Source organism: Micromonospora sp. WMMD737, from assembly GCF_049179055.1.
GTDB lineage: Bacteria > Actinomycetota > Actinomycetes > Mycobacteriales > Micromonosporaceae > Micromonospora > Micromonospora reichwaldensis.
The window spans coordinates 3,154,596-3,212,266 of sequence record NZ_JBMHMH010000001.1 but is presented as its reverse complement, the minus strand read 5'-3'; the positions used below and the strand labels follow the sequence as shown (position 1 = coordinate 3,212,266).

Annotated in this window: 43 protein-coding genes, 2 tRNA genes and 1 pseudogene (1 of these 46 only partly in view); 36 read left to right on the top strand and 10 right to left on the bottom strand. The window is 73.5% G+C overall.

All coding sequences use genetic code 11. From position 1 onward, the window contains the following. Together ACN27A_RS13665 and dusB are read left to right on the top strand one after the other, a co-directional pair. A protein-coding gene (locus ACN27A_RS13665; protein ID WP_421453232.1) for a glycine--tRNA ligase crosses the window boundary here: on the top strand, nt 1-815 show its 3' portion. The gene continues 565 nt to the left of window position 1, outside the view; only the last 815 of its 1,380 coding nucleotides appear in the window; its start codon lies beyond the left edge, outside the window; the stop codon is at nt 813-815. Nucleotides 816-877: 62 nt separating this feature from the next. Beyond that, nucleotides 878-2,050, top strand: coding sequence for a tRNA dihydrouridine synthase DusB (dusB, locus tag ACN27A_RS13660; RefSeq protein ID WP_421453229.1), 1,173 nt, complete (start codon nt 878-880; stop codon nt 2,048-2,050). A gap of 430 nt (nt 2,051-2,480) precedes the next feature. Here dusB and ACN27A_RS13655 read toward each other — a convergent pair whose 3' ends face one another. Together ACN27A_RS13655 and ACN27A_RS13650 are read right to left on the bottom strand one after the other, a co-directional pair. Beyond that, the gene (locus ACN27A_RS13655) at nt 2,481-3,131 is read right to left on the bottom strand and encodes a C39 family peptidase (protein ID WP_421453226.1); all 651 of its coding nucleotides are present in this window, start codon (nt 3,129-3,131) and stop codon (nt 2,481-2,483) included. Between the two features lie 885 nt (nt 3,132-4,016). Further along, nucleotides 4,017-5,846: pseudogene (locus ACN27A_RS13650) on the bottom strand (beta-N-acetylhexosaminidase); the annotation flags it as partial. Between the two features lie 279 nt (nt 5,847-6,125). Here ACN27A_RS13650 and ppdK point away from each other — a divergent pair. Continuing rightward, complete coding sequence (gene ppdK, locus ACN27A_RS13645; protein ID WP_421453223.1) at nt 6,126-8,858, top strand: pyruvate, phosphate dikinase; 2,733 nt, start codon at nt 6,126-6,128, stop codon at nt 8,856-8,858. Between the two features lie 165 nt (nt 8,859-9,023). On the opposite strand, the gene ACN27A_RS13640 is transcribed toward ppdK, so the two are convergent. After that, nucleotides 9,024-9,509 carry a roadblock/LC7 domain-containing protein gene (locus tag ACN27A_RS13640; RefSeq protein ID WP_421453220.1) on the bottom strand — a complete coding sequence of 162 codons (486 nt, stop codon included), beginning with the start codon at nt 9,507-9,509 and terminating at the stop codon, nt 9,024-9,026. Between the two features lie 193 nt (nt 9,510-9,702). Here ACN27A_RS13640 and ACN27A_RS13635 point away from each other — a divergent pair, with 193 nt between their 5' ends. The 6 genes from ACN27A_RS13635 (at nt 9,703) to ACN27A_RS13610 (ending at nt 16,523) form a co-directional block, all read left to right on the top strand. Next, the gene (locus tag ACN27A_RS13635) at nt 9,703-10,056 is read left to right on the top strand and encodes a VOC family protein (protein ID WP_421453218.1); all 354 of its coding nucleotides are present in this window, start codon (nt 9,703-9,705) and stop codon (nt 10,054-10,056) included. After that, complete coding sequence (locus tag ACN27A_RS13630) at nt 10,046-11,347, top strand: deoxyguanosinetriphosphate triphosphohydrolase (RefSeq protein WP_421453216.1); 1,302 nt, start codon at nt 10,046-10,048, stop codon at nt 11,345-11,347. Before ACN27A_RS13635 ends, ACN27A_RS13630 begins: the two co-directional genes overlap by 11 nt. 15 nt (nt 11,348-11,362) lie before the next feature. Beyond that, nucleotides 11,363-12,199: a siderophore-interacting protein gene (locus tag ACN27A_RS13625; protein WP_421453213.1), complete on the top strand. Its 837-nt coding sequence runs from the start codon at nt 11,363-11,365 to the stop codon at nt 12,197-12,199. Nucleotides 12,200-12,358: 159 nt separating this feature from the next. Beyond that, complete coding sequence (locus tag ACN27A_RS13620) at nt 12,359-13,987, top strand: BCCT family transporter (RefSeq protein WP_421453210.1); 1,629 nt, start codon at nt 12,359-12,361, stop codon at nt 13,985-13,987. A gap of 106 nt (nt 13,988-14,093) precedes the next feature. After that, entirely contained in the window at nt 14,094-15,986 is a 1,893-nt protein-coding gene (dnaG, locus tag ACN27A_RS13615) for a DNA primase (RefSeq protein ID WP_421458456.1), read from the top strand. After that, nucleotides 15,987-16,523, top strand: a complete 537-nt coding sequence (locus ACN27A_RS13610) for a hypothetical protein (protein ID WP_421453207.1) — start codon at nt 15,987-15,989, stop codon at nt 16,521-16,523. A gap of 10 nt (nt 16,524-16,533) precedes the next feature. Here ACN27A_RS13610 and ACN27A_RS13605 read toward each other — a convergent pair whose 3' ends face one another. The 5 genes from ACN27A_RS13605 to ACN27A_RS13585 all read right to left on the bottom strand — a co-directional run bounded on the left by ACN27A_RS13605 (nt 16,534) and on the right by ACN27A_RS13585 (nt 23,542). After that, nucleotides 16,534-17,502, bottom strand: coding sequence for a TAXI family TRAP transporter solute-binding subunit (locus tag ACN27A_RS13605; RefSeq protein ID WP_421453204.1), 969 nt, complete (start codon nt 17,500-17,502; stop codon nt 16,534-16,536). Beyond that, a complete protein-coding gene (locus ACN27A_RS13600; RefSeq protein WP_357580303.1) occupies nt 17,499-17,891 on the bottom strand; it encodes a roadblock/LC7 domain-containing protein in 393 nt (130 codons plus the stop codon). The genes ACN27A_RS13605 and ACN27A_RS13600 overlap by 4 nt, the downstream gene beginning before the upstream one ends. Further along, entirely contained in the window at nt 17,888-20,329 is a 2,442-nt protein-coding gene (locus ACN27A_RS13595) for a nitrate- and nitrite sensing domain-containing protein (RefSeq protein ID WP_421453201.1), read from the bottom strand. Before ACN27A_RS13595 ends, ACN27A_RS13600 begins: the two co-directional genes overlap by 4 nt. 67 nt (nt 20,330-20,396) lie before the next feature. Continuing rightward, on the bottom strand, nt 20,397-21,416 hold the full coding sequence (locus ACN27A_RS13590) for a TAXI family TRAP transporter solute-binding subunit (protein WP_421453198.1): 1,020 nt from the start codon (nt 21,414-21,416) through the stop codon (nt 20,397-20,399). Next, a complete protein-coding gene (locus tag ACN27A_RS13585; RefSeq protein WP_421453196.1) occupies nt 21,413-23,542 on the bottom strand; it encodes a TRAP transporter permease in 2,130 nt (709 codons plus the stop codon). Before ACN27A_RS13585 ends, ACN27A_RS13590 begins: the two co-directional genes overlap by 4 nt. Nucleotides 23,543-24,059: 517 nt before the next feature. On the opposite strand from ACN27A_RS13585, the gene ACN27A_RS13580 reads away from it, so the two are divergent. The 21 genes from ACN27A_RS13580 to ACN27A_RS13480 all read left to right on the top strand — a co-directional run bounded on the left by ACN27A_RS13580 (nt 24,060) and on the right by ACN27A_RS13480 (nt 50,747). Next, complete coding sequence (locus ACN27A_RS13580; protein ID WP_421453193.1) at nt 24,060-24,992, top strand: ABC transporter ATP-binding protein; 933 nt, start codon at nt 24,060-24,062, stop codon at nt 24,990-24,992. Between the two features lie 146 nt (nt 24,993-25,138). Beyond that, nucleotides 25,139-25,681: a hypothetical protein gene (locus ACN27A_RS13575; protein ID WP_421453191.1), complete on the top strand. Its 543-nt coding sequence runs from the start codon at nt 25,139-25,141 to the stop codon at nt 25,679-25,681. 87 nt (nt 25,682-25,768) lie between these two features. Continuing rightward, complete coding sequence (locus ACN27A_RS13570; protein WP_311411960.1) at nt 25,769-26,569, top strand: ABC transporter permease; 801 nt, start codon at nt 25,769-25,771, stop codon at nt 26,567-26,569. A gap of 11 nt (nt 26,570-26,580) precedes the next feature. After that, nucleotides 26,581-27,381 (top strand): ABC transporter permease, encoded by an 801-nt coding sequence (locus ACN27A_RS13565; RefSeq protein ID WP_421453189.1) that lies wholly within the window; start codon nt 26,581-26,583, stop codon nt 27,379-27,381. A gap of 228 nt (nt 27,382-27,609) precedes the next feature. Continuing rightward, entirely contained in the window at nt 27,610-28,725 is a 1,116-nt protein-coding gene (locus ACN27A_RS13560; protein WP_421453186.1) for a YihY/virulence factor BrkB family protein, read from the top strand. Nucleotides 28,726-28,963: 238 nt separating this feature from the next. Beyond that, nucleotides 28,964-30,142: an ROK family protein gene (locus tag ACN27A_RS13555; protein ID WP_421453183.1), complete on the top strand. Its 1,179-nt coding sequence runs from the start codon at nt 28,964-28,966 to the stop codon at nt 30,140-30,142. Next, nucleotides 30,139-31,698 (top strand): sugar ABC transporter ATP-binding protein, encoded by a 1,560-nt coding sequence (locus ACN27A_RS13550; RefSeq protein WP_421453181.1) that lies wholly within the window; start codon nt 30,139-30,141, stop codon nt 31,696-31,698. The genes ACN27A_RS13555 and ACN27A_RS13550 overlap by 4 nt, the downstream gene beginning before the upstream one ends. Further along, nucleotides 31,695-32,819, top strand: coding sequence for an ABC transporter permease (locus tag ACN27A_RS13545; RefSeq protein WP_421453178.1), 1,125 nt, complete (start codon nt 31,695-31,697; stop codon nt 32,817-32,819). The genes ACN27A_RS13550 and ACN27A_RS13545 overlap by 4 nt, the downstream gene beginning before the upstream one ends. 122 nt (nt 32,820-32,941) lie before the next feature. After that, entirely contained in the window at nt 32,942-33,997 is a 1,056-nt protein-coding gene (locus ACN27A_RS13540; RefSeq protein WP_421453175.1) for a substrate-binding domain-containing protein, read from the top strand. 53 nt (nt 33,998-34,050) lie between these two features. Beyond that, nucleotides 34,051-35,256, top strand: a complete 1,206-nt coding sequence (locus ACN27A_RS13535; protein WP_421458455.1) for a Gfo/Idh/MocA family protein — start codon at nt 34,051-34,053, stop codon at nt 35,254-35,256. A gap of 486 nt (nt 35,257-35,742) precedes the next feature. Then, nucleotides 35,743-36,903 carry an inositol-3-phosphate synthase gene (locus ACN27A_RS13530; protein WP_421453172.1) on the top strand — a complete coding sequence of 387 codons (1,161 nt, stop codon included), beginning with the start codon at nt 35,743-35,745 and terminating at the stop codon, nt 36,901-36,903. Beyond that, nucleotides 36,887-37,816: an SCO3242 family prenyltransferase gene (locus ACN27A_RS13525; protein ID WP_421453171.1), complete on the top strand. Its 930-nt coding sequence runs from the start codon at nt 36,887-36,889 to the stop codon at nt 37,814-37,816. The genes ACN27A_RS13530 and ACN27A_RS13525 overlap by 17 nt, the downstream gene beginning before the upstream one ends. Next, complete coding sequence (locus ACN27A_RS13520) at nt 37,813-38,769, top strand: sugar phosphate isomerase/epimerase family protein (protein WP_421453168.1); 957 nt, start codon at nt 37,813-37,815, stop codon at nt 38,767-38,769. Before ACN27A_RS13525 ends, ACN27A_RS13520 begins: the two co-directional genes overlap by 4 nt. 35 nt (nt 38,770-38,804) lie before the next feature. Continuing rightward, entirely contained in the window at nt 38,805-39,407 is a 603-nt protein-coding gene (locus tag ACN27A_RS13515; protein ID WP_421453165.1) for an EboA domain-containing protein, read from the top strand. Then, entirely contained in the window at nt 39,407-40,273 is an 867-nt protein-coding gene (locus ACN27A_RS13510) for a TatD family hydrolase (RefSeq protein WP_421453162.1), read from the top strand. The genes ACN27A_RS13515 and ACN27A_RS13510 overlap by 1 nt, the downstream gene beginning before the upstream one ends. Further along, the gene (gene eboE, locus ACN27A_RS13505; RefSeq protein WP_421453160.1) at nt 40,273-41,460 is read left to right on the top strand and encodes a metabolite traffic protein EboE; all 1,188 of its coding nucleotides are present in this window, start codon (nt 40,273-40,275) and stop codon (nt 41,458-41,460) included. Before ACN27A_RS13510 ends, eboE begins: the two co-directional genes overlap by 1 nt. Nucleotides 41,461-41,536: 76 nt before the next feature. Then, nucleotides 41,537-43,003 (top strand): alkaline phosphatase family protein, encoded by a 1,467-nt coding sequence (locus ACN27A_RS13500; protein ID WP_421453158.1) that lies wholly within the window; start codon nt 41,537-41,539, stop codon nt 43,001-43,003. Continuing rightward, a complete protein-coding gene (locus ACN27A_RS13495) occupies nt 43,000-44,067 on the top strand; it encodes a polyprenyl synthetase family protein (protein ID WP_421453155.1) in 1,068 nt (355 codons plus the stop codon). The genes ACN27A_RS13500 and ACN27A_RS13495 overlap by 4 nt, the downstream gene beginning before the upstream one ends. A gap of 313 nt (nt 44,068-44,380) precedes the next feature. Further along, nucleotides 44,381-47,248 carry a PQQ-dependent sugar dehydrogenase gene (locus tag ACN27A_RS13490; RefSeq protein WP_421453153.1) on the top strand — a complete coding sequence of 956 codons (2,868 nt, stop codon included), beginning with the start codon at nt 44,381-44,383 and terminating at the stop codon, nt 47,246-47,248. A gap of 75 nt (nt 47,249-47,323) precedes the next feature. Next, nucleotides 47,324-49,429 carry a ThuA domain-containing protein gene (locus ACN27A_RS13485; protein ID WP_421453150.1) on the top strand — a complete coding sequence of 702 codons (2,106 nt, stop codon included), beginning with the start codon at nt 47,324-47,326 and terminating at the stop codon, nt 49,427-49,429. Nucleotides 49,430-49,739: 310 nt separating this feature from the next. Then, nucleotides 49,740-50,747: a sugar phosphate isomerase/epimerase family protein gene (locus tag ACN27A_RS13480; protein ID WP_151455397.1), complete on the top strand. Its 1,008-nt coding sequence runs from the start codon at nt 49,740-49,742 to the stop codon at nt 50,745-50,747. A gap of 93 nt (nt 50,748-50,840) precedes the next feature. On the opposite strand, the gene ACN27A_RS13475 is transcribed toward ACN27A_RS13480, so the two are convergent. Further along, entirely contained in the window at nt 50,841-51,239 is a 399-nt protein-coding gene (locus tag ACN27A_RS13475; RefSeq protein WP_421453147.1) for a hypothetical protein, read from the bottom strand. 269 nt (nt 51,240-51,508) lie between these two features. Between ACN27A_RS13475 and ACN27A_RS13470 the strand changes: the two genes are divergently transcribed. The 6 genes from ACN27A_RS13470 to ACN27A_RS13445 all read left to right on the top strand — a co-directional run bounded on the left by ACN27A_RS13470 (nt 51,509) and on the right by ACN27A_RS13445 (nt 56,604). Further along, nucleotides 51,509-51,581, top strand: a tRNA-Asn gene (locus ACN27A_RS13470). Nucleotides 51,582-51,837: 256 nt separating this feature from the next. Continuing rightward, nucleotides 51,838-53,076, top strand: coding sequence for an NAD(P)/FAD-dependent oxidoreductase (locus tag ACN27A_RS13465; RefSeq protein WP_421453144.1), 1,239 nt, complete (start codon nt 51,838-51,840; stop codon nt 53,074-53,076). Between the two features lie 43 nt (nt 53,077-53,119). Then, nucleotides 53,120-54,073 (top strand): hypothetical protein, encoded by a 954-nt coding sequence (locus ACN27A_RS13460; protein ID WP_421453141.1) that lies wholly within the window; start codon nt 53,120-53,122, stop codon nt 54,071-54,073. Then, nucleotides 54,070-55,761 (top strand): M16 family metallopeptidase, encoded by a 1,692-nt coding sequence (locus ACN27A_RS13455; RefSeq protein ID WP_421453139.1) that lies wholly within the window; start codon nt 54,070-54,072, stop codon nt 55,759-55,761. The genes ACN27A_RS13460 and ACN27A_RS13455 overlap by 4 nt, the downstream gene beginning before the upstream one ends. Before the next feature lie 63 nt (nt 55,762-55,824). Then, nucleotides 55,825-55,901, top strand: a tRNA-Ile gene (locus tag ACN27A_RS13450). Between the two features lie 328 nt (nt 55,902-56,229). Next, complete coding sequence (locus tag ACN27A_RS13445) at nt 56,230-56,604, top strand: phosphoribosyl-ATP pyrophosphohydrolase (protein WP_421458454.1); 375 nt, start codon at nt 56,230-56,232, stop codon at nt 56,602-56,604. Nucleotides 56,605-56,881: 277 nt separating this feature from the next. Here the strand turns inward: ACN27A_RS13445 and ACN27A_RS13440 are convergent, their stop codons facing one another. Continuing rightward, nucleotides 56,882-57,406 carry a hypothetical protein gene (locus tag ACN27A_RS13440; RefSeq protein WP_421453137.1) on the bottom strand — a complete coding sequence of 175 codons (525 nt, stop codon included), beginning with the start codon at nt 57,404-57,406 and terminating at the stop codon, nt 56,882-56,884. Nucleotides 57,407-57,671 lie beyond the last annotated feature (265 nt).

The following is a 57,671-nucleotide window of genomic DNA, read 5'->3' as shown; positions in this document are numbered from 1 at the left end:
GCAAGTCGTTCCGCAACGAGATCACCCCGGGCAACTTCATCTTCCGTACCCGCGAGTTCGAGCAGATGGAGATGGAGTTCTTCGTCGAGCCGGGCTCGGACGAGCAGTGGCACGAGTACTGGCTCTCCGAGCGCTGGAACTGGTACCTCGACCTGGGCCTGTCGGAGAGCAACCTGCGCTTCTACGAGCACCCGAAGGAGAAGCTCTCCCACTACTCGAAGCGCACCGTCGACATCGAGTACCGCTTCCGGTTCGGCGGGACCGAGTTCGCGGAGCTGGAGGGCATCGCCAACCGCACCGACTTCGACCTCTCCACGCACAGCAAGCACTCCGGCGTCGACCTGTCCTACTTCGACCAGGCCAAGGGCGAGCGCTGGATGCCGTACGTCATCGAGCCGGCCGCCGGCCTCACCCGCGCGGTGCTCGCGTTCCTGCTGGAGGCGTACGACGAGGACGAGGCGCCGAACACCAAGGGCGGCGTGGACAAGCGCACGGTGATGCGCTTCGACCCGCGGCTGGCCCCCGTCAAGGTGGCCGTGCTGCCGCTGTCGCGCAACGAGGCGCTCTCGCCGAAGGCGAAGGGCCTCGCCGCCGACCTGCGCAAGCGCTGGGTGGTGGAGTTCGACGACTCGCAGGCGATCGGCCGCCGCTACCGCCGCCAGGACGAGATCGGCACCCCGTTCTGCGTGACCGTCGACTTCGACACCCTGGACGACAACGCGGTGACCGTCCGGAACCGGGACACCATGGCCCAGGAGCGCATCGCGCTGGACCAGGTCGAGCGCTACCTGATCGAGCGCCTGCCCGGCTGCTGAGCTGCGGTGGGGCCCCGGCCGGCGCGGAAGTGGCGCCGGCCGGGGCCCCGTACACTTGTCCGGTGACCGCGCCGACCGTTCCCGCCCTGCGCCCGCTGACCCTCGGGCGGCACGAGGTGTGGCCGCCGGTGGTGCTCGCGCCGATGGCCGGCATCACCAATGTCGGCTTCCGGCAGCTCTGCCGGGAACAGGGCGGCGGCATCTACGTCTGCGAGATGATCACCACCGTCGCGCTGGTCGAGCGGAACCCGAAGACGCTGCGCATGATCGCGTTCGGCGACGACGAGCGGCCCCGCAGCCTCCAGCTCTACGGCACCGATCCCGAGATCACCGCCGCCGCCGTGCGGATCGTGGTGGAGAAGGACCTCGCCGACCACATCGACCTCAACTTCGGCTGCCCGGTCCCCAAGGTCACCCGCAAGGGCGGCGGCTCGGCGCTGCCGTGGCGCCGCCGGCTCTTCGCGCGGCTGGTCAGGGCCGCGGTGGACGCCGCGTCACCCGCCGGGGTGCCGGTCACGGTCAAGATGCGCAAGGGCATCGACGACGACCACCTGACGTACGTCGAAGCGGGCCTCGCCGCCCAGGACGCGGGCGTGGCGTCGGTCGCCCTGCACGGGCGTACGGCCGCGCAGCGCTACTCCGGCACGGCGGACTGGGACGCCATCGCGACGCTCAAGCAGGCCCTCGACGTGCCGGTGCTCGGCAACGGCGACATCTGGGAGGCCGACGACGCGCTGCGGATGGTGGCGCACACGGGCGTCGACGGGGTGGTGATCGGCCGGGGCTGCCTGGGTCGACCGTGGCTCTTCGCCGACCTGGAAGCCGCGTTCGACGGCCGCCCGGAACGCCGCCTGCCCACCCTCGGCGAGGTGGCGCTGACGATGCGCCGGCACGCCGAACTGCTGGTCGACCAGTTCACCGTCGGCTCCCGTACCCCCGCCCGGGGTGAGCGGGACGGCTGCACCGACTTCCGCAAGCACGTCGCCTGGTACCTCAAGGGCTTCCCGGTCGGCAGCGAGCTGCGCCGCGAGCTGGCCATGATCGAGAGCCTGGCGCAGCTCGACGACCTGCTCGCCAAGCTGGACCCGACCGAGCCCTTCCCCGTGGCCACCTTGGGCCAGCCTCGCGGCCGCACCAACTCGCCCGGCAAGGTCTTCCTGCCCGACGGCTGGCTGGCCAGCCGCGACGACGACACCGTCCCGGAGGGCGCCGAACTGGCCGACTCGGGCGGCTGAGCCCTCCGCCCCGCCAACCCGGCTCCCGGCCCCGGCCCCGGCTCCCGGTCCCGGCTCCCGGCTCCCGGCCGCCAACCCCGGGCCTCGGCTGCCCCCGGCTCCCGCCCCGGGCCCCGGCTGCGGGCTCGGCCCGGGGTGCTCGGCTGCGGACGCCGGGTGAAGGTGAAGATTCGGGCTGCCCCCGGGCCCCGGCTGCGGCTCGGCCCGGCCTGCTCGGCTTCGGACGTCGAGCAAAGGTGAGGACTCGGCTGCCCCCGGGCTCTGGCTGCGGCTCGGTCCCGGCTGCTGCCTTGGGCCTCGGCTTCGGCTCGGCACCGGCTCACCCGGTTACGCACGCTGGGTGAAGGTGAGAGACGACGAAAGGGCCGGCCCCTTGTGGGGCCGGCCCTTGTCGTTGGGTTTTCGCCGGGTGCGTGTTGCCGTTGTTGGGTCAGGCGGTGTAGCCGCGGGTGGCGATCCAGTCGGCGAGGTTGTCGACGCTCATCCGGTAGGAGGCCTGGTTGGGGTTGGCGGAATCAGCAATCGTCACGGTGTTGCCGTTGTCGCGGTAGCCGACGACGCTGATGTAGTGCCCGCCTTCGAAGGAGTGGGTGGTGCCGTCGGTGTCGGTGGCGGTGCCGGCGATGTTGGCGACGATGGCGTGGCCTTCGTCGATGGCGGTGACGATGTCGGCGCGTAGCTTGTCGGTCTGCTTGTCGTCGGCCTTCGGCTCACGGATCTCCACCGACTGGTAGGCGTCCTTGCCGGTCTCCTTGTTCAGGACCGGGGTGATGTCGTTGATGGAGTTGGTGCCGGCTTCGGTGGTGCCCATGCGCTGGGCCATGCCGTCGACGTCGATGTTCTTGCCCTGCACGCTCAGGGCGTTGCGGGCGGCGGCGGGGCCGCAGTAGTAGAAGTTGGGCTGTGCCTCGTAGCGCACGCCGAGTTCGCGCTCGCTGCCCTTGCGGTCCTGGGCGGCGCTGGTGGGCTTGGCCTCGGCGGGGGCGGCGAGGGCGGTGGTGACGGGGCCGGCGATGGCGCCGCCGGTGAAGGCGAGCCCGGCAGCGGTCAGGGCGGTCTTACGCAGGATGTCGGTACGCATGGTGGCAGCACCTTTCGATCGGGGGTACGCGGACGCGCGGGGGAGCGGCGTGCCGCGAGGGGGGGAAAGTCAGAACGGATCGCTCCGGCGGTGGGGGGACCTGCTCGGGCGTCCGGGATGTCTCAACGACCCGGGGCGGCCAGTCATTCCGCCGGCCGGTCGGGCCACCGTGGCGCGGGGAAGCGCCGTGGGTATGCCATGTTCAACGACCCGCACCGGCCCACGATTCCGCCGTCGAGGTGGCGCCGGCCACGGGACGCACCGGACGGCGGCGACATACAGGCACGGACCCGGACGCCGCGAAGCGGACAAAAATTCCACAACTCTGCAGTCCGCCGCAGCCGTTGCAGTCCGCCGCCGTCGGCCGTCGGGGTGAGCATGGGGCGGCGAGCGCGCTGTCGAGCTGATGTCGTAAACGACTCACGCTGCCCCTACGGCACGAACCGCGTCTCCGCTCCGCGCCGTCGGCCCGCTTTCCCGGCCGATCTGGGACGGACGGCACCGCTGAATCGTCTACGACATCAGCTCGACAGCGCGCTCGCCGCCCCGTCCCTGCGCCGGCACGCGGCCACACCCCGTCGGTGCCCACTCTCGCGTCCGTCCGCTGGGCTCCTACCGGAGATCTTGGTGAGAAACCGCCCCTCCAGGGGCCATTTCGTACCAAGATCTCCACCGGTGATCCGGTGATCCGGTGATCCGGATTCGGTGGCCCGGTGACCCGGTGACGACCGCGATGGCGGCGGCCGCCACCGCGGCGGGGATGGGGGCGTCGGCGCGGGCGTCAAGCAGAGGGGCCTGGCGCGGGGGCCTCCTCGGGGCCGGTCTGGGTGGGGATCGCGGTTTGCGGCGCGTTGGGAGTCGGGTGTCGGTCTGGGTGGGGATCGCGGTTTGCGGCGCGTTGGGAGTCGGGTGGTCGGCCTGGGTGGGGATCGCCGCCTGTCGCGTGGCGGGAGTTGGTCGCTCGGCGGGCCAGGGGATCTCCGGCGAGCGGTGGAAGGCCATGCCGGCCGCAGTCCAGCGCGGGCCGTGACCGGCCAGCCGGTCGCGGAACCCGGCCCAGTCGTGCGTCGCGCGGGGCGACCAGCCCAGCTCGGCGATCGCGGGCAGGCGCGGGAGGAGCATGAACTCGACCTCGGCCCGCGAGGTGACCGACTCGGTCCACAGCGGCGCCTCCACGCCCAGCACCGCGTCGGCCGGCACGCCGGCCACGTGGGTGCCGGGATCCCAGTCGTACGCCCGCCGCACGTCGATCAGGCCGGCCCAGTCGTGCCCGATGGGGGTGTCCGGGGCGTACTTCATGTCGAGGTAGGCGTGGTTGCCAGGGGAGAGGACGAGCCGCGCGCCCCGGTGGACGGCGTCCGCCGTGACCGGGTCCTCGCCCTTGGTGCCCCACCACTGGAGCACCCGTCCCTCGGCGTGCGCGACGGGCGCGATCTGGTGCCAGCCCACCACCGTCTTGCCGGTTGCGGCGACGATGCGCTGGGTCCGCTCGACGAAGGCCGCGTACGCGTCGGGACGTACCTTGAACGCCTCGTCGCCCCCGATGTGCAGCCACGGCCCGGGGGTGAGCGCCGCGATCTCGCCCAGCACGTCGGCGACGAAGTCGTACGTCCGCTCGTTCGTGGGGTCGACGTAGCTGAAGCCGACCTCGGTGCCGGTGTACGGCGGCGGCGCGGTGCCGTCCGGGGCCAGCTCGCCGTACGCGGTCAGCGCGGCGTTGGTGTGCCCCGGCAGGTCGATCTCCGGCACCACGGTGACGTGCCGCTCGGCGGCGTAGGCGACGATCCGCCGGTAGTCGTCGCGCGTGTAGTGCCCGCCCGCGCCGCCGCCCACCTCGACCGCCCCGCCGACCTCCGCGAGCCGGGGCCAGGAGTCGATCGCGATCCGCCAGCCCTGGTCGTCGGTGAGGTGCAGGTGCAGGTGGTTGAGCTTGTAGCGGGCCAGGTGGTCGATCACCCGCAGCACGTCCGGTACGCCGAAGAAGTGCCGGGCCACGTCGAGCATCGCCCCCCGGTAGGGGAACCGGGGCCGGTCGGTGATCGAGCCGCCGGGCAGCGCCCAGTGCTCGGCGACCGGCACCGGGCTCTCGATGGCGGCGGGCAGGAGCTGCCGCAGCGTCTGCACGCCGTGGAAGAGCCCGGCCGGGGTGGCGGCCCCGATCCGTACGCCGTCGGGTGTCACGTCGAGCCGGTAGCCCTCCGGGCCGAGTTCGGCGGAGGCGGCCAGCGTCAGGGTGATACCGCCGGCCGGCTCCGGTCGGGTGGCGTCGGTCACCGGCAGCGGGTAGCCGGTGGCCGGCCGGAGCAGGGCGGCCAGCTGTCCGGCGACGGCGCGGGCGTCGTCGCCGGTCACCCGGATTGCCGCGTCGGGAGTGAGGACGAAGTCGGCGCCCGGGACCGGCGTGACCCGCTCCGGCGCGGGCACGACGTCGCCCAGCCGGACCCGGCCCGGCGTGACGGGCAGGTCGTGGGCGACCCCGGGTGGCGTGACGGGCCGGTCGTCGGCGGCCCCGGGCGGCGGGGCGAGCAGGTCGTCGGCGGCCCGGGTCGCCGCCCGGGCCAGCTCGGCGGCGGCCGGTTCGTGGACCGGCAGGGCGCGGTGACCGGGCTCCCGCTCGTCCACCCCGGCGGCGCGGGACGGGTCGAGCGGCTCCGGGGCGGCGGTGGGAACGGCTGGCACGGCGTCGGCTCCGAGGGGTGTATTTGCGGCGGTTATGGCAAAGGTGAGGTTCACCGAAAAGCGTGCGGCCAAGGATACGAGGCGAAGCCGGAAATGCGTGATCGTGCGCGTGGAAGCGTTCCCAAAAACCGGTACGAACGCGGATAGTCGGGATGGCTGTGCCTATTGTCACCGAACGGTCCCGGGCCCCTCGATGTTCGCTTAGCCTTCGCCCACCGGCCGGCTCGGCACCGGGATTGCCGGTGGTCCGTCCCGGGGTATGAGAGCGACTGAACCTTCGTTAAGTGTCGGACCGGCGCGCGTGGGAGGGCTCTGGTGGCAAAGCAGGAGACGGTGGAACACAAGTACGTGTACGCCTTCGCCGAGGGCAACAAGGATCTCAAGGAACTGCTCGGTGGCAAGGGGGCCAACCTGGCCGAGATGACCAATCTCGGCCTGCCGGTCCCACCGGGCTTCACGATCACCACGGAGGCCTGCAAGGCGTACCTCGTCACGGGGGAGGAGCCGGACGGCCTCGCCGACCAGATCGCCGCGCACCTCGCGTCGCTGGAGCAGGCGATGGGCAAGCGCCTCGGTGACCCGGAGGACCCGCTGCTGGTCTCCGTCCGCTCCGGCGCCAAGTTCTCCATGCCCGGCATGATGGAGACCGTCCTCAACGTCGGCCTCAACGACCGCAGCGTCCAGGGGCTCGCGCGACAGGCCAGCGGCGCGGACGCGCAGACCTCCGGCGGCGCGGACCGGTTCGCCTGGGACTCCTACCGCCGCCTGATCCAGATGTTCGGCAAGACGGTGTGCGAGGTGCCGGGCGAGGAGTTCGAGCACGCGCTCGACGACGCCAAGCGGGCCAAGGGCACGCACGACGACCTCGACCTCGACGCCGACGACCTGCGGGGGCTGGTCGACGCGTACAAGAAGATCTTCTTCAAGCACACCGGCCGGGAGTTCCCGCAGGAGCCGCGCGAGCAGCTCGACCTGGCCATCCGCGCGGTCTTCGAGTCGTGGAACGCCGAGCGCGCGGTGCTCTACCGCCGCCAGGAGCGGATCCCGGCCGACCTGGGCACGGCGGTCAACGTGGTGGCGATGGTCTTCGGCAACCTCGGCCCGGACTCCGGCACCGGCGTCGCGTTCACCCGCGACCCCGCCAGCGGCGCCCAGGGCATCTACGGCGACTACCTGGCCAACGCCCAGGGCGAGGACGTGGTCGCGGGCATCCGCAACACCGTGCCGCTGCAGGAGCTGGAGCGGCTGGACAAGAAGTCCTACGACGAACTGCTCGGCATCATGGCCCGGCTGGAGGGCCACTACAGGGACCTCTGCGACATCGAGTTCACCATCGAGCGCGGCAAGCTCTGGATGCTCCAGACCCGCGTCGGCAAGCGCACCGCCGCCGCGGCGTTCGTCATCGCCGGGCAGCTCGTCGACGAGGGCCTGATCGACCTCGACGAGGCGCTGCACCGCGTCAACGGCGCGCAGCTCGCCCAGCTGATGTTCCCCCGGTTCCGGCTCGACCACGAGTTCCAGCCGGTGGCGAAGGGCATCGGGGCGTCGCCGGGCGCGGCGTCCGGCAAGGTGGTCTTCACCTCCGCCCGCGCGGTCGAACTGGCCGCCGAGGGGGAGTCGGTGATCCTGGTCCGGCGCGAGACCAACCCCGACGACCTCAACGGCATGATCGCGGCCCAGGGCATCCTCACCTCGCGCGGCGGCAAGACCAGCCACGCCGCCGTGGTGGCGCGGGGGATGGGCAAGACCTGCGTCTCCGGCGCCGACGAGATCGAGGTCAACGTCCCGCAGCGCCGGTTCGTCGTCGGCGGGCAGACCGTCGTCGAGGGCGACGTCGTCTCCATCGACGGCACCACCGGCAAGGTCTACCTCGGCGAGGTGCCGGTCATGCCGTCGGAGGTGGTGCAGTACTTCGAGGGCAGCCTCGACCCCGAGCACGTCGACAATCCGCTGGTGCGGGCCGTACACCGGATCATGTCGCACGCCGACGCCCGGCGGCGGCTGGCCGTGCGCACGAACGCCGACACCGGCGCGGACGCCGCCCGGGCCCGGCGCTTCGGCGCGGAGGGCATCGGCCTCTGCCGCACCGAGCACATGTTCCTCGGCGACCGGCGCGAGCTGGTCGAGCGGCTGATCCTGGCCCGCGACAACACCGAGCGGGAGGCCGCGCTGGCCGCGCTGCTCCCGTTGCAGCGCGCCGACTTCGAGGAGATCTTCCGGGAGATGGACGGGATGCCCGTCACCGTCCGGCTGATCGACCCGCCGCTGCACGAGTTCCTGCCCCCGCTGGAGCAGCTCGCGGTCAACGTGGCGGTCGCGCAGGAGCGCGGCGAGGACGTGGCGCAGGAGGAGGCGCTGCTCGCCGCCGTGCGGCGGATGCACGAGGAGAACCCGATGCTGGGCCTGCGTGGCGTCCGCCTCGGCCTGGTCATCCCGGGTCTGTTCGCCATGCAGGTCCGGGCGATCGCGGAGGCCGCGGTCACCGTCACCCGCAGCGGCGCGGTGGCCCGGCCGGAGATCATGGTCCCGCTGGTCGGCGCGGTGCAGGAGCTGGAGACCGTACGCGCCGAGGCCGAGAAGATCATCGCCGAGGTGGTCGGGGACAGTGGCGTCGAGGTGCTGATCGGCACGATGATCGAGGTGCCCCGGGCGGCGCTGACCGCCGGCCAGATCGCCGAGGCGGCGCAGTTCTTCTCCTTCGGCACCAACGACCTGACCCAGATGGGCTGGGGGTTCTCCCGCGACGACGTCGAGGGCGCGTTCTTCTGGCGCTACCTGGAGCTGGGCATCTTCGGCATCTCGCCGTTCGAGTCGATCGACCGCGACGGCGTGGGCCGGCTGGTGCGCATCGCCGCGGAGGAGGGCCGGGCGGCCCGCCCGGAGCTGAAGCTCGGCGTCTGCGGCGAGCACGGCGGCGACCCGGAGTCGGTGCACTTCTTCCACGAGGTCGGCCTGGACTACGTGTCCTGCTCGCCCTTCCGGGTGCCCGTCGCCCGGTTGGAGGCCGGCCGCGCGGCGGTGGAGACGGACGGCTCCGACAGCCGCTGACGCACGAGGACGACTGACGCACGAGGACGACTGACGCACGAGGACGACAGGCCGGCGGCGGACCCGGGGGAGCGGAATCCGCCGCCGCTGCCGTGCGGGCGGCCCGTGCCGGCGCGACCGCACCGTGGGTCGGGAGCCGGTCGCGGACCGACTCCCGGGGGTTGCTCAGACCGGCGGGCGGCGCCAGGTGTGGGGGGTGACGCGCCGGGGCAGCCTGCCGCCCGAGGTGCGGGCAGCGAGCCGGGCGTGCGCCTCGGGCACCGTCGCCGCCCCGATCAGGCGGCTGGTGTCCAGCACCGAGCCGGTGCGCCGGGCCACCGCCCGCGCGTCGGCGTGCAGCTCGTCCAGGTCGGCGCTGGCGTCGGCGACCAGCGTCAACAGGGCGTTGCGCCCGGCGGGGTAGGTGACGACGGCGCCGGTCGAGGTGCGGACCACCGACTCCCGGAACTCGCCGTGCCGCACGGTGTCGGCCACCCGGTGGCCGAGGCCGAAGCTGGCCGCCGCGAGCGCCGCCAGGTGGGTGGCGTCCGTCGTCGGCAGGTCGCTGGAGATCAGCAGGCCGTCGGTGCCCGCGAGCACCGTGCCCGCCACCTCCGGGCGGCGCCGGCGCAGCTCCGACAGTTCCGTTCCCATCATCGTGTCCGCGTTCACGGGCGTCTCCCCACCGTCGGGCCCTCAGTCTGGTCACGTTCCGCGCTGGGAACGCTACCGGCGGCCATGCCGGATCGCGATCCCGTAACCGTCGGCGATCGGTCGACAACTCTCGACTGTTCGGAGGTTGCGTAGCCGTCGGGCGCGCGCCGGCGGCGCGCCGTTCGCGGCGCGCGGGCGTAACCTGATCGGCATGAGCAGCGCCTGGGAGAGCCTGACCGTCGACGCCCGGGACCCCGCCCGGCTCGCCCGCTGGTGGGCCGAGGCGCTGGGCTACCAGGTGGTCACCGAGCAGCCGGACGAGGTGGAGATCCGCCGGTCCGCCGACCGGCTGCCGGGCATCGTCTTCGTGCCGGTGACCGACGACAAGACGACCAAGAACCGGCTGCACATCGACCTGCGTCCCGACGACCAGGAGGCCGAGGTCGAGCGGCTGGTCGACATGGGCGCCCGGCACGTCGACGTGGGGCAGGGCGACAGCGGGTGGACCGTGCTGGCCGATCCGGAGGGCAACGAGTTCTGCGTGCTGCGGCAGCGTGAGGACTGAGCCTCCCCGGCCGGACGACCCGGACGTCGCCCGCTGGGTCGACGAGCCGCCGAAGGACACCGGTCACGGGCGGTCGGCGTACGAGCGGGATCGCGCCCGGGTGCTGCACTCGGCGGCGTTCCGGCGGCTGGCCGCGAAGACCCAGGTGCACACGGCCGGCACCGACGACTTCCTGCGTACCCGGCTGACCCACTCGCTGGAGGTCGCGCAGATCGCCCGCGAGATGGGGGCCCGGCTGGGCTGCGACCCGGACGTGGTCGACACCGCGGGGCTCGCCCACGACCTCGGTCACCCGCCGTTCGGGCACAACGGCGAGGACGCGCTGGACGACCTCGCGGCCGGCTGCGGCGGCTTCGAGGGCAACGCGCAGACGCTGCGGGTGCTGACCCGCCTGGAGGCCAAGGTGGTGGCCCCGGACGGGAGGTCCGCCGGCCTCAACCTCACCCGGGCCTCGCTCGACGCGGTCAGCAAGTACCCGTGGCCCCGCCGCCGGGAGCAGCGCAAGTTCGGGGTGTACGACGACGACCTCCCGCTCTTCGCCTGGCTGCGCACGGGCGGCCCGGGTGACGACCGGCGCTGCCTGGAGGCGCAGGTGATGGACTGGGCCGACGACGTCGCGTACTCGGTGCACGACGTCGAGGACGGCATCCACGGCGGGTACGTGGCGCTGCGTACGCTGCTGCGCGACCCCGACGAGCGGGCCGCGCTCTGCGCCGACGTCGCCGCCACCTACTCCGGCGAGTCCCCGGCCGACCTCGGCGACGTGCTGCTGGAACTGCTCGACGACCCGGTGCTCGCCCCGCTGGCCGGTTACGACGGCAGCCACCGCGCGCAGGCGGCGCTGAAGGCCACCACCAGCGTGCTGACCGGCCGCTTCGTCTCGACCGTGGTGGCGGCCACGCAGGAGCGGCACGGCCCGGGCCCGCACCGCCGCTACGCCGCCGACCTGGTGGTGCCCCGGCGGATCGGGGCGCAGTGCGCGCTGCTCAAGGGCATCGCCCTGCGGTACGTGATGCGTCGCCCCGGCGCGGGGGACCGCTACCGGCGGCAGCGGGAGGTGCTGGCGGAGTTGGTGCACGCCCTGGTCGACCGGGCGCCGGACGGGTTGGATCCCGTCTTCGCCCCGCTCTGGTCGGCCGCGCCGGACGACGCGGCCCGGCTCCGGGTGGTGGTCGACCAGGTGGCCTCGCTGACCGACCCGGCGGCTGTCGCCTGGCACGCGCGGGTGGTGCGCGGTGGGGACGGGCATCCGCCGACGGGGGATCAGGGATGGGCAGGCGCGCGAACTTAGGTTAGCCTAACCGGCATGACGGAGCGCCCCATCAAGGTCACCACCGCCCGGGTACTGCGCACCGAGCGGCCCACCCCCCACGTCGTCCGGCTGGTGCTCGGGGGTGAGGAGCTGACCGGCCTGCCGGTGGGCGAGTTCACCGACCACTACATCAAGATCGTCTTCCCGGCGCCGGGGACGCGGTACCCGATCCCGGCGGACCTCAACGCGCTCCGCCGTGACCTGCCCCGGGAGCAGTGGCCCCGGCTGCGCGCGTACACGGTGCGGGCCTGGGACGCGTCGGCCGGTGAGCTGACCGTCGACATCGTGCACCACGGCGACGTGGGGCTGGGCGGGCCGTGGGCGGCCGCGCTGCGCCCCGGCGACCCGGTGCCCTTCGTCGGCCCCGGCGGGGAGTACGCCCCCAGCCCCGACGCCGACTGGCACCTGCTGGTGGGCGACGAGAGCGCGCTGCCGGCCATCGCCGCCGCCCTGGAGCGGCTGCCCGCCGGCGCCCCGGCCACCGTCTTCGTCGAGGTCGCCGACCCGACCGAGGAGCAGCCGCTGGCCAGCCCGGGCGCGGTGCGCCTGACCTGGCTGCACCGGGGCGACCGCCCGGTCGGGGAGGCCCTGGTCACGGCCGTCCGCGCCCTGGAGTTCCCGCCCGGTGACGTGCAGGCGTTCGTGCACGGCGAGGCCACCTTCGTCAAGGATCTGCGCCGCCTGCTCCGCGTCGAGCGCGCCGTTCCCCGCGAGCGGCTCTCCATCTCCGGCTACTGGCGCCGGGGCATGGACGACGAGGGCTGGCGGGCCAGCAAGCCCGACTGGAAGCGGCAGGTGGAGGCCGAGGAGGCCGCCGCCGTCCCGGCCTGACCGACCACTGCCTGACGGGCCTCGCCGCGCCTGACCGGCCCGGCACGCCCACGGCTGCCGGGCCGTGGCCGTGCCGACCGAGGCGGTCGGGCCGGGCAGGTTCGCCCGATATCGCCGTGTGCCGCCCTCCTGCCCAGCAGGATGGGCAGGGGGTGGCGCATGAGCGGGCAGGTACGGGACCAGGCCGTGGGCCGGATCGACCGCACGGTGCTGGCGCTCAGCGTCGGCGGCGTACTGGCCGTGGTGGCGTGGGGCGTGCTGGCCCGGGGCTCCCTGGCCGGCTTCGGCGAGTCCGGCCTGGCCTGGGTCATCGACACCTTCGGCTGGTTCTTCGTGGTGGCCGCCGACGCCTTCCTGGTGCTCTCGGTGATCATCGCGGCGACGAGGTTCGGCCGGATCCGGCTCGGCGCCGACGACGACGAACCGGAGTTCAGCACGCTGGCCTGGGTCGCCATGATGTTCAGCGCCGGCATGGGGATCGGCCTGGTCTTCTTCGCCGTGGCCGAGCCCATCCAGCACTACGCCGCACCTCCGCCGGCCACCGGCGTCGCACCGCAGACCGGCGCGGCCGGCGCGACGGCGATGCAGTACACCCTCTTCCACTGGACGCTGCACCCCTGGGGGATCTACGCGGTCGTGGCGCTCGCGCTGGCGTACTCGACCTTCCGCAAGGGCCGGGAGAACCGGATCTCGGCGGCCTTCCAGCCCGTGCTCGGGGATCGTGCCGACGGCGCGGCCGGGCGCGCGATCGACCTGCTGGCCGTCTTCGCCACCGTGTTCGGCTCGGCGACCAGCCTCGGCCTCGGCGCGCTCCAGGTCACCGCCGGCCTCGACCTGGTGGCGGGGATTCCGGACACGACCACGGTGGAGCTGGTGGTGATCGGCGCGCTCACCCTGGCCTTCGTCATCTCCGCCTTCTCCGGGCTGCACCGGGGCATCAAGTGGCTCTCCACCACCAACGTGCTGTTGGCGGTGCTGCTGATGCTCTTCGTCTTCGCGGTCGGGCCGACCATCTACACGCTGGAGGTCCTGCCGGCCTCGGTCGGCGACTACCTGAGCAACCTGGTCTTCATGTCCACCCGCACCGGGGCCTTCTCCGATCCGTCCTGGCTCGGCTCCTGGACGATCTTCTACTGGGCGTGGTGGATCTCCTGGGCGCCCTTCGTGGGCACCTTCATCGCCCGCATCTCCCGGGGCCGCACGGTCCGGCAGTTCGTCGTCGGGGTGCTGCTGGTGCCGAGCGGGGCCAGCGCGGTCTGGTTCGCCGTGCTGGGCGGGAGCGGGCTGCGGGCGCAGGCCACCGGAGCCCGGGACCTGGTCGCCGACGTCGGGGCGGGCACCGAGCAGGCTCTCTTCGGCCTGCTGGACGCGCTGCCGCTGGCGACGCTGACCAGCGTGCTGGCCATGGTGCTGATCGCGCTGTACTTCGTCACCAGCGCCGACTCGGCGTCCCTGGTGCTCGGCTCGCTGACCTCCCGGGGCGCGCTGCGCCCACACCGCGTGCTGGTGGTGGTCTGGGGCGTGCTGATCGGCGCGGTCGCCGCCGTACTGCTGCTGGTGGGCGGGCTGGACGCGCTGCAACAGGCGACCATCCTCGTCGCCCTGCCCTTCGTGGTGGTGATGCTCGGCCTGGCCGTCGCGCTGGTCCGGGACATGGCCCGGGAGCCGGCGGTCAACCCACCGCCGCGGGTTCGCCGCTCCGGCCTGGCCGCGGCCGTCCGGGCCGCCCGGTCGTACGACGAGGAGGACCCGCCGCCGGTGCGGCGCTACCTGCGGCGCCCGCGCTGACCCGGGTGGCCGGTGGCGGCCGTCGCGGGCGCGGGCGCCGAGGTGACGGCGGTGGTCGCCACACGCGGCGTCCCCCGGCGGCGCGGCGTCGGTGCGGCAGGGCAGGATGTACGCCGAGGGGGTGGCGGACATGGCTGGGCGGATCCGGGACGAGGACATCGCGCTGGTCCGGGAACGCAGCTCGATCGCCGACGTCATCTCCGAGACGGTGACCCTGCGGTCGGCCGGCGGTGGCAACCTCAAGGGGCTGTGCCCGTTCCACGACGAGAAGAGCCCGTCGTTCAACGTCTCGCCCGCCCGCAACGTCTGGTACTGCTTCGGCTGCGGCGCCGGCGGCGACGCGATCAAGTTCCTGATGGACGCCGAGCACCTCAGCTTCGTCGAGTCGGTCGAGCGGCTCGCCCACCGCGCCGGCCTCCAGCTGCGCTACGTCGAGAACGACTCCGCCACGCCGCGCCCGCGCCCGCAGCAGGGGCAGCGGCAGCGCCTCGTCGCCGCGCACGCCGCCGCCGTGGAGTTCTACCGCGGCCAGCTCACCACCGCCGGCGCGCGTGCGGCCCGGGAGTTCCTGGCCCGGCGCGGCTTCGACCGGGCCGCCGCCGAGCGCTACGGCTGCGGCTTCGCGCCCGACGCCTGGGACCTGCTCACCAAGCACCTGCGTCAGCAGGGCTTCAGCCACGACGAGCTGGTCACCGCCGGGCTGTCCCGCCCGTCGCGCTCCGGCACGCTGATCGACCGGTTCCGCCGCCGGCTGATGTGGCCGATCCGCGACCTGACCGGCGACGTGATCGGCTTCGGCGCCCGCAAGCTCTTCGACGACGACGACGGCCCGAAATACCTGAACACCCCCGAGACGCCGATCTACAAGAAGTCGCACGTCCTCTACGGGATCGACCAGGCCAAGCGGGAGATCGCCAAGCAGGGCAAGGTGGTGGTGGTCGAGGGCTACACCGACGTGATGGCCTGCCACCTGGCCGGGGTCCCGACGGCCGTGGCGACCTGCGGCACGTCGTTCGGCGGGGACCACATCGGGGTGCTGCGCCGGCTGCTGATGGACACCGACGACGTGGCCGGCGAGATCATCTTCACCTTCGACGGGGACGCCGCCGGCCAGAAGGCCGCCCTGCGCGCCTTCGAGGACGACCAGCGCTTCGTCGGGCGTACGTTCATCGCGGTCAGCCCCGACAACATGGATCCCTGCGACCTGCGTCTGGCCAAGGGCGACCTGGCCGTCCGTGACCTGGTGGCGCGCCGCGAGCCGCTTGTCGACTTCGCGCTGCGGCACGTGATCAACCGCTTCGACCTCGACACCGTCGACGGCCGGGTCGAGGCGATGCGTCGGGCCGCGCCGCTGGTCGCCAAGCTCAAGGACCGGGAGAAGCGCCCGGAGTACGTGCGCAAGCTCGCCGGCGACCTCGGCATGGAGATCGAGCCGGTGCAGCGGGCCGTGCTCGCCGCCGCCTCGGCCGCACCCGGCCGGGACGCCCCGCCCGCGCCCCGGCCCGCCCCGGCGGAGCCGATCGTCGACAACCCGCAGTCGATGGTCGAGCGGGAGGCGCTGAAGCTCGCCCTCCAGGAGCCGGTGCTGGCCGGGCCGATGTTCGACGCGGTCGAGGCGTCGGAATACCGGCACCCCGTGCACGTGGCGGTGCGGGCGGCCGTCGCGGCGGTCGGCGGGGTCGCCACGGCAGCCGGCGGCGCGGTCTGGATCGAGTCGGTCCGCGACGCCTGCGAGGACCTGGCCGCCCGGGCGCTCGTCGGCGAACTGGCGGTGGAGCCGCTGCGCATCGACGGCGAGCCCGACCCGCGCTACGTCTCGGTCACCATGGCCCGGTTGCAGTGGGGCTCGGTGACCAGCCGGATCAGGGACCTCAAGTCCCGGATCCAGCGGATCAACCCGGTCAACAACAAGGACGAGTACTTCGCCGCCTTCGGGGAGCTGCTGTCGCTGGAACAGCACGCCCGGGCGTTGCGCGAGCAGGCCGCGGGAGGACTGTAGATGGGACTGTTCCGCCGCAAGCCGAAGCTGCCCGCGGCCCAGCGGCCGCCGCTCGCCGCCGAGGAGCGGGTGCTCGCCTGGGCCGCCGTCGGCGACGGCCAGGACGACGGGGTCGTCGTGGCCAGCAACCTCGGCCTCTGGCTGCCCGGCCGGGCGCAGAGGCTGGGCTGGCACGACATCCTCAAGGCGGTCTGGTCCGGCCGGCAGCTCACGGTGACCCCGGCCGAGCTGTCCGCCGAGCGCGACGGCTACCTGGTGGTGGCCGACGGCCCGGCCGAGAGCCACCTGCTGCTCGACCCGGGTGAGCTGCCGCACCAGGTGCGGGAGCGGGTCACCCGGTCGGTGGCGTACACGCAGCACCGCCCGGTGCCCGGCGGCGCCGGCCGGGTCGCGGCGCGCCGGGTGCCGGGGGTGGACGGCCTCACGTGGACGGTCCGTCTCGACCCCGGCACCCCGGCCGACGACCCCGAGGTGCTCGCCGAGACCGACCGCCTCGTGGCGGAGGCCCGCGCCGCCACCGCCCCGGCGGACGTCTGACCGGCGCGGGTCACCCGCGCTGATAGAACCGCGCGGCCCCGGGATGCAGCGGGATCGGGTCGGTGCCCGAGGCGCTCTGCTGGGTGAAGTTGCCGGCCTCGGGGTGCACCTTGACCAGGTCGGCCTGGTAGGCGAAGAGCAGCCGGGTCAGGTCGTACGCCAGCTGGTCGGGCATGTCGGCGCTGACCAGGATGACGTTCGCCACCGTGACCGTCGGCGTGCCGTTCCTCGTCTTGTAGACCTCCTTCGGCAGCTCCGCCGTGGTGTAGACCGAGCCGTGGCGCGCGGTGAGCGGCTCCATCAGGTCGACGATCGGCAGCAGCGCGTACTTGCCGGGCGCGCTGGCCAGCAGGTCGGCGATGCCCGGCGTGGGCAGGCCGCCGGAGAAGAACATCGCGTCGAGCGTGCCGGCCCGCATCCGCTTCACGGTCTCCGGCAGGGAGAGCGTGGCCCGGACGACGTCCCGGTCCGGGTCGAGGCCGGCGGCGGTCAGCAGACGCCCGGCGATGATGTCCGTGCCGGACTTCGGCGAGCCGGTGGAGACCCGCTTCCCGCGCAGGCCCGACAGCCTGGTGACCTTCGCGTCGGCGCGGACGATCACGTGGGTGTAGTTGCTGTAGACCCGGGCCAACGCCCGCACCGGCTGCGGCTGGCCCTCGAACGCCCCGCGCCCCGCGACGGCGTCGGCCGCCGTGTCGGCGAGGCTGAAGGCGATCTCCATGTCGCCGCTGGCCAGCCGGTTGACGTTCTCCACCGACGCGCCGGTCGGCTCGGCCCGCGCCTCGTAGCCGGGCAGGTGCCGGCTGATCACGTCCGCGTAGCCGCCGCCGAGCTGGTAGTAGACGCCTGTGGTGTTGCCGGTGGCGAGGAAGATCCGGCCACCGTGCCAGGGTTGCGGCCCGGCCTCGGCCGCGCCGCAACCGGTGGCGAGCACGGTCGCCAGCAGGGCCGCCAGCAACCGGGAGGACCGTCCGATCACGCCCGGACCGCCGGCTCCAGGGCCTCCGCCACCCGCTGGACCAGCATGGCGGTCTCGTAGCCGATCTGGCCGAGGTCGCAGCCGGGCGCGGCGAGCACCCCGACGAGGGCGCGCTCGCCGACCGCCATCACCAGCATCACCCCGCCGTCCATGTCGACGATCTGCTGGCGTACGCGGCCCGCCGACATCAGCCGGGCGGCACCGACGGTCAGGCTGGCCAGGCCGCTGATCACGGCGGAGAGCTGGTCCACCTGGTCGGGCGCGAGGTGGGGCGAGGCCGCCAGCCGCAGCCCGTCGCCGGAGACCGCGAGGGCGTGCGACACGTCCGGCACCTGTTCGGCGAAGTTGGTCAGGAGCCAGTCCAGGCCGGCGCTCTCGGGATATGTCATGGGATTCTCCTGGGGGGTGTCGTCTGGGTACGTCGGGTCGCCGCGGCCACTCCCTCGGCGAGCGAGGACAGCCGGGACCGCACGACCTCGGGGTCGAGCAGGTCGCCCGCGGGCCGCGCCGTCGGGGCCTCGTGCAGCGCGGCCGGCAGTTGGCCGCCCCGGGTGCGGCGCGGCAGCCCGGCCCCGGTGAGCGGGGGCGGCGCGGGCGGGGCCGACGCGGGACCCGACGGCGGCACCGCGGCGCCACCGGGCCCGGCCGGGCGCGCGCCGAGCACCGGGAGCGTGATCGTCGGCGCGTGGTGGACGCTGGTCAGGTCGGGCAGGGTGGCGGGACCGCCGGTCCCGGTCCGGGGCCGGAACCAGGCCGTCTGGGCGGGAACGACCGGCGCCTGCGTACGCACGGGCGGCGGCTGCGCGGGCACCGTCCGGACGGGTGGCGCCGGTGCGTGCACCTGCGGGGCGGCCTGCGCGGGGGCGCGTACCTCCGGCGCGGAGCGCGGGGCGACGTCCTCGACGCGGGTCAGCGCCGACTCCGGGATCTCCACCTGCGCGACGGTGCCCGCGCCGCTGTTGTGCAGCTGCACCCGTACCCCGTGCCGGGCCGCCAGGTGGGCCACCACGTGCAGGCCCATGCTGCCGGCGGAGGCGCTGGAGAGCATCGCGGGGGCGAGCAGCCGCTCGTTGATCGCGGCGAGGCGGCTGTCGCTGATGCCGATGCCCTGGTCGTGTACGCGCAGCGTGAGGCCGTCGATCGTGCGCCGGCCGTCGACGTGCACCGGGGAGTTCGGCGGGGAGTAGACGGTGGCGTTCTCCAGCAGCTCGGCGAGGAGGTGGACCAGGTTGCCCACGGCGGCCCCGTGCACCGCGGCGGTCGGCACGTCGACCTCCACCCGCGGGTAGTCCTCGATCTCGGAGGCGGCCGCCCGCACCACGTCGGCGAGCAGGTGGGCGCCGTCGTGCGTACGGCCGGGCTCCCCGCCCGCGAGGACGAGGAGGTTCTCGCCGTTGCGCCGCATGCGGGCGGCGAGGTGGTCCAGCGCGAAGAGCCGGGCCAGCGCGTCCGGGTCGGTCTCCTCGCGTTCGAACTCGTCGAGCAGCCGCAGCTGCCGGGTGATCAGGGTACGGATGCGCCGGGCCAGGGCCTCGGCCATCCGGGTCACGTCCATCCGCACCTCGGCCTGTTCACCGGCCAGGCGCAGGGCGGCCCGGTTCACCGTGTCGAAGGCCTGGGCGACCTGGGCGATCTCGTCCCGGCCCTGCCCGATGCCGGCGGTCATCCGGGTGGCCGCGCCGTCGGCCGGCGTGCCGTCACCGGAGGCGATCGCGGTGATCCGCTCCGGCAGCTCGCGGTGCGCCATGGTGAGCGCCGCGACCCGCAGCCGGCGCAGTCGCCGAGCGGTGCGGACGGCGAGCAGCACGGCGGCGGTCAGCGACGCCAGCGCGACGGCGCTGGTCGCGCCACCGGTGACCAGGGCCCGCCGCTGGGCGTCGCGGGCCAGCCCGGCGGCCTTGCGGTCGAGTTCCTCGGAGAGCTCCCGGCCGAGCAGGTTGTACCGCCGGATGGCCCCGCTCTGGGCCACGTACCAGGCGTCGCCGTCGGTCTTCAGCCCGGCGGGCTCGGACTCCACGTTCAGCGCGCTGTCGCGCATCCGGCGGGCGGTGGAGACGTCGGTCCCGGCCACCAGCCGGGTGTACGCGTCCGCCGCCGGCCGGCCGGCGATGCGGGAGAACTCGGCCTGACGCTGCTCCTGCGCGCCTCGCAGCTGGCCGAGGCGGACCAGTTCCCCGTCCGCCAGCGAGCCCCGCACGAAGACGGTGCGGAGCAGGTCGCGTTCCACCGCGGCGAGGTGCTCCTGGGCGGCCACCGCCGCCACCTCCCGCGCCCCGTTGGCCAGCTCCCGGTCGCGAACCTGGGCCGGCAGCGCGTCGGCGACGGCGAGCAGCGACTCGACCAGCGAGAGGTAGGTCGGGTCGGCGGTGCTGCCGCCCAGCGCGGATCCGCGGGCCGGTTCGAGCTGGCCGAGCTGCGCGTCGGCGCCGTCGAGCACCCGGCGCAGGTCGGGCGCCGCCCGGCGGGCGTCCCGGCTGGCGCCCCGGTACCGCTCGACGGACTCGTCGACCCGCCGTCGCTGCGCGTCGACGAGGGGCCGTCCGCTGCTGCCGCCGCGCTGGCGCAGGGCCGCCGTCTCGCCGAGCTCCCGCTCCAGTTCGTGCACCAGGCGCACGGTGGCGGTCGCGGTGCCGGCCAGCACCCGGGCGCGGTCCGCGTCGTCGGTGGCGGCCATGGCGATGGCGGTCTGGGTGGACCCCAGCACCACCAGACTCACCGTGGACACCAGGATGGGCGCGAGCAGCTGGGTGCGTACCGACCACAGCCGGTCGGTGTGGTCGGCGGGCCGGTGGTGCCGGCGTACGCGGCCGGGGGTGGGGAGCGACACTCGGGCCCTCCGGGGTCAGGGTCGGGGCGCCGGGCCCGGGCACGAGGCCCGGACCCGGCGCCGGGGATCAGCGTGCGCCGAGGTCCTGCAACGCCTTGTCCGCGCCGCGGTGCAGCGGTACGGGGTCGGTCTTGCGGGCGTTGTCCAGGCTGATGCCCTTGGCGGCCGGGTTGGCCTGGGCCAGGGCGTCCTTCTTGTCGAACACCGTCCGGGTGATCGCGCAGGCCACGTTCGCGTTGAGGTCCTTGCGGACCAGCAGCACGTTCGGTACCACGATGGTCGGGGTGTCCGCGGCGGTCTTGTAGACGTCCGCGCCGATGGTCCCGGCCTGGTAGGCCGGGTTGAGCTCGGTCATCTTGGGCAGCAGCGGGGTGATGTCGATGAACTTCACCTTGTCGCCGGCGGTGGTGAACAGGTCGGTCAGCCCGCCCGTGGGCACCCCGCCCGACCAGAACAGCCCGTCGACGCTGCCGTCCTTGACGCCCTCGACGCTCTTGGTCAGGTCGAGCCGCTGCGCCTGGACGTCCTTGGCCGGGTCGAGGCCGGCGGCCTCCAGCAGCCGGTTGGCGATGACCTCAGTGCCGGACTTCGGGGAGCCGGTGGAGATCTTCTTGCCCTTCATGTCGGCGACCGAGTTGATCCCCGAGTCGGCCCGGACGACGACCTGCGTGTAGTTGTCGTAGATCCGGGCGAGCGCCTCGACGGGCTGCGGGGCCGTGAAGCTGCCCTTGCCCTGCACCGCGTTGACCGCCGTGTCGAACAGCGAGAAGGCGACGTCGTACTGCCCGCCGACGAGCTGTTCGACGTTCTGCACCGAGGCGCCGGTCTCGGCGGCGGTGCCGGTCAGCTTGCCCTCGGTCGCCCCGGAGAGCTGACCGGCCAGGGCGTTGCCGACCACGTAGTAGACCCCGGTGGCGTTGCCGGTGGCGATGCCGACGCGGGTGCTGTCGGTGACCTTGCAGGTGATCTCACTGGCGGCGTCGTCCTTGGTCGCGCCGTCCTGACGGCCTCCGCAGCCGGCGGTGCCCGCGGCGACGAGGGCCAGCGCGCCAACCCCCGCGGCGAGCCGCATGTTGATCCGTCTCACTGTTTTTCCTCCCCATGGTTCACCGTTGGTACTGCTGACGGCCCGCCGTTCCGGCCGGCGGATCCGCGTCTGACGAGCACGCCCGCCACCATGACGGCAGCCAGGGCGGCGCCGATCGCGACGGGCACGGGTTCGAGCCAGAGCAGCGTGAGCCCGGCGAGCGCGCCGACGATCCGCTCCGGCGTGCCGGCCGGGCCGACGCCCGGCAGCCAGCCGCCCGCCGCGACCGCGAGCACCGCGACGCTGAGGGCGGCGACCGTCGCGGCGACGGCTATCCGCTGCGGGCCCCCGATGCCGAGCAGCCCGAGGCCGGTCGGGGTGACCACGAAGGCGAGCGGGATGAGGTAGGCCGGCAGGGCGTACCGCAGGGTCTGCCACATGGTCGGCACCAGCCGGCCGCCGGTCACCGCGGCGGCGGCGACCGCGGCGAGCGCGGTCGGCGGGGACGCTTCGGACAGCACCGCGAAGTAGAAGACGAACATCGCCGCGGCGGGCGCGGTGACGCCCAGGTCCAGCAGGGCCGGGCCGATGATCACCCAGCCGATCACGAACGACGCGGTGACCGGCACGGCCAGCCCGAGCAGCGTGAGGGCGACGGCGGCGAGCAGCGCGGTGAGCGCCAGCACCACGGCCGGCTCGGAGCTGACGGCCTGGGCCCCGCTGACCAGCAGCGCCGCCGCCTGGGGGCCGAGGCCGGTCTTGGTGGTGGTGGCCGTGATGATGCCCGCGGCGGCGCAGACCGCGCTCACGGCGAGGACCCCGCGCACGCCGGCGCTGAGCGCGGCGAGCAGGCGGGCCGGGGTGAGCCGGTGCCGACTGTCGAGGAAGGACAGCACGGCGGCCAGGATGGTGGCCAGCACCACGGCCTTCGTCGCGGAGAAGCCGACGGCCAGCAGCCCGACGATCGCGAAGAGCGACAGGAAGTGGTAGCCGAACCGGGCCAGCAGCCGGCCGGCGGAGGTCGTGTCGATCACCACCGGCCGCACGCCCGAGCGCCGGGCGTCGATCTCGACCGCGAGGAGGATGCCGAGGTAGTAGAGCACCGTCGGGACGGTCGCCCAGCCGAGCACCTGGAGGTACGACACGCCGAGGTACTCGGCGATGATGAAGGCCGCCGCGCCGAGGGTGGGCGGGGAGAGGATCGCGCCGACGCCGGCCGCGGCGAGCATGCCGCCCGCCCGCTCCGGCGGGTAGCCGGCGCGGCGCAGCACGGGCCAGGTGACCGCGCCGATGCTGACGGTCGTCGCCGCGCCGGAGCCGGAGACGGTGCCGAGCAGGAACCCGGAGGCGACGGCGGTGCGCCCGGCGGCCGTGCGCGAGCGCCGGAAGGCGGCGGCGGAGAGCTCCACGAAGAACCGCCCGGCCCCGGAGAGGTCCAGCACCGCGCCGTAGATGGTGAACAACACGATGTACGTCGCCGCGACGTCGAGCGGGGTGCCGTAGAAGCCGCTGTCGGAGTTGTAGAGGCCGTCGACGATCTGCCCGAAGTCGAGGCCGGCGTGGGCCACCGGCCAGGACTGGGGCAGCAGCCCGCCGTAGTAGCCGTAGCCGAGGAAGACCACGCAGACGGCCGGCAGGATCCAGCCGGTGGTGCGCCGGCACGCCTCCAGCAGCAGGAGCAGCAGGACGGTGCCCATCCCCACGTCCATGCCGACGAGCAGGCCCTGCCGGTCGAGGAAGGCGTCGTACCCGCCGCCGCCGTCGCCCAGGTCGACGGGCAGCACCGGGTAGAGGCAGCTGACCAGCGCCGCGCCGGCCAGGATCCAGTCCGCCACGGTGGGGCCGCGGCGCCTGGGGCGCTCCGCCGGGACCGGGTCGCCCGGCCCGGTCGCGTCCGTGCGGCGCAGCCGCCGGGGCAGGCGCAGATCCGCCGGGTACGCCAGGAAGACCATCGGCAGGATGCCGGCCAGGAAGATGACCAGGTAGAACTTGCTCCCCTGCGGCAGCGGGTAGAACACCTGCCAGAGGGCGAGCAGCGCGATCGCCAACGTCGTTCCGGTGACCAGCACGCCGATCGGCCCGGAGAGTTCCCGCCCGGGCTTTTCGTCCTCGAACTGCGCGGCGAGTTCCCGTGGATCGGGCGCGGCACCGTCCGGGTCGGACCGATTGTCCGTCTCGGACGGCAACGGAACTGGACCGCCATCCGGGGTGGACTCGGGGCCCACGGTGGACGGCTGCGGGGCGGGTTCGCCGGAGGAACGCACTGGTGGCACGAGGGGGCACGATACGCGAATTAGATACGAGGCGGAACATTGCTGATCATGATTGCAGCCAGTAATTAATTGGGACTTGCGATTACACAGAGAGACCGTAATGGGGTCCGGATATGCGGCAGGATGCACGCCCCGATTGGTAAGAATGCGGCAAGCCGGGAAGCGGGCCGTATCCGTTGCGTCCACTCTGGTCCGGAAGCAGCGCGTTTCCGACCCGCCCTCGCGCGGCCGTCGCCGCGCCGTCGGCACCGCACGAGGCCATGACGCAGGGTAGTTTCCGTCGCTCTCCGTTGCCGGATGGGCCCTGACCAGGGCGCCTGTACCCCTACCGCCCCGGCCCCTATCACCCCGGCGACGGGCCCGCCCGGATCCGGTGGAGGTGCCGGAACCGTCCGGTGGGGGTGTCGGATCCGGAGGTTAGGGTCGGGCGATGACGACGGCTCCACCACTCATCCAGGCGCGGGCGCTGGTGAAGCGGTTCGGCGACTTCACCGCCGTCGACGGCATCGACGTCGAGGTGCGGGCCGGCGAGGCGTTCGGCTTCCTCGGGCCCAACGGCGCCGGCAAGTCCTCCACCATGCGGATGATCGGCTGCACCTCCCCGCCCAGCGGCGGCGAGCTGCGCATCCTCGGCATGGATCCGGTGCGCGACGGGCCGGCGATCCGGGCCCGCCTCGGCGTCTGCCCGCAGCTCGACAACCTGGATCCCGAGCTGACCGTCCAGGAGAACCTCACCACCTACGCGCGCTACTTCGGCATCTCCCGGCGGGTGGCCCGGGCGCGGGCCGCCGAGCTGCTCGACTTCGTCCAGCTCACCGAGCGGGCCGACAGCAGGGTGGAGCCGCTCTCCGGCGGCATGAAGCGGCGGCTGACCATCGCCCGCGCGCTGGTCAACGAGCCCGAGATCGTCCTGCTCGACGAGCCGACGACCGGCCTGGACCCGCAGGCCCGGCACCTGGTGTGGGAGCGGCTGTTCCGGCTCAAGCAGCAGGGCGTCACGTTGGTCCTCACCACGCACTACATGGACGAGGCGGAGCAGCTCTGCGACCGCCTGGTGGTGATGGACGGCGGGCGGATCGTCGCCGAGGGCTCGCCCCGGGCGCTGATCGACCGGCACTCCACCCGGGAGGTCGTCGAGCTGCGGTTCGCCGCCGAGTCCCAGGAGGCGTTCGCCGGCAAGCTCGACGGGCTGGGGGAGCGGGTCGAGGTGCTGCCCGACCGGATCCTGCTCTACGTGCCCGACGGCGACGCGGCCGTCGCCGAGGTCGGCGAGCGGGGGCTGCGCCCGGCCAACGTGCTGGTCCGGCGCAGCAGCCTGGAGGACGTCTTCCTCCACCTCACCGGCCGCACCCTGGTCGACTGACAGCGCGTCCGGTCGCTCGTCGTCGGTCGTTCGCGATCCGGTGCCGGTCGTCCGGCGCCACCGGGTGGGTGCGGCGGCGTCGGCCGTTACGTAGCATCGGCGGGCCGGCGGCACGTCGACCGCCCGCCGACGCACACGGGGGTGCCATGTCGGAGTTGGAGTTCCAGTCCCGCCGCCAGGCCGGGCTCGCCGCGCTCTATCTGGGCGTCTTCGCGACGATCTGGTTCAGCGTGCCGGCCGCCGAGCAGCCGCTGCGCGCCCTGCTGGTGGTCGCGAGCGGCGCGGCCCTGGTCACGGCGGTGATCGGCGCCGTCGTCGTGGCCCGCAGCCGGGGAGCCGGGGGCGTCGTCCACGACCGCGCCGCCGACCGCCGCTACCTGCTGATCGTCCTGGCCGAGTTCGCCGCCGCCGGGCTCGGCGCCGTCGTGCTCGCCCTCGTCGGCTGGTCGGAGTTCATCCCGGTGCTGGTCGGCGCCGTGGTGGGGCTGCACTTCTTCCCGCTCGTCCCGGTGCTGCGCGACCCGCTGCTGTGGCCGCTCGGGGTGGCGGTGTGCGCCGTCGCCGTGGCCGGGCTGGTCACCGCGCTCGTCTCGGCGGTGCCGGCGGGGCTCGTCGTCGGCACCGGCACCGGGCTGCTGCTGCTCGCCTACGCGGTGCAGGCGCTGCTGCGGGCGGCCCGTAAGCGCTGACGGGGCGACGGAGTCACCGGCCTGTCGTACCCGCGAGGTAGTAAGGCCGTGGTGGACGTGGGGCGGGACGGGGGTGGTCGCGTGAGCGTGGCGCAGTCGGCGCGGGAACGCGCGCGCCCGAGGTTGCCGCGGGTGCCGGCGCTCGCGGTGCTGGCGCACCATCTCGTCGGCTACCGGCGCACCTGGCGGGCGGGGATCTTCTCGTCGTTCCTGCTGCCGGTGCTGACCGTCCTCGGCTTCGGCGTCGGCGTCGGCTCCTACATCGACCAGGGCATCGACGGGGTGAGCTACCTCGACTGGATCGTGCCCGGCCTGATCGCGTCGACCGCGTTGCAGACGGCCGTCAGCGAGTCGACGTGGCCCGTGTTCGGCAACTTCCAGTGGGTCAGGACCTACGTCGCGCAGAGCGCGGCGCCGCTGCGGGTGGGCGACATCCTCGGCGGGCACCTGGCCTTCGTGGTGTTCCGGGTGGTCACCACCGTCGCGGCGTTCCTGCTGGTGACGGCCCTGTTCGGGGCGCTGCGCTCGCCGTGGGCGCTCGCCGCGCTGCCGGTGACGGCGCTGCTCGGGCTGGCGGTCGCCGCGCCGACCTTCGCGTACGCGTCGGTGGTCTCCGTCGACAGTTGGCTCGCGATGCTGCTCCGCTTCGCGGTGATCCCGATGACGCTCTTCGCCGGCGTGTTCTTCCCCGTCGAGTCGTTGCCGCTGGCGCTGCGCTGGCTGGCGTACGCGACCCCGCTCTGGCACGGCGTGGACCTGTGCCGGGCGGCGGCGCTCGGCGTCGCTCCGCAGTGGTCGGTCGCCGGCCACCTGCTCTACCTCGCGGCCTGGGCGGTCGGCGGCTGGCTGCTGGCCCGGCGCGCGTTCCGTCGCAGGCTGGTCGTCTAGGAGGAGTCGCAGTGGTCGCTCTCGTCCTGCCCCGGCTGACCGCCGCGTCCCGCCGGTCGGTCTCCGTGGCCGAGCGCAACGTCGCGGCCCTGAAGGCCGTCTACTGGCTGCTGCTCGTCTCCGGGTTCGTGGAGCCGCTGCTCTACCTGCTCTCCATCGGTGTCGGGGTCGGCACGCTGGTCGGCGACCTCACGCTGCCCGGCGGCGAGGTCGTCACCTACGCGGCGTTCGTCGCGCCGGCCATGCTCGCGTCGTCGGCCATGTCCGGCGCGCTGTCGGAGACGACCTTCAACTTCTTCGGCAAGATGAAGCAGATGAAGCTGTACGACGGGGTGATCGCCACCCCGGTGCAGCCGTTCGAGATCGCGCTGGGGGAGCTGCTCTGGGCGATGCTGCGCGGCAGCGCGTACTCGGCCGCCTTCCTGGTGGTGATGGTGGTGATGGAGCTGACCACCGCGGCGCGGGCGCTGGTCGCCTTCCCGGCGGCCGTGCTGGTCGGCTTCGCCTTCGGCGCGCTGGGCATGGCGATCACCACCTTCATGCGCAGCTGGCACGACTTCGACCTGATGTCGGCGGCCCAGTTCACCCTCTTCCTCTTCTCCGGCACGTTCGTCCCCGCCGAGGCCTACCCGGCCGCGCTGCGCTGGGCGGTGGAGGTGACGCCGCTCTACCGTGCGGTGCACCTCATCCGCGGCGTCTCCGTGGGCGCGGCCGGCTGGGAGTGGGTGCTCGACGTGCTCTACCTGCTCGCGGCGATGGTCCTGGGGCTGCTGGTCGCCTCGCGCCGGATGGGCAGGTTGCTCTACGGCTAGGGCCTGTTCATAAGAACTGGCCGGCCTGCGGCGGGCCCGGACGACGACCGGCGGCGTTGCGGTTTCGTCCGGATACAACACCGGTATCCGGACGAAACCGCGCCTTGCCGGATCGCCGCCCGGACTCCGCCTCGGCTCGACCGCCCTCATGAAACAGGCCCTGGTGGTTAACGGCGGCCGCTGCCTGGGCATGTCGAGGGGGACTGACACCGACCACGAGGAGGGGCGATGGCCTCCGACGAGTCCTCCACCCGCAGCGGACGCGACCGCGACGATTCCGGGGCGGCGGCCGGCCGGGTGGGCGACCGCCGGACGGGCCGCGCGGACCGGGGGTCCGACCCCGTCCGTGCCGAGCGGCACCGCCCGGGTCGCGGCCCGGTCGGGCCCGACGAGGGTCCCGACAGCCCGACCGAGCTGCCGGGCGCCGGTTGGAAGGCCGCGCTGCGCCGCACGGTACGGGAGTTCCAGGACGACAGCCTGACCGACTGGGCGGCGGCGCTGACGTACTACGGGGTGCTCTCCATCTTCCCCGGCCTGCTGGTGCTGGTCTCGATCCTCGGCCTGCTCGGCCCGCGGGCCACGGAGGGCGTCAAGGACACGGTCAACGACGTCGTCCCGCAGGACAGCATCCGGCAGATCGTCGAGGGGGCGATCGACCAGGCGCAGCAGAGCGGCGGCTTCGCCGGCTTCGCCGCGATCCTCGGTCTGCTCGCCGCGTTCTGGTCGGCGTCGGGTTACGTCGCCGCGTTCATGCGCGCCTCCAACACCATCTACGACGTGCCGGAGGGACGGCCGATCTGGAAGACGCTGCCGATCCGCGTCGGGGTGACCGCGGTGATCGGCGTGATGCTGCTGGCCAGCGCCGTGATCGTGGTCTTCACCGGCGGCCTCGCCGAGCAGGTCGGGGAGGCGATCGGGCTGGGCTCCACGGCGGTGACCGTGTGGAACATCGCCAAGTGGCCGGTGCTGCTGCTCCTGGTGAGCCTGATGTTCGCGATCCTCTACTGGGCGTCGCCGAACGCGCGGCACGGCGGCTTCCGCTGGGTCAGCCCCGGAGGCCTGCTGGCGGTGGTCATCTGGTTGGTGATCTCGGGCCTGTTCGCGCTCTACGTCAGCAACTTCGGCTCGTACAACAAGACGTACGGGGCGCTCGCCGGTGTGATCGTCTTCCTGATCTGGCTGTGGCTGAGCAACATCGCGATCCTCCTCGGCGCGGAGTTCGACGCCGAGCTGGAGCGCAGCCGCGCCATCGAGGCGGGCCACTCCCCGGACGAGGAGCCGTACGTCGAGCTGCGCGACGACCGCAAGCTCAGGAAGAAGCGCAACGCCGCCAACCGCAGCTGACCGCGTCCGCACCTGCCGACGCCCCGCCACCCGTCACCGGTGGCGGGGCGTCGGCGCGCTTCCGCCCGCTCCGGGCCGTGCGCTTTTCCTGATCCTTCCGATGCTTTTGCTCGTTCGGACAAAAGTTCGCGTCAAACCGGCCGAAGCTCTGGACACGTGACACGGAACACTCCTACTGTGTCGGCACGACACCTCGGCATCACGTCGATGTGAACGAGCCCGCGAAGAGGTGAGTCCGGTGCGGACGGTCGACCCCCTGCACGTACGGCTGCTGCGGCTGCTCCGTGACGAGGGCGCGGTGTCCCGGGCCGAGTTGGGCGACCGGTTGCAGATGCCCCGTCCCCGGCTGCTGGCGGAGCTGGAACGGCTCGTCGCCCTCGGCTACGTCGCCGAGGCGGGGCTGGCCGCCTCCCGGGGCGGTCGCCGTTCCACCCTGGTCGAGCTGAGCCCGCGCCTGCGCTTCGCCGCCGTCGACCTCGGCGCCAGCTCCATCGACGTCGAGGTGATCAACGGCCGGCTGGAGCCGGTCGCCGCGTACGCCGAGGCGGCCGACATCCGCACCGGCCCGAAGGTGATCCTCCAGCGGGTCAACGAGCTGCTGCACAAGGCCCGGGTCGACGGCGCCTACGAGCGGCTCGACGCCGTCGGCATCGGGGTGCCCGGCCCGGTCAGCTTCCGCGACGGCGTGCCGGTCTCCCCGCCGATCATGCCCGGGTGGGACCGGTTCCCGGTGCGCGAGCTGCTCACCCGCGAGCACGGCTGCCCGGCGGTGGTCGACAACGACGTCAACATCATGGCCATCGGGGAGCGGCACGGCGGGGTCGCCCACTCCGTGGACGACTTCCTCTTCGTGAAGATCGGCACCGGAATAGGGTGCGGGATCTACCTCAGCGGCGAGGTCTACCGGGGCACCGACGGCTGCGCCGGGGACATCGGCCACATCCAGGTCGACGCGCAGGGCCCGATGTGCTCCTGCGGCAACGTCGGCTGCCTGGAGGCGCTGTTCAGCGGGGCCGCGCTGGCCAAGGACGCGACCGCCGCCGCGCGCAGCGGGGTGTCGCCGGCGCTGGCCGAACGCCTCGCCGCGCACGGCGCGGTGACCGCGCTGGACGTCGCCGGGGGCGCCGTCGAGGGGGACGTGACGTGCATCCAGCTGATCCGCGACGGGGGTCGGCGGGTGGGTGGGGTCCTGGCCGGGCTGGTCAGCTTCACCAATCCGTCGATGATCGTGATCGGCGGCGGGCTCGCCCAGCTCGGGCACATCCTCCTCGCCGAGATCCGCAGCGTCGTCTACCGCCGGTCGCTGCCGCTGGCCACCGGCAACCTGCCCGTCGTCCTGTCCGAGCTGGGCCCGCGCGCTGGCGTCGCCGGTGCCGCCGTGCTGGCCAGCGACGTGGCCTTCGCGGAGGCATCATGAGTGAGCAACTGGTCGAGGCGCCCGCCGGCGCTGTCGCGGGCGAGGTGGTGCTGCGCCTCACCGACGTGGTCAAGACCTTCCCGGGCGTACGGGCCCTGGACGGGGTGCAGCTGGAGGTACGCGCCGGCGAGGTGCACTGCCTGCTCGGGCAGAACGGCGCCGGCAAGTCCACCCTGATCAAGGTGCTGGCCGGGGTGCACCGGCCCGACTCGGGGCTCGTCGAGTGGCGGGGCGAGCCGACGACCTTCGCCAACCCGCAGGCCGCCATGCGCGCCGGCATCGCCACCATCTACCAGGAACTCGACCTGGTCGAGGACCTCTCGGTCGCGGAGAACGCCTTCCTCGGCCACGAGCCGCGCCGGCTCGGCTTCGTCCGGCGGGGCGCCATGGCCCGGCACACCCGGCAGATCCTCGGCCGGCTCGGCCACGCCGAGATCCCGCCCGGTCGGATGGTGCGCGCGCTGCCCGCCGCCGGCAAGCAGATCGTCAGCATGGCCCGCGCCCTCTCCCACGAGGCCCGGCTGATCATCATGGACGAGCCGAGCGCCGTGCTGGCCCACGACGAGGTGGGCAACCTGTTCCGGATCATCCGGGAGCTGACCGCGCAGGGCATCGCCGTCATCTACATCTCGCACCGGCTGGAGGAGATCCGCGAGATCGGCGACCGGGTCACCGTACTCAAGGACGGCCGGACCACCGCGGCGAACCTGTCGGCCCGCGACACCCCGACCCGCGACCTGGTCAGCCGGATGACCGGCCGCACCATCGAGTACGTCTTCCCGGACCGCCCGGCCGGCGCGGCGGGCGGCGCGGAACTGCTCACGGTCGAGGGGCTGACCCGGGCCGGCGAGTTCGCCGACGTCTCGCTCGGCGTGCGGGCCGGCGAGATCGTCGGCATCGCCGGGCTGGTCGGCTCGGGCCGCTCCGAGCTGCTGGAGACCATCTACGGCGCGCGCCGTGCCGACGCCGGCTCGGTGCGGATGGCCGGCCGGGCGCTGCGCCCCGGCAGCGTCGGCGCGGCGGTGCGGGCCGGCATGGGGATGGCCCCCGAGGAGCGCAAGAGCCAGGCGCTGCTGCTGGGCGAGCCGATCTACCGCAACGTGACCCTGGCGACCTTCGCCCGCTACGCCCGCGCCGGGTTCACCGACGCCGGACGGGAACGGGCCGAGGCGGACCGGATCGCCGAGAGCCTGGAGCTGCGCCCCCGCGACGTACGCCGGCCGGTGCGCACCCTCTCCGGCGGCAACCAGCAGAAGGTGGTGGTCGGCCGCTGGCTGCTCGGCGACACCCGGCTGCTGCTGCTCGACGAACCGACCCGGGGCGTCGACGTCGGCGCCCGGGCGGAGCTCTACCAGGTGATCCGGGGGCTGGCCGCGCGCGGCGTCGGGGTGCTGCTGGTCTCCAGCGAGGTCCCCGAGGTGCTCGGCCTGGCCGACCGGGTGCTGGTGATGCGGGAGGGGCGGGTCGTCCACGAGGCCCCGGCCCGCGAACTCGACGAGAACACCGTGCTCGACCTCGTCATGGCGGGGTCCCTGATGGAAGGCGCACCCGCATGACCGACGGTCCCACTCCCACGGCCGCGCCGGAGCAGGTGGCGCAGCTGCCGGCGCAGTCGCCGCCGGTGGACCCGGCGCAGACCGCGGCGGCCGTCGACAAGGTGGCGGCACCGGGCCGGATCTCCTGGTGGCGGGGGGACGGCGGCGAGGGTGCCCGCCGCAACCTCGGCCTGATCGGGGTGCTGGCCGTGCTCGTCGTGATCGGCGCCCTCACCCGCTCCGACCTGTACTCCGATCCCGACTGGGTGTGGGACAACGTCCTGAGCATCCTCAAGCTGGCGGCCGTGGTCGGCGTGGTCACCGTCGGCATGACCTTCGTGATCATCGGCGGCGGCATCGACCTCTCCGTCGGCGCGATCGTCGCGCTGGCCGGTGTCTGGTGCACCACGGTGGCCACTCAGAGCTACGGCGCCGGCGGCATGATCTTCAGCGCGCTCACCGTCGGGCTGGCGGTCGGCCTGGTCAACGGGCTGCTCATCTCGTACGGCCGGCTGGTGCCGTTCATCGCGACCCTCGCCATGCTGGTGGCGGCGCGGGGCCTGGCCGCCGAGATCTCCGACAAGCAGACCCAGGTGTCGGAGAACGGCTTCATCAACGGCCTCGCCAGCAACAGCCTGCTGGGCATCCCGCTGCTGGTCTACATCCTCGCCGCCGTGGTGGCCGCCGGCTGGGTGCTGCTCAACCGCACCACCTTCGGCCGGCGTACGGTCGCCGTCGGCGGCAACCCGGAGGCCGCCCGGCTCGCCGGCATCAACGTCCGGCGGCACACCGTGCTGCTCTACGCGCTCTCCGGGCTCTGCTGCGGGATCGCCGCCATCATGCTCACCGCCCAGGCCAACTCGGCGCAGGCGGCGATGGCGAACCTCTACGAGCTGGACGCGATCGCCGCCGCGATCATCGGCGGCACGCTGCTCAGCGGCGGGCGGGGCACCATCATCGGTTCCCTGCTCGGGGTGGTCATCTTCGCCACCATCACCAACCTCTTCGCCATCAACGGCCTCTCCACGGAGGCCCAGAACATGGTCAAGGGCGGCATCATCGTCGCCGCCGTCCTGGTCCAGCAGGTCCAGTTCCGCAGCCTCACCCAGTTCCTGGGCCGCAACCGGCTCACCACCACCTGACCCCTCACCGCACCGACCGCGCGGCATCCGGGCCACCTCAGCGACGGTGGCCGGGCACCGCACGCGCTCTTCCGTCCCGCACCGCGAGATTTCCTCCACCACCGTCAACCCAGGAGGTCGTCATGACCCAGCACAGTCGCGACATGTCGCGTCGCCGGCTGCTCTTCGGCGGGGCCGCCGTCGGCGCCGGCGTGCTGCTCGCCGGCTGCACCAGCAACGAGACCAAGCCGACCGAGGCGCAGACCAAGGCGGCAGCCGCGCCGGGCGGCAACAACGAGCCCGGCAAGCGGGTCGTCATCGGCTTCTCCGCGCCGGCCGCCGACCACGGCTGGATCGCCGCCATCACCAACAACGCCAAGGCGCAGGCCGGGGCGTACTCCGACGTGGAGTTCAAGTCGGTCGAGGCCGGCGCGGACGCGGCGGCCCAGCGGGCGGCGCTGTCCACGCTGATCTCGCAGAAGCCGGACGTGATCGTGCTGCTGCCGCACGACGGCAAGGAGCTCAACGCGTTCGGGCTGGAGGCGATGAAGGCCGGCATACCGGTGGTCAACCTGGACCGGGCGTTCCCCGACGCGCGGGCCTACCGGCTCCAGATCAAGGGCGACAACTACGGCATGGGCGTGGCCGCCGCCACCTACATGATCGAGCAGTTCAAGGCCAAGGGCGTCAGCAACCCGGTGATCGGCGAGATCGCGGGCATGGACGAGCTGGAGCTGACCCAGGAGCGGTCGAAGGGCTTCGTCGACACCCTGACGGCGAGCGGCTTCAAGGTCGCCAACCGCCGGGCGGCCCGGTTCACGGCCGACTCGGGACAGCAGGAGGCGGCGCAGCTGCTCCAGGCCCTGCCGAAGATCGACGCGCTCTGGAACCACGACGACGACCAGGGCATCGGCGTGCTGGCCGCGGTCAACCAGAGCGGCCGCAAGGAGTTCTTCATGGTCGGCGGCGCCGGCTCGAAGAAGGCGATGGAGGACATCCAGGCGGACAACACGGTGCTGAAGGCGACGGTGACCTACAGCCCCTCGATGGCCTCCTCGGCCATCTCCCTGGCCCGGCTGATCGGCCAGGGCAAGGGCATGTCCGACCTGGTGGAACTCCAGGTGCCCAAGGAGATCATCCTCGCCTCCGAGACGATCACCAAGGAGAACGCGGGCAGCTACCTCAAGCTCGGGTTCTGATACACGGGGGGAGACCCACCTTGTCCACGACAGACAGAGAACTGCGGGTCGGCATGGTCGGCTACGCGTTCATGGGCGCCGCGCACTCGCAGGCGTGGCGCACCGTGAACCGGGTGTTCGACCTGCCGGCGCGGGCCCGGATGTCGCTGATCTGCGGCCGGGACGCCGGGAAGGTGGCCGACGCCGCCGACCGGCTCGGCTGGGACGCGTACACGACCGACTGGCGTGACCTGATCGCCCGGGACGACATCGACGTGGTCGACGTCTGCACGCCCGGGGACAGCCACGCCGAGATCGCCCTCGCCGCGCTGGCCGCCGGCAAGCACGTGCTGTGCGAGAAGCCGTTGGCCAACACGGTCTCCGAGGCCCGGGCGATGGCCGCCGCGGCGGTCACCGCGCAGGCCGCCGGGGTGCGGTCGATGTGCGGGTTCAACTACCGGCGGGTGCCGGCGGTCGCGATGATGCGCCAGCTCGTCGCCGACGGGCGGCTCGGGGTGATCCGGCACGTCCGGGCGACGTACCTGCAGGACTGGATCGTGGACCCGCAGTTCCCCCTCGTGTGGCGGTTGCAGCGGGACAAGGCCGGCTCCGGCGCGCTCGGCGACATCGGCGCGCACATCATCGACCTGACCCAGTACGTCACCGGCCGGCGGATCACCGGGGTCAGCGCGGTCACCGAGACGTTCGTCAAGGAGCGGCCGCTGCCGGCCGGGTCGAGCGGGCTGGCGGCGACGGTGGACGGGGCGGCGGCCGACGGCAACGGTGCCGACGGCCACCGCCCGGCCACCGGGGCGGTCACCGTCGACGACGCGGCGGTCTTCGTGGCCCGCCTCGACGGCGGCGTGCTGGCGACGTACGAGGCGAGCCGCTTCGCCACGGGACGCAAGAACGCCCTCCGGGTGGAGATCAACGGCTCGCTGGGCACGGTGGCCTTCGACCTGGAGCGCCTCAACGAGCTGGAGTTCTACGACGCGACGCGACCCGCCGCCGAGCAGGGGTTCAGCCGCATCCTGGTGACCGAGGGGGAGCACCCGTACATGTCCGCGTGGTGGCCGCCCGGCCACCTCATCGGCTACGAGCACTCCTTCACCCACCAGATGCGGGACTTCGTCGAGGCGGTCGCCACCGGCGTCGACCCGGCGCCCTCCTTCGTCGACGGGTTGCAGGTCCAGTTGGTGCTGGACGCGGTGACCCGGTCGGCGGAGCTCGGCTCCTCGTGGACCGAGGTGGAGCCGGCCCTGGCCACGGTCGCCGCCTGAGCCGACTCCGGCGCCGACCGGCGAGGGACCGGCCGCGGTTGCGCCCCGCGGCCGGGACGAGGTCGGAGCCGGAGGACGTGCGGCCGGGCCGGCGTGGCCCGGTGACGCACGAGCAGAACGGTCGTCCGGTGCGGCCGGACCGGGATTCCCCGGTCGCACCGGAGGACCGTCACCACCCGGCGACCGTCGCCGGGCCGTGTCACCCCACGACGTCCGGTCGGCGCGCGCCGTCGTCCCGACCGGCGGATGCGGGGGAGGCAGGGACGGGACGCCGACCGGCCCTGCCTGCCAGCCCCGTCCGTCCGTGCCCGCGCCGGGATCCGGGCCGGGGTCGTCGCCGCCGACGTCGACACCGGACCGGTGGGCTCCTCCCGGAGCGGCCGGCGGACGGGGCCCATCCGCATAGATGCGTATCTTTCCGAACAAACTTCTGATATCTATATAACTCAATGCACGGCTGGTTCCTCCTGATCGGGAAGGAGCACCATGCGTACGGGTGTCTGGCTGGTGGGAGCACGCGGCTCGGTCGCGACCACCAGCATCGTGGGGGCGCTCGCCCTGCGGTCCGGGCTCACCGGCCCGACCGGCTGCGTCACCGAGCTGCCCGACCTGCGCGGGCCCGCCCTGCCGGCCTTCACCGACCTGGTCCTCGGCGGGCACGACGTCGTCACCACCCCGCTGGCGAAGCGGGCCGAGACCCTGGCCGCCGCCGGCGTGCTGCCCGGCCGGCTGGTCGCCGCCCTCCCCGACGAGCTGGCCGCCGTCGAACGTGAGCTGCGGCCGGCCCCCGCCGGCGGCACCCAGGCGGACCGGGCCGCCGCGACCGTACGCGACCTCACCGACTTCCGCCGCCGGCACGGGCTGGACCGGGTGGTGGTGGTCAACGTGTCGGCCACCGAACCCGCCGCCCGCCCGCACCCGGGCCACGCCGACCCGGGCGCGCTGGCCGCCGCGCTCGCCGGCCCCGACGAGGTGCTGCCGCCCAGCTCCCTCTACGCGTACGCGGCGGTGCGGGCGGGCTGCCCGTACGTCGACTTCACCCCGTCCACCGGGCTGCGACTCCCGGCCCTGGTGGCGCTGGCCGCCGAGCGCGGGATCCCGTACGCCGGGCACGACGGCAAGACGGGGGAGACGCTGGTCAAGTCCGTGCTCGCGCCGATGTTCGCGATGCGGCACCTGGCGGTGCGCTCCTGGTCCGGGGTCAACCTGCTCGGCGGCGGCGACGGCGCCACCCTCGCCGACCCGGCGGCCAACGCGGCCAAGGTGGAGAGCAAGCAGCGGGTGCTCGGCGAGACCCTCGGCCACCTGCCGCAGGGCGGCACCCGGATCGAGTACGTCGAGGCGCTTGGCGACTTCAAGACCGCCTGGGACCTGATCACGTTCGCCGGGTTCCTCGGCACCGGGATGCGGATGGAGTTCACCTGGCACGGCTGCGACTCCGCCCTGGCCGCGCCCCTCGTGCTCGACCTGGCCCGACTCGCTGCCGCCGCGCACGCCGCCGGCCACGCCGGCCCCCTGACCGACCTCGCCTTCTTCTTCAAGGACCCGCTCGGCACGTCCACCCACTCGCTGGCCGACCAGTGGACCCGGCTGTGCGGCTTCGCCCACCGGCTGCACGCGGGAGGCCCCGATGCCGCGCCTCGCTGACCTCGCCGAACTGGTCCGGGCGCCGGCCGCGCTCTCGGTGCCCGGGGACGTCGTCGCCGGGGCGGCGGCCGCCGGCACGCTCGGGCGGCGTACGCCCGCGCTGGCCGCCGCGTCCGTCCTGCTCTACTGGGCGGGGATGGCCGCCAACGACTGGGCCGACCGCCGGCTGGACGCCGTCGAACGCCCCGAGCGGCCCATCCCCAGCGGCCGGGTGGCCCCCGGGGCCGCGCTCGGCCTCGCCGCCGGGCTCACCGCCGCCGGGGTCGCACTGGCCACCGCCGCCGGGGGCCGGCGCGCCGCGACTGTCGCGGTCCCGCTCGCCGCCGCCGTCTGGGGGTACGACCTGGCGGCGAAGTCGACGGCCGCCGGCCCGGCCGTGATGGCCGCCTGCCGGGGGCTGGACGTCCTCCTCGGCGCGACGGGTGGCCGGGCGCTGCGGGCGGTGCCGGCGGCGGTCACCGTGGCCGCGCACACGTGGACGGTCACCGCGCTCTCCCGCCGCGAGGTCACCGGCGCCGACGCCGCGCTGCCGCTGCGTACCCTCGCCGGCACCGCCCTGGTCGCCGCGGGCGCCGCCGCGCCACCCCTCACCCGGCCGGACCGTCGTTCCCGGGCCGGCACCGGCGCGGCACCCGCCGACCCGTCCGGCCGCGTCCCCCGGCGAGGCCCGGCCGGCGCACTTCCGGCGCTGCTGGCCGGCTGGTACGCGGCCCGCTACGGCGCGGCCCAGGCCCGGGCGGCGGCCGACCCCCGCCCCGGCCGGGTGCGGGCGGCGGTGGGAGCCGGGATCACCGGGCTGCCCGCGTTGCAGGGCGCCCTCACCGCACGCGCCGGGGCCGGGCTGCTGGGGCTGGTGGTGGCGGCGGCCGCGCCGCTCGGCGGCCGGCTCGCCCGAAGGATCTCCCCGACATGACCGCCCCGACCCGCCCCGCGCCGGGCCCCCGGGCCACGGCGGTGGCCGGCCCGGCCGACGGCGACGGCGGGCTCCGGTTCGGGTACGGCACCAACGGGTTCGCCAACCACCGGCTGACCGACGCGCTCGCCGTCGTCGCCGACCTGGGCTACCAGGGCGTCGCGCTCACCCTGGACCACGACCACCTCGACCCGTTCGCGCCCGCGCTGGCCCGCCGGGTGGCCGCCGTCGCTCGCCGGCTCGCGGCGCTCGACCTCGCCGTGGTCGTCGAGACCGGCGCCCGCTACCTGCTCGACCCGTGGCACAAGCACGCCCCGACGCTGCTGCACGACGACCCGGCGCGGCGCGTCGAGTTCCTGCGCCGGGCCGTGCGGATCGGCGCCGACCTGGGCGCGGAGGCCGTCTCCCTCTGGTCCGGCGTACGACCCGACGCCGTCGCACCGGAGACCGCCTGGGACCGGCTGGTCGCCGGCTGCGCGACGGTGCTCGACGCCGCCGAGGCGGCCGGCACGACCCTCGGCTTCGAGCCGGAGCCGGGCATGCTGGTCGAGGACATCGCCGGCTGGCGCCGGTTGCGCGCCGCGCTCGGCGATCCGGCCCGCTTCGGCATCACCCTCGACATCGGGCACTGCCGCTGCCTGGAGCCGCGAGGTGTCCCCGAGTGCGTACGTGAGGTCGGCGCGTACCTGGTCAACGTGCAGATCGACGACATGCGCCGGGGCGTGCACGAGCACCTGGAGTTCGGCGCGGGGGAGATCGACTTCCCGCCCGTGCTGCGGGCCCTCAGCGACGCCGGCTACCGGGGCCTCGTCGCCGTGGAACTGCCCCGGCACTCGCACGCCGCCCCCGCCGTCGCGGCCCGCTCGCTCGACTTCCTGCGCGCCGCCGCGACGAAGGCGGCACGCCCCGAAACGGGTGCCGCCGCGAAGGAGGCGGCAGGCCAGCGACGGTGACGAGGCCACGTCGGCAGCACGAGGGAGGAGACGGGATGACACCGGATCAACTGCGGGCCGCGCTGCGGGGCGTACCCGAACCCGACTGGCTGGACGAGGCGCTGCGGCGGGTGGCGGCCGAACCGGCGACGATCGACCGGTTCTTCCCGGCCGCCGGGCGGCGCTGCGGCCGGGCACCGCTGCCCGGGGCGCCCGGCTGGAGCGCCGACGAGGCGGCCCGGGCCCTGCTGCTGACCGCGCTGCCGGCCGACCACGCGGCCCACGCCGGGACCCGCTACCGGCAGGGCGACGCCGCCGAGAAGCGGGCCGTGCTCAAGGCCCTGCCGCTGCTGCCGGTCGGCGCGGCCGGGACGCCGCTGCTGCACGACGCGATCCGCACCAACGACACCCGGCTGCTGGCCGCCGCCCTCGGCCCGTACGCCCGGCACCTCGACCCGGCCGCCTGGCGGCAGGCGGTGCTCAAGTGCGTCTTCACCGGCGTGCCGCTGGCCGTGGTGCACGACCTCGACGCCCGCGCCGACGGCGAACTCGCCGCGATGCTCGCGTCGCTGGCCGCCGAGCGGCAGGCCGCCGGGCGCGCCATGCCGGCGGACGCGACCGACCTGCTCACCCGGCTGCGCGAAATCCAGGAGGCCTGATGCGCATCTTCGACCCGCACATCCACATGACCTCGCGGACCACCGACGACTACGAGCGGATGGCCGCCGCCGGCGTACGGGCGGTGGTGGAGCCGGCGTTCTGGCTCGGCCAGCCCCGCACCAGCCCCGCCTCCTTCGCCGACTACTTCGACTCGCTGGTCGGTTGGGAGCCGTTCCGGGCCGGGCAGTTCGGGATCCGCCACCACGCCACGGTCGCGCTCAACCCGAAGGAGGCCAACGACCCGCGCTGCCGCCCGGTGCTCGACCTGCTGCCGCGCTACCTCGACAAGGACGCCGTGGTGGCGGTCGGCGAGATCGGCTACGACTCGATGACGCCGGAGGAGGACGAGGCGTTCGCCGCCCAGCTCGCCCTGGCCGTGGCCCACGACCTGCCGGCCCTGGTGCACACCCCGCACCGGGACAAGGCGCGGGGCGTCGAACGCAGCCTCGCCGTCGTCGCCGAGTCCGGCGTCGCGCCGGGCCGGGTGGTGCTCGACCACCTCAACGAGGTGACGGTGGGGCTGGTCCGCGACACCGGCTGCTGGCTGGGCTTCTCCATCTACCCCGACACCAAGATGTCGCCGCCGCGCATGGTGGAGCTGCTGCGGGCGTACGGGACCGAGCGGGTGCTGGTCAACTCGGCGGCCGACTGGGGGCGCTCGGACCCGCTGCTCACCCGGGCCACCGGGGAGGCGATGCTGCTGGCCGGCTTCACCGACGACGACGTGGACCGGGTGCTGTGGCGCAACCCGGTCGAGTTCTACGGCCAGTCCGGGCGGCTCGACCTGACGGACCTGGAGCACGCCGCCGCCGACCCGCCGCTCGGCACCTGGGCGGGCAACTCGATCCTGCGCGGCGGCAGCTGATGCGGCTGCGGCACGCCGGCGGCGACACCGTCCACCTCGGCTACTGCACGAACGTGCACCCCGCCGAGGACCTCGCCGGCATCCTGCGCCAACTGGACACCCACGCCGTGCCCGTACGCGAGGCGGCCGGCGCCGACCTGCTCGGCCTCGGGCTGTGGCTGGCCGCCCCGGTCGCCGCCGAGCTGGCCGCCGACCCCGCCGCCCGCCGCCGGCTGCGGGCCGCGCTGACCGCCCGGGGGTTGGAGGTGGTCACGCTCAACGGCTTCCCGTACGCGGCCTTCCAGGCTCCCGTGGTCAAGGGCGACGTCTACCACCCCGACTGGACGACGGGCGGGCGGCTCGCGTACACCCTGGACCTCGCCCGGGTGCTCGCCGACCTGCTGCCCGACGACGCGGCCCGGGGCTCGGTCTCCACCCTGCCGCTGGCCTGGCGGCGGCCCTGGGACGCCGCCCGCGCGGACGCCGCCCGCCGCCGGCTCGACGAGCTGTCGGCGGGTCTGGCGGCCGTCGAGCGGGCGACCGGCCGCAGCGTGCGGGTCGGGTTCGAGCCGGAGCCGGGCTGCGTGGTGGAGAGCACCGGGCAGGCCGTCGCGGCCCTGTCCGGCGTGGACACCGACCGGCTCGGCGTCTGCCTGGACCTCGCCCACCTCGCCTGCGCCTGGGAGGAACCCGCCGAGGCGCTGGGCCGGCTGCGGACGGCGGGGCTGCCGGTGGTGAAGGTGCAGGTCTCGGCCGCCATCGAGGCGCCGGCCTGGGCGACGCCGGCGCTGCGCCGCTGGGTGGAGCCGCGCTTCCTGCACCAGACCCGCGCGGCCGGCTGCACGGGGGCGGCGGATCCCGCCGACCCCGCCCACGCCGCCGACGACCTGGACGCCGCCCTGGCCGCGCGGCTGCCCGGCCCCTGGCGGGTGCACTACCACGTGCCGCTGCACGCCCCGCCCGAGCCGCCGCTGGGCTCGACCCTGCCGGTGCTGCGCGCCGCCCTGGCCGCGCTCTACGCCGGGCCGGAGGCGGGCTGCGACCACCTCGACGTCGAGACGTACACCTGGGGGGTGCTGCCGGCCGCGCGGCGCCCGCGCACCGACGCGGAGCTGGCCGTCGGCATCGCCGCGGAGCTGGCCTTCACCCGCGCCGAGCTGCTCGCCCTGGGCCTGGCGCCCACGCAGCGCAGCGGGGTGCCGGCATGAGCGAGCGTCAGCGAGTGAATCATCGAAACAGGGCTGATGTGGCTCGTGGCGGCGCCGAGCGGAGCGAGGTGACGACATGAGCCGGCGGCTGGTCGTGCTGGACGTGGTGGGCCTGACCCCGCGCCTGCTGGCGCACATGCCCCGGCTGCGCGCGGTCGCCGACGCCGGCTTCCGCGCGGAGCTGGGCACGGTGCTGCCCGCGCTGACCTGCCCGGTGCAGTCGACGTTCCTCACCGGGGAGCTCCCGGCCGGGCACGGCATCGTCGGCAACGGCTGGTACTTCCGGGACCTCGGCGAGGTGCTGCTCTGGCGGCAGCACCACGCCCTGGTCGGCGGCGAGAAGCTGTGGCAGGCGGCCCGCCGGGTCGAGCCGGGCTTCACCGTCGCCAACGTCTGCTGGTGGTACGCCATGGGCGCCGACGTGGACTGGACGGTCACCCCCCGCCCCGTCTACCGGGCGGACGGGCGCAAGGAGCCGGACTGCTACACCGATCCGCCGGAGCTGCACGACGCCCTCACCGACCGGCTCGGCACCTTCCCGCTGTTCAGCTACTGGGGGCCGGGCGCCGGGCTGGCGTCGTCGGCGTGGATCTGCCGGGCCGCCGAGCGGATCCTCGCCGACCACGCGCCGGACCTGACCCTGGTCTACGTCCCGCACCTCGACTACGACCTGCAACGCTTCGGCCCGTCGTCGCCCCGGGCCGCCGCGGCGGCGGCCGAGCTGGACGGGGTGCTCGGGCCGCTGCTGGACGCCGCCCGCGCCCGGGACGCGACAGTGGTGGTGCTCTCCGAGTACGGCATCACCGACGTCTCCCGCCCGGTCGACGTCAACCGGCTGCTGCGTGCCGAGGGGCTGCTGCGGGTGCACACCCAGGCCGGCATGGAGTACCTCGACGCGTGGACCTCGCGGGCCTTCGCGGTGGCCGACCACCAGGTGGCGCACGTCCACGTCCGCGACCCGGCCGACGTGCCGGCGGTGGCGGCGCTCTGCGCGGGGCTGCCCGGGGTGGCCGAGGTGCTCGACGCCGACGGCCGGGCCGCGCACGGGCTGGACCACCCGCGCGCCGGCGAGCTGGTCCTCGTCGCCGAGCCGTACGCCTGGTTCACCTACTACTACTGGCTCGACGACGCCCGCGCGCCCGACTTCGCCCGGCTGGTGGAGATCCACCGGAAGCCGGGCTACGACCCCGCCGAGCTGTTCTTCGACCCGGCCGCGCCGGGTGCGGCGAAGCGGCGGGCCGCCGTGGCGCTGGCCCGCAAGAAGCTCGGGATGCGCTACCTGATGAGCGTGGTGGGGCTGGACGCCGGCGCCCGGGCGGTGCGCGGGTCGCACGGCCGGCTCCCGGCCGACCCCGCCGACGGGCCGGTGCTGCTCTGCTCCGATCCCTCCGCCGCCCGGGACCGGGTCGCCGCGACCGAGGTCAAGGCACTCCTGCTGGAGCTGGCGGGGCTGGCGCCGCCGGCGATCCCCGGCCCGGTCCCGCCGTCGTCGGCCGGGCCGCCCACCGCGGCGTCGGCCGGGGCGTCCGGGGAGGAGGCGTGACCGCCGTCGTCGCCCCGACCGACACGAGCGGGCTGCGGGCCCGGTGCGACGCCGCGCTCGCCGCCTTCCTCGACCGGCAGGGCCGGGACTGGCCGGACGGCGCGCCCCGGGGCGTCTTCACCGCGCTGCACCGGTTCGTGCTGGCCGGCGGCAAGCGGCTGCGCCCGCTCTTCTGCTACTGGGGATGGCGGGGTGCGGGCGGCCCCGACGGCGCCCCGATCGTGACGGCCGCGGCCGCGTTGGAGCTGTTCCACGCGTTCGCGCTGATCCACGACGACATCCTGGACGGCAGCGACCGCCGCCGGGGCGGGCCGTCGGTGCACCGGCTCTTCGCCGACCTGCACGCCCGCTCGTCCTGGCGCGGCGACCCCGAGGCGTACGGGCGCAACACCGCGCTGCTCTGCGGCGACCTCTGCGCCGCCTGGTCCGACCAGATGTTCCACGAGTGCGGCCTGGACGCGGGGCGGGTGCACCAGGGGTACGCGGTCTACGCGCTGATGCGCACCGAGGTGATCGCGGGGGAGTACCTGGACCTGGTCTCCGGGGTGGGCGACGGGTCGGTGGCGAGCGCGCTGACGGTGGTCCGGATGAAGGCGGCCCGCTACACGGTCACCCGGCCGTTGCAGATCGGGGCGACGCTGGCCGGGGCCGGGCCGGAGCTGCTCGCCGCGCTGGCCGAGTTCGGGGACCCGCTGGGCGACGCGTTCCAACTGCGCGACGACGTGCTGGGGGTCTTCGGCGACCCGACGGTCACCGGCAAGTCGGTCCTGGACGACCTGCGGGAGGGCAAGCCGACGGTGATGATGGCGCTGGCCCGGGGCGCCGCCGACCGGGCGCAGGCCGCGCGGCTGCGGGAGCTGTTCGGCAACCCGGCGCTCGACGGCGACGGTGCCGCCGAGCTGCGGAAGATCATCGAGAGCACCGGGGCCCGCGAGCGGATCGAGGAGATGATCCGGGTACGCGCGGAGGCCGCCCTGGCGGTCCTGGCGTCCACCCCGGTGACCGCCGAGGCCCGTGCCGCCCTGACCGCCCTCGCCACCCAGGCCGTCGACCGTCCCCACTGAGTCGCGGCTGCGGCAGGCGGCGACTTTTGACGGGATCGACGAAAGTTGGTGCCGAATCGGCGGAAGGTATGGACACATCGATGCTCGCCATTTAATGTCGGGCCATCACGAATCTGTTTCGTCGAGGTGAACCGGCGGCGCGGGAACCCATCGACTGGTGACCTCCGATCGATGGGGTCCACTCCATCCCTCGCAGGTCGCGGCCAGCCGGGCACGGCACCCCGGCGGGCCGACCGCATCCCCCGCTACGGCATCCGGCGCGACGGCGCGCGCCCGCCCTGGCAGTCACTCGTCAGGAAGGGACGGCACACCCATGTCCACCCAGGACGCCAACACCCCACGGCTCCGACGACGGCTCTCCGCCGCCTCGGCGCTGCTGCTGGCCGCCACCGCCGGCACGGTAGCCCTCGGCGCCGGCCCGGCCACGCTGGGCGGCCCCGGCCCGGCCCAGGCCCACCCCATCGTCGGCACCGACTTCCAGCAGGTCACCCTCGCCAAGGGCGTCGCCGAGGTGGGCGAGCCCATGACGATCGCGGTGCTGCCGGACCGGTCGGTCCTGCACACCGCCCGCAACGGCACCGTCCGGCGTACGGACTCCGCCGGCACCACCTCCGTGATCGGTACGCTGCCGGTCTACACCCACGACGAGGAGGGGTTGCAGGGCGTCGGGGCGGACCCGAACTTCGCCAGCAACCGGCACATCTACCTCTACTACGCGCCGCCGCTGGCCACCCCGGCCGGCGACGCGCCGGCGACCGGCACCGACTTCTCGGCCTGGCAGGGCGTCAACCGCCTCTCCCGGTTCACCCTCAACGCCGACTTCACGATCAACACCGGCAGCAAGGTCGACATCCTCGACGTGCCCGCCGACCGGGGCATGTGCTGCCACGTCGGCGGCGACATCGACTTCGACGCCGCCGGCAACCTCTACCTCTCCACCGGCGACGACACCAACCCGTTCGACTCCGCCGGGTACGCGCCCATCGACGAGCGCACCAACCGCAACCCCGCGTACGACGCGCAGCGCAGCGCGGCCAACACCAACGACCTGCGCGGCAAGATCCTGCGGATCAAGGTGAACGCCAACGGCACGTACTCGATCCCGGCGGGCAACATGTTCGTCGACTCGGACGCGCGGACCCGCCCCGAGATCTACGCGATGGGCTTCCGCAACCCGTTCCGGATGAGCGTGGACCGGGCCACCGGCATCGTCTACGTGGGCGACTACGGCCCGGACGCCGGCACCACCAGCGCCCGGGGGCCGAGCGGCCAGGTGGAGTTCAACCGGGTCACCGGGCCCGGCAACTACGGCTGGCCGTACTGCACCGGCACCAACACCGCCACCGAGACGTACGCCGAGTGGGACTTCGCCGCCGGGACCGGTGGGGCGAAGTACAACTGCTCCGGCGGGCCGACCAACAACTCGTTCCGCAACACCGGCCTGCCCACCCTGCCCGGCGCGAAGCCGGCCTGGATCCGGTACGCCGGCGACGCCGGCACCCCGCCCGAGTTCGGCGGCGGCTCCGAGTCGCCGATGGGCGGCCCCGTCTACCGCTACGACGCCGCGCTGAACTCCACCACCAAGTTCCCGCAGTCCTTCGACGGGCAGTTCTTCGCCGGCGAACTCGGCCGGGGCTGGGTCAAGCCGATCCACCTCAACGCCGACGGCAGCCCGGGCGGCATCGACACGTTCCCGTGGAACGGCAAGCAGATCATGGACATGGCGTTCGGGCCCGAGGGCGCGCTCTACATCCTCGACTACGGCACCGGCTACTTCAACGGCGACGCCAACTCGGCGCTCTACCGCTACGACTACATCGCCGGCGGCAACCGGGCGCCGACCGCCGTCGCCGCGGCCGACAAGACCTCCGGCGCGGCCCCGCTGACCGTCAACTTCTCCTCGGCCGGGTCCAGCGATCCGGAGGGCGGGGCGCTCACGTACTCGTGGGCGTTCGGCGACGGCACCAGCTCGACGGCGGCCAACCCCAGCAAGACGTACACCGCCAACGGCACCTACCAGGTCACCCTGACCGTACGCGACCCCCAGGGCGCCACCGGCACGGCGAACGTGCAGATCGGCGTCGGCAACACCGCGCCCACGGTCACCATCACCAGCCCGGCCAACGGCAAGCTGTTCAGCTACGGCGACACCGTGCCGTTCAGCATCACGGTGACCGACCCGGAGGACGCCGCCATCGACTGCACCAAGGTCAAGATGACCTACGTGCTGGGCCACGACAACCACGGCCACCAGATCACCTCGAAGAACGGCTGCTCCGGCTCGATCACCATCCCGGTCGACGGTGAACACGACGACGCGGCGAACATCTTCGCCATCTTCGACGCCGAGTACACCGACGCGGGCGGGCTGACCACGCACAAGCAGCACACCCTCCAGCCGCGCAAGCGCCAGGCGGAGCACTTCAAGACCTCCTCCGGCGTCGGCACCTTCGACAAGGGCACCGCCGAGGGCGGCCGGACCGTCGGCGACATCAACAACGGCGACTGGATCGCGTTCGAGCCGTACCGGATCGACAACGCGACCTCGTTCAGCGCCCGGGTCTCCTCGGCCGGGGCCGGCGGCACCCTCCAGGTGCGGCTCGGCTCGCCCACCGGCACCGTGCTCGGCTCCGCGACCGTGCCGGTCACCGGCGCCTGGGACGCGTTCACCACGGTCACCGGCAGCATCTCCGGGGCACCGGCCAGCACCGGCACGCTCTACCTCACGTTCGCCGGCACGGGCACCGGCGCGCTCTACGACGTGGACACGTTCGCCTTCACCACCGGCTCGGCGGGGGTCCGCACCGGCCCGGTCGTCGGGCTCGGCGGCAAGTGCCTGGACGTACGCAACGCGGCCACCGCCGACGGCACCCAGATCCAGATCTACGGCTGCAACGGCACCGCCGCGCAGACCTGGACGGTGACGCCGAACTCGACGGTGAAGGCGCTGGGCAAGTGCCTGGACATCTCCGGCGGCGGGTCCGCCGACGGCACGAAGATCCAGCTGTACGGCTGCAACGGCACCGGCGCCCAGAACTGGTCGGCCCAGGCGGACGGGACGCTGAAGAACCCGCAGACCGGCAAGTGCCTGGACGTCTCGGGCAACAACCCGGCCGACGGTCAGGCCGTGCACCTGTGGACCTGCCACACCGGCGCCAACCAGAAGTGGACCCTGCCCTGAGCTGAGGCGGGGAGGGGCCGTCGCGCCCCTCCCCGCCCCGGCGGGCCCCTGCACACCCCGGCATTGGAGAGCGACATGCGCAGACTCCTCCGACCCCTCCTCGGCGCGGCCACCGCCGTCCTCGCCGTCCTCGCCTGCACCACCCCGGCCACGCCGGCCAGCGCCGCCGACGCCCCGTACGACGTGCTGGTCTTCTCCAAGACCGCCGGCTTCCGGCACGACTCCATCGCGGTCGGCACCCAGGCGATCCGCGACCTCGGCGCGGCCAACAACTTCACCGTCACCGCCACCGAGGACGCCGCCCAGTTCACGACCGCCAACCTGTCCCGCTTCGAGGCGGTGGTCTTCCTCAACACCACCGGCGACGTGCTCGACGGCACGCAGCAGAGCGCCTTCGAGTCGTACATCGGCGCCGGCGGCGGGTACGTGGGCGTGCACGCCGCCGCCGACACCGAGTACGGCTGGTCCTTCTACGGCAACCTGGTCGGGGCGTACTTCGCCTCGCACCCGCACATCCAGCCGGCGAACGTGAAGGCGGAGAACCGGGCGCACCCGGCGACCGCGCACCTGCCGCAGACCTGGAACCGCACCGACGAGTGGTACAACTACCAGACCAACGCCCGCTCCACGGCCCGCGTGCTGGCCACCCTCGACGAGTCCTCCTACTCGGGCGGCTCGATGGGCGCCGACCACCCGCACTCGTGGTGCAAGACCTACAGCGGCGGCCGGTCCTTCTACACCGGCGGCGGGCACACCCAGGCGTCGTACGCCGAACCGGCGTTCCGGTCCCACCTGCTCGGCGGCATCCGGTACGCGGCCGGCCGGGCCAAGGCCGACTGCCGCCCCGAGACCGGCTACACGCCGCTCTACAACGGCTCCACCACCGGCTGGTCCCAGGCCGGGCCGGGCAGCTTCAGCAACGCCGACGCCACCCTCACCTCGGTCGGCGGGATGGGCCTGTACTGGTACAGCGCGAAGCAGTTCACCAACTACTCGCTGAAGCTGGACTGGCGGCTCGCCGGCGACGACAACTCCGGCGTCTTCATCGGCTTCCCGCCGTCGAGCGACCCCTGGTCGGCGGTGAACAACGGCTACGAGGTGCAGATCGACGCCACGGACGCGGCCGATCGCACGACCGGCGCCGTCTACACCTTCAAGTCCGCAGACATCGCCGCCCGCGACGCGGCGCTGAACCCGCCGGGGGAGTGGAACACGTACGAGCTGCTCGTCGAGGGCGAGCGCCTCCAGGTCTTCCTGAACGGCGTGAAGATCAACGACTTCACCAACACCGACCCGGTCCGCTCGCTCGCCGGCCACATCGGCCTGCAGAACCACGGCACCGGCGACGACGCCTCGTTCCGCAACATCCGGATCAAGGAGCTCGGCGTCAACCCGCCGGTCGGGAACACCGTCCAGGCCGAGGCGTTCAGCTCGGCCTCCGGGGTCTCGCCGTTCACCAAGGCCGGCGCCAACGGCGGGCAGACCCTCGGCCACATCGACCCGGGGGACTGGGCCGCGTACGCCGGGCTCGACCTGACCGGCACGACGTCGCTGCGGGCGCGGGTCGTCTCCGGCGGGCCGGGCGGTACCATCCAGGTGCGTACGGGCTCCGCGACCGGCACCGTCCTCGGCTCGGTGGCGGTGCCCAACACCGGCGGCTGGAACACCTTCGCCGACGTCACGGCCGCCCTCTCCGGTGTGCCGTCCGGCACCGGCACGCTCTACCTGACCTTCACCGGCTCGGGCACGGGGCTCTTCGACGTGGACGACTTCACGCTGGTCAAGTCCGGCGGCAGCGGCGGCGTCGGGCCGATCCGCGGCCTGGGCGGCAAGTGCCTGGACGTGCGCAACGGCGCCACGGCCGACGGCACCCAGATCCAGATCTACGGCTGCAACGGATCCACGGCGCAGACGTGGACGGTGACGCCGAACTCGACGGTGAAGGCGCTGGGCAAGTGCCTGGACATCTCCGGTGGCGCGTCCGCCGACGGTACGAAGATCCAGCTCTGGACGTGCAACGGCACGGGGGCGCAGAACTGGTCGGCCCAGGCGGACGGGACGCTGAAGAACCCGCAGACCGGCAAGTGCCTGGACGTCTCGGGCAACAACCCGGCCGACGGTCAGGCCGTGCACCTGTGGACCTGCCACACCGGCGCCAACCAGAAGTGGACCCTGCCCTGATCCGCTGACTCTCCCGTTCCTCCCCGCGATCCCGCGGTCCGCGCCCGGCACGGTGTGCACACCGGGGACGGACAGCCGCAGGATCGCGGGGAGGGGCGGGGGCTTTCGTGGGGGGCCCGGCGGTTCTAGAGTGGGGTCGGCGACCGTGGCGGTTGCCGGTGACCGGCGGGAGGCGCAACCCGGCGGGTCCAGGTGCGCATCCGCACCCACCGGTGTCCCGCCGTGGCCCGCCGCCGCACCGGCCCGGCCGGTCGCCCTCGCCCCGGTCACGCACCCACGGAATCCCCCATCAACACAGGGGAGAAGCACCATGGCGCGACCCATCACGCTCTTCACCGGCCAGTGGGCCGATCTTCCGTTCGACGAGGTCTGCCGCCTAGCCTCCGAGTGGGGTTACGACGGGCTGGAGATCGCCTGCTGGGGCGACCACTTCGAGGTCGACAGGGCACTCGCGGACGACTCGTACGTCGAGCGGAAGCGCGAAACCCTGGCGAAGCACAACCTGAAGGTCTTCGCGATCTCCAACCACCTGGTCGGCCAGGCCGTCTGCGACCACCCGATCGACGAGCGGCACCAGGGCATCCTGCCCGCCCGGATCTGGGGCGACGGCGAGCCCGAGGGCGTACGCCGCCGCGCCGCCGAGGAGATCAAGGACACCGCCCGGGCGGCGGCGAAGCTCGGGGTGGACACCGTCGTCGGCTTCACCGGCTCGTCGATCTGGCACACGCTGGCGATGTTCCCGCCGGTGCCGCCGTCGATGATCGAGCGCGGCTACCAGGACTTCGCCGACCGATGGAACCCGATCCTGGACGTCTTCGACGAGGTGGGGGTGCGCTTCGCCCACGAGGTGCACCCGAGCGAGATCGCGTACGACTACTGGACGACGAAGCGGGCGCTGGAGGCGGTCGGGCACCGGCCCGCGTTCGGGCTGAACTGGGACCCGTCGCACTTCGTCTGGCAGGAGCTGGACCCGGTGAACTTCATCTTCGACTTCGCCGACCGGATCTACCACGTCGACTGCAAGGACGCGAAGGTGCGCACCGGGGACGGGCGGCGGGGCCGGCTCGCCTCGCACCTGCCGTGGGCGGACATGCGGCGCGGCTGGGACTTCGTCTCCACCGGCCACGGCGACGTGCCCTGGGAGGACTGCTTCCGGGCCCTGAACGCGATCGGCTACGCCGGCCCGATCTCGATCGAGTGGGAGGACGCCGGGATGGACCGCCTCGTCGGTGCCCCGGAGGCGTTGCAGTTCGTCCGCCGGCTCGCCTTCGACGCCCCGGCCGCGGCCTTCGACGCCGCGTTCACCAGCAAGGACTGACCGACCGGGGTCGTACCCCGAGCGGGCCGGCGTCGGAGACCGCACACGAACGGGCCGGTCGCCCTGAGGCGACCGGCCCGCGCGAAGGTGCGATCAGAGGGTGCTGCCGTTGGTGCCCGAGCTGGACGGCTTGCTACGGGGCGTGGCGGTGGTCGACCCGGAGGTCGAGGCCGTGCTCGACGACCCCGTGGAGCTCTTCGCGCCGACCGTGGCCGGCGTGCCGGCGAACGCGTCGTCGGCGGCGGTCAGCTCCTGCTTGTGGCCGTTGCTGCCGAGCTTCTCGCCCAGCTTCGACTGGCCGAGCTTGTCCTTGCCCTCGCTGTAGAGACGGGTCGCCTGGGCCTGCGCGACACCGGCCGCCTCCTGGACGGTCGGGTGGTCGAGCACCTTGCGGCCCCGGATCACCAGCTCCTCGTACTTCTCCCGACCGGCACGGGCGCCCAGGACGAATCCCGCAGCCAGCCCGCCAAGGAACATCATCTTTCCGCGCATGGCGGCTCCTTCCGTACCTGACGCGCCGTCGACCGACGGTTACCCCGCCGGAGGCGACCAAATCGCGCCTGCCTTCTCTGTCTGCAGCTAACTACCCATCCTGCTCTCCGCTCATACCTCCTTGTGCCGGGATGACGATTTGTCCGGGTTTATTGTCGTGTGCGCGGGCGCCGATCGAAGCGGTAACCCCCTGGACCAACACCCCCCGGAATCCTGTACTCTTGTGCCGTCGCACGGCGCAGCGAGATCGGCGCCGGACGACACAACGGTCCCCCGTAGCTCAATTGGCAGAGCAGCCGGCTGTTAACCGGCAGGTTTTTGGTTCGAGTCCAAACGGGGGAGCTTCCACACCAGACGCCCGTCGGCCACGCCGGCGGGCGTTCGCCGTTCCCCGCGCCGCCCGTCGCCCGGTGCCCGTCGTGGCGGGGATCGTGCCCGCCGGTGCGGGACGCCCTGTTCCGCCCACTTACGGGCCGCGCGCCCGGCAGGATGGTCGCTGTCGACCTGGACTCCCGCTGCGTCGATTGGTGCGTCGATTCGTGGGTAGGTGAGTGGCCGGGCCGGCTGTCCCGGACCAACAAGAAGCGGGAGGTGCGCGATGCTCGCCGAGACCGACGTCGTCGTGGTCGGCGGCGGCCTGGCCGGGCTCGCCGCGGCCCGGCGGCTGCACCGCGCGGGTGTGCCGTGGCGGCTGCTGGAGGCCGGCGGCCAGCTCGGCGGCCGGGTCGCCACCGACGCGGTCGACGGCTACCTGCTGGACCGGGGCTTCCAGGTGCTCAACACCGCGTACCCCCGGATCGGCGCACTGCTCGACGTCGACCGGCTGCGCCTCGGACACTTCACCTCCGGCGTGCTGGTGCGCAGGGGCGACCGGCTGGCCCGCCTGGTGAACCCGCTGCGCGAACCCACCGGCGCGCCCGGCACCGCGCTGGCCGGCGTGGGCTCCCTGCTCGACCGGCTACGGTTCGCCGCGCTCGCCACGGGCTGCGCCACCCTGCCGAAGGAACGGCTGCTCGCCGCCCAGGAGACCACCACCGAGGCCGCGCTGCGCCGCGCCGGCCTCTCCGACACGATCGTCGAGGAACTGCTGCGGCCGTTCCTGTCGGGGGTCCTCATCGACCGCGAGCTGGAGACCTCCAGCCACGTGCTCGCGATGGTGCTGCGCTCCTTCGCCCGGGGCCGGATCGGCCTGCCCGCCGAGGGGATGGCCGCGCTGCCCCGCGCCGTCGCCGACCCGCTCCCGGCGGAGCTGATCGACCTGGACACCCCGGTCGCCGAGATCGCGCCCGGCCGGGTCCGCACCCAGGCCGGCGACCTCCGCTGCCGCGCCGTCGTGGTCGCCGTGGACCCGCGCGCGGCGGCCACGCTGCTGCCAGGCCTGCCGGCGGTACGCACGCACGCCTACACGACCTACTACCACAGCACGCCGGAGCCGCCGCTTGACGAGCCGATCCTGCTCCTCGACGGCGACCGGCGCGAGATCGTCGCCAACACGGTGGTGGTCAGCAGGGCCGCGCCCACGTACGCGCCGGCGGGGCGGCACCTGGTCGCCACCTCGGTGGTCGGCCCGTCGGCCCCGCCCGAGCCGACGGTACGAGCGGAACTCGCCCGGCTCTACGGCCGGTCCACGGCGGACTGGACCCACCTGACCACGGTGTCCATCCCCGACGCGCTGCCCGCCGCGCCCCCGCCGCAGGGGCGGCTGCGCAAGCCGGTGGCGCTGGGGGAGGGCCTCTTCGTGGCCGGGGACCACCGGGACAGCCCCTCCATCCAGGGTGCCCTCGCCAGCGGCTGGCGGGCCGCCGGGGCCGTCCTGTCGGAGCTGCGTACCGGCTGAACGGAGGGTCACCTCCCGTTGAAGATCACTTATGCTCCTCGCCATGCCCGCACCCCTTCCGCCGCCCGACTTCGACGCCGCGGCGGCGTACCCCCAGGTCGGTCAGGTGCGCGCGGCCCTCGCGGCGCGCGACTGGCCGGCCCTGCGCGCGCTCGTCGACGGGCAGGATCCGCACGGCCGGACCTTCCTCGTCGGCGAGGCCGGCGAGGCCGAGGACATCGAGGAGTTCCTGCGTGAGGTGCTGGCGCAGCGGCCCGACGACGCGCTCGCCGGCGCCCTGCTGGGGTCGCACCTGATCCGCGCCGGCTGGCGGATCCGCTCGTCCTACCGGGCGCAGCACGTCAGTCGGGAGCAGTTCGCCCGGTTCCACGCCCACCTGCGGCGCGCCGAGCAGGTGCTGATCGACGTCACCGCCCGGCACCCGGACGACGCGGCGGCCTGGACGCAGCGGATCACCAACGCGCGCGGGCTGGAGCTCGGCCAGGCGGAGGCCCGCCGCCGCTACGACCAGCTCGCCAAGCACCACCCGCACCACCTGCCGGCCCAGGCCTCGCTGCTGCAACAGTTCTGTCCCAAGTGGAGTGGCACCTGGGAGCGGGCACACGGCTTCGCCCGGGAGTGCGCCGACGCCGCCCCGCCCGGCGCCCCGAACGCGGTGCTGGTGGTGGAGGCCCACCTGGAAGAGGCGCTCGACCACGACGACCTCCGCGAGGCGGGCGCCCACCTGCGCGGCGCGCACGTGCAGCGCGAGATCCACCAGGCGGCGCAGCAGTCGGTCTGGCACCCCGAGTTCCGTAACGACTGGGGCTGGGTCTGGGTGCGCAGCGTCTTCGCGATGGCCTTCTGCCTGCTGGACGAGTACCAGGCGGCGGCACAGCAGTTCGCGGCCATGGGGCCGCTCGGCGACGAGGCGATGTTCGGCTACATCGACGGCGACTCGACCAAGCAGTTCCAGAAGTTCCGCGACAAGGCGTACGCGAAGGGTGGGCGGTCATGATCCAGGAACTGGACGTGGACGGGGTGCCCACGCTGCTCGCCCCCACCGGCGGGCCGATGCGCGCCGGGCTGACCTTCCGGGTCGGCACCGCCGACGAGACGCTCGCCCGCAGCGGCATCACCCACCTGCTGGAACACCTCGCGCTGGCCCCCCTCGGGCTGGCCGACTACCACGTCAACGGCGCCACCGCGCCGGTGTTCACCACGTTCCACATGCAGGGCTCCGCGCAGGACATCGCCACCTTCCTCACCTCGGTCTGCGCCAACCTGACCGAACTGCCGACCGGCCGGCTCGACGTGGAGAAGGAGATCCTGCGCACCGAGTACAGCAGCCGGGGCACGGCCGCCGTCGACGACATCCCGCTGTGGCGTCACGGCGCCCGCGACTTCGGCATCACCAGCTACCCGGAGTGGGGGCTGGGCGCGCTCACCGCCGACGACCTGCGACAGTGGGCGGCCCGCTGGTTCACCCGGGAGAACGCGGTGCTCTGGATCGCCGGGAAGGACGTCCCCGCCGGGCTGCGCCTGACGCTGCCTGAGGGCGTACGGCAGCCGGTGCCGGCCGCGTCGTCGGCGCTGCCGCAGACCCCCGCGTACTTCGTCGGCGGGTCGCGGGCGGTGGTGCTGGACGCCGTCGTGCGGCGCCGGACCGCCGCGAGCGTCTTCGCCGGGGTGCTGGAGCGCGAGCTGTACCGGGCGCTGCGCCAGGACGGCGGGCTCTCCTACCAGACGACGGCGGGCTACGAGCCGCGCGGCGACGGCCACGCGACGCTGCGGGCGCTGGCCGACGCGCTGCCGGAGAAGCAGGACGCCGTGCTCGGCGGTTTCGTCGACACGCTCGCCAAGCTGCGGGTCGGCCGGATCGAACAGGCCGACCTCGACGCCGTCGTGGCGAAGCGGCAGGACTTCCTCGGCACCGCCGAGGTGGACGCGGCGCGGCTGCCGTCGTACGCCTTCAACGTGCTCACCGGGGAGCGCAACCTCACGGTCGACGAGCACCGCGCCGAGCTGAAGGCCGTCGACGTCGACGACGTGCACGAGGTGGCCCGCGAGGCGCTGGCCGGGGCGCTGCTGATGGTGCCCGAGGGGCACCGGGCCGACTGGGCCGGCTTCGTCGCAGCGCCCACCCGCTCGGCCGACACCGTCGCCGGCACCCCCTACCGGGAGAAGGAAGGCGACGGCGAGCTGCACGTCGGCGTGGACGGGGTGAGCTGGCTCGGCCGCGGCGGCCCGCTCACCGTCCGGTACGCCGAATGCGCCCTCATGCTCACCTGGCCCGACGGCGCCCGGCAGCTCATCGGCGACGACGCCATCTCGATGCGGATCGAACCGACCATGTTCGACCTGCACCCAGGGGCGGTCCGGGTGATCGACTCCCAGGTGCCGGCCGACCGGCAGGTGGCCATGCCGGCCCGCGACCCGGACCGCATCCCGCAGCCACGCGCCGCGGCCGGCACAGCACGGCGGGAGCCGGTCAAGCGCTCCTGGTGGGAGATCCCGCTGATGGTCGTCAGCGGCCTCGCCGCGCTGGCGATCGGCGGGGGCACCTTCCTGCTCACCCTCGGCATGTTCATCACCGAGACGGCCGAGAGCGACGAGGGCTGGCTGTGGGGCGTCATCGCGGTGGGATGGCTGCTCACTGTTATCCTCGCGTTGCCCATCGTGCTGCTACGCCGGCGACGCCGATGAGCGACGGCGCCGTTTCGTGCTGGCCGGTGATCCACCGGGCGGGATAAGATCCGGCGCGGTAATGGGGCGGTAGCTCAGCCGGTTAGAGCAGGGGACTCATAATCCCTCGGTCGCGGGTTCGAGTCCCGCCCGCCCCACCAGGCGAGACGCTGGTCAGCCATGCTGTCGATGACCCGGACGCACCGCATCGAGGTCCGGACCGACGCCTTCAGTCCGTACTGAGTCCGCAGCTGCACGACCCGCCGTCCGGTCGAGGCGGTCCGCCACCTGGTCCAGGTCGTCCGGGGGGCGGATCACCTCGCCGGGCGCCACAAGGGCTACCAGCCTTCCCGGACGGGGCCACGGTCGTTCGTCAGGTAGGGCCCTCCACCTTGTCCCCGTCCGGGAAGGCTGAACGGTCTACGACTGCCCGACGAGGAGATCCGCCGATTGCGGTCAAGCGGTGAGCACAACGAGGATGACTTGGTGATGCAGAGGCGGAGTGTTTCGTACGGCAAGCTCGTGAGAGACCGGATACCGGAGATCATTTCAGCGAAAGGCCAGGAGGCTCACATCCGTACCTTGCAAGCCTCCGAGTTGTTTGACGCGCTGGTCACAAAGCTGGGGGAAGAAGCGGCCGAACTGAGGTGCGCCGCGCCGGATTCTCAACTGGAGGAGCTTGCCGATCTGCGCGAGGTGCTATCGGCGTTGATCGCCACGCTCGGCTACGCCGAGGAGCAGGTCGAGCAGGCTGCCCGGGAGAAGCGAGCCATACGAGGAGGCTTCCGGCGCGGAGTATGGCTCGACGAGGTGTCATGGCTGGACGACCAGCAAGGCACCGCTGGGCCATCCACGGGCCAGTAACAGTGACGTGCAGCGGGCGCGAGCTGCCCACGGGTAGGCCGCCGGCCGCAGGCGTTTCGGCATCACAACCCGTTGATCGCGCTCTTCCAAACTGACGCTCCGTGCCGCCCGAACCTGCGCAGTCCGCATCTTGTCCGCAACAGCTCGACCGACAGCGGGGGAGTGGTGGGAGATGTCGAGAGGCGTTTCCGCTGCTAGGCCGCCATTTGCCGAGGTCGGCGGAACGCGCAGTTTGATCTCATGATCCTCGGTCGCGGGTTCGACTCCCGCTGGAGTACTAGCGGCCCAACCGAAGCGGCTCAACCAGGTCGGTCAAAATCCACCAGAACCTTCGCCAAGCCGAAGGGCGGTCATCCTCATCCAACCGCCTAACCTGAGACAGGTGCAGCATGTCATCAAGGTCCTGGATGGATAAGTCCAGCAGGTGCAGTTCGTTAGCCACATCCGAGTAGCCGCCGCCGGTTCTCCACCCGGCCTCACGCCATCTCTTGTCGAACCGTGACCAAGCTATCTTCGTTACCGCACTGCCCAGCAATTCCACCCGAGACGACAGGTAGGCAGGCGGGGCGAGCGCAGACAGCAGTTCCGGCAATGGCACCCCTTGCGTCTGTCCGTCGATAGGCAGACGGCGACGCAAGTCACGGACGTAGGCCAGCAACTCCACATCCAGCATGATGCTCTGCTCGAACAGCAGGTTCAGTCTCTGCTGTTTTCCCCCTAGTCGTGTCGACCAGTGGGCACCCAGATAGCCGCCAGCCAAAGCGATCACACCACCGGCTAGCACCGGCCACAGTTCTTTCACCGGGTCAGGGTGTCAGCCGGCCGCTACCAGCACGCCCGATGCCGCCTCGACCTGAACGGAAGGGGCGGCATCGCTCAACCGATTCGCTGGGCCGATCAGTCTTCGCCTGCTGCGCCTCGATGCCGGTCAACGCAGGCGGCCCGCCATCCCGCCTCTCGTCGCGATCCTGGCGGACGACTACCAGCGACGTCCCACTGTCCCGGCCTACTACTCGTCACTGTCCAGCGGGCGGCACCGGGACAACGGCCCGGTTCAGGATCGCCGG

What these genes read in the sequence shown, in the direction of transcription:
- ACN27A_RS13655 (WP_421453226.1), bottom strand. Translation starts at nt 3,131, where the DNA reads ATGCGTACCGACATCCTGCGTAAGACCGCCCTGACCGCTGCCGGGCTC.
- ACN27A_RS13635 (WP_421453218.1), top strand. Translation starts at nt 9,703, where the DNA reads ATGAGCAGCGCCTGGGAGAGCCTGACCGTCGACGCCCGGGACCCCGCC.
- ACN27A_RS13625 (WP_421453213.1), top strand. Translation starts at nt 11,363, where the DNA reads ATGACGGAGCGCCCCATCAAGGTCACCACCGCCCGGGTACTGCGCACC.
- ACN27A_RS13620 (WP_421453210.1), top strand. Translation starts at nt 12,359, where the DNA reads ATGAGCGGGCAGGTACGGGACCAGGCCGTGGGCCGGATCGACCGCACG.
- dnaG (WP_421458456.1), top strand. Translation starts at nt 14,094, where the DNA reads ATGTACGCCGAGGGGGTGGCGGACATGGCTGGGCGGATCCGGGACGAG.
- ACN27A_RS13610 (WP_421453207.1), top strand. Translation starts at nt 15,987, where the DNA reads ATGGGACTGTTCCGCCGCAAGCCGAAGCTGCCCGCGGCCCAGCGGCCG.
- ACN27A_RS13600 (WP_357580303.1), bottom strand. Translation starts at nt 17,891, where the DNA reads ATGACATATCCCGAGAGCGCCGGCCTGGACTGGCTCCTGACCAACTTC.
- ACN27A_RS13580 (WP_421453193.1), top strand. Translation starts at nt 24,060, where the DNA reads ATGACGACGGCTCCACCACTCATCCAGGCGCGGGCGCTGGTGAAGCGG.
- ACN27A_RS13575 (WP_421453191.1), top strand. Translation starts at nt 25,139, where the DNA reads ATGTCGGAGTTGGAGTTCCAGTCCCGCCGCCAGGCCGGGCTCGCCGCG.
- ACN27A_RS13560 (WP_421453186.1), top strand. Translation starts at nt 27,610, where the DNA reads ATGGCCTCCGACGAGTCCTCCACCCGCAGCGGACGCGACCGCGACGAT.
- ACN27A_RS13550 (WP_421453181.1), top strand. Translation starts at nt 30,139, where the DNA reads ATGAGTGAGCAACTGGTCGAGGCGCCCGCCGGCGCTGTCGCGGGCGAG.
- ACN27A_RS13545 (WP_421453178.1), top strand. Translation starts at nt 31,695, where the DNA reads ATGACCGACGGTCCCACTCCCACGGCCGCGCCGGAGCAGGTGGCGCAG.
- ACN27A_RS13540 (WP_421453175.1), top strand. Translation starts at nt 32,942, where the DNA reads ATGACCCAGCACAGTCGCGACATGTCGCGTCGCCGGCTGCTCTTCGGC.
- ACN27A_RS13535 (WP_421458455.1), top strand. Translation starts at nt 34,051, where the DNA reads ATGGTCGGCTACGCGTTCATGGGCGCCGCGCACTCGCAGGCGTGGCGC.
- ACN27A_RS13530 (WP_421453172.1), top strand. Translation starts at nt 35,743, where the DNA reads ATGCGTACGGGTGTCTGGCTGGTGGGAGCACGCGGCTCGGTCGCGACC.
- ACN27A_RS13525 (WP_421453171.1), top strand. Translation starts at nt 36,887, where the DNA reads ATGCCGCGCCTCGCTGACCTCGCCGAACTGGTCCGGGCGCCGGCCGCG.
- ACN27A_RS13520 (WP_421453168.1), top strand. Translation starts at nt 37,813, where the DNA reads ATGACCGCCCCGACCCGCCCCGCGCCGGGCCCCCGGGCCACGGCGGTG.
- ACN27A_RS13515 (WP_421453165.1), top strand. Translation starts at nt 38,805, where the DNA reads ATGACACCGGATCAACTGCGGGCCGCGCTGCGGGGCGTACCCGAACCC.
- ACN27A_RS13510 (WP_421453162.1), top strand. Translation starts at nt 39,407, where the DNA reads ATGCGCATCTTCGACCCGCACATCCACATGACCTCGCGGACCACCGAC.
- eboE (WP_421453160.1), top strand. Translation starts at nt 40,273, where the DNA reads ATGCGGCTGCGGCACGCCGGCGGCGACACCGTCCACCTCGGCTACTGC.
- ACN27A_RS13500 (WP_421453158.1), top strand. Translation starts at nt 41,537, where the DNA reads ATGAGCCGGCGGCTGGTCGTGCTGGACGTGGTGGGCCTGACCCCGCGC.
- ACN27A_RS13490 (WP_421453153.1), top strand. Translation starts at nt 44,381, where the DNA reads ATGTCCACCCAGGACGCCAACACCCCACGGCTCCGACGACGGCTCTCC.
- ACN27A_RS13485 (WP_421453150.1), top strand. Translation starts at nt 47,324, where the DNA reads ATGCGCAGACTCCTCCGACCCCTCCTCGGCGCGGCCACCGCCGTCCTC.
- ACN27A_RS13480 (WP_151455397.1), top strand. Translation starts at nt 49,740, where the DNA reads ATGGCGCGACCCATCACGCTCTTCACCGGCCAGTGGGCCGATCTTCCG.
- ACN27A_RS13475 (WP_421453147.1), bottom strand. Translation starts at nt 51,239, where the DNA reads ATGCGCGGAAAGATGATGTTCCTTGGCGGGCTGGCTGCGGGATTCGTC.
- ACN27A_RS13465 (WP_421453144.1), top strand. Translation starts at nt 51,838, where the DNA reads ATGCTCGCCGAGACCGACGTCGTCGTGGTCGGCGGCGGCCTGGCCGGG.
- ACN27A_RS13460 (WP_421453141.1), top strand. Translation starts at nt 53,120, where the DNA reads ATGCCCGCACCCCTTCCGCCGCCCGACTTCGACGCCGCGGCGGCGTAC.
- ACN27A_RS13455 (WP_421453139.1), top strand. Translation starts at nt 54,070, where the DNA reads ATGATCCAGGAACTGGACGTGGACGGGGTGCCCACGCTGCTCGCCCCC.
- ACN27A_RS13445 (WP_421458454.1), top strand. Translation starts at nt 56,230, where the DNA reads ATGCAGAGGCGGAGTGTTTCGTACGGCAAGCTCGTGAGAGACCGGATA.